Below are 55,096 nucleotides of genomic sequence, written 5' to 3'. Positions count from 1 at the left end.
GCTTTCGCTCCGGGGCAACGACGAAAAGCTTAGGCCATGCGGAGGACTGCTGCCAACTCGGATTCCCCGCAGGGGGGTGAAGGGGGTCTGACCTGGGCGGGAAGGGGAGAAGGTCAGACCCCTCGGGTGCCGTCCAGGAGTTCGCGCATGACGTCGAGGTGGCCGGCGTGGCGGGCGGTCTCCTCGATCAGGTGGAGGAGTACCCAGCGCAGGGAGACCGGGGTGCCGCCGAGGACGGGCAGAGCGGTCGGAGTGTCCAGGGACAGGCCCTCCACCGCCTTGCGGGAGCGCGCGCACTGCTCCTCGTACTCGGCCAGGAGTTCGGCGAGGGTCCGGTCGCCCACGGCGAACTCGGGATCGGGGGCGTCGCCCTTCCTGAGGGGCGAGATGTCGGGGTGGCCGAGCAGGCGGTGCTCGAACCAGATGAACTCCACCCAGCGCAGATGGTTGATCAGGCCGGCCATGCTCATCGAAGGGGAGGACGGCAGGGCGCGCCGGTGCGCCTGCTCCTCGGTGAGTCCATCGCATTTCACCGCGGGAGTGGCGCGGTACCAGTCGAGGAACGTGGCCAGGAGAGTCTGCTCGTCGCCTGAGGGGGGCGGGATCTCTCTGCTCATGCCTGGAACCTAATGATCCCCGGCAGCGGAAGTAAAGGCCTCGAGAACGTCGGGAGTGAAAAGTACGAAACTCACTTCGGCTACTTTTGTGGGGGTGTTCTTCACGGTCTCCACGGCGATTTCGGCGGCGCTCCGCACAGGCCAGCCGAAGATTCCCGCCGAAATGGCGGGAAAGGCCACGGTCCGCGCCCCCAACTCGTCGGCGACGCCCAGGGATTCGCGGTAGCAGGAGGCCAGCAGGGCGGAGCGGTCCTCGGTCGGCGACCAGACCGGGCCCACGGTGTGGATGACCCACCGGGCGGGCAGGCGGCCCGCCGTGGTCGCCACGGCCCGTCCGGTGGGAAGGCCCTTCCCGTAGTGCGAGGCGCGCAGTTCCCGGCAGGCCGAGAGGATCTCGGGGCCGCCCTTGCGGTGGATGGCGCCGTCCACCCCACCCCCTCCGAGCAGGGAGGAGTTCGCGGCGTTGACGACCGCGTCCACCCGGGCCTCGGCGATGTCCCCCAGTGCCAGTGCGAGTCGCATTCTCCTGACCTTTCCCTTGTCGGAACCCGTCTCCGGCGCATTCCTCGGCGGTCGGCCGGTATCGCCTGTGTCCATTGACATATTTTACCGGCGAATATGTCATTAGTATGCGCTGTCCGTTCTCCGGTTCCGGTCGTCGGGCCTGGTGCGGCGGGGGAGGAGGGACGGGGCCTCGAAGCGGACGGCCCGGGGAACCGGAGAAGACGCGGAGCCGGAGGAGACGGGCCTCGCTCTCGAGCCGCCGCCGGTACGGTCCAAGGGCCGCCGTCGGATCGGAATTCCGCAGGGCTTCGAACGATCTGGGTCGCACGAACATGACCCACGCTCACGCGGCCCGCACGAGGGAATGAATTCGGAGCTGAATTTTCGTGGAGTTTACCCGCTCGGCATGGTTTTCGTAAGTTTTCCGTGGGATGGGGAAGCCGTCGGTGAAAGTGGAGAGGTGAATGGAGAAGCCGTCCGGTTTTCGCGGGTGGGCGGTGACGGGCCATTGCGGGATTCCCGGGGCCCGTGTGCCGGGGGAGGGCGTGCGGCAGGCCCTTGGTGCGTCACGGGACGGTCCGGAAGGGCGCGGCGGACGTGAACTTCGAGGCGCCTGGAGGTGTCGGTAAAGGGGGGATTCCCTGCTGGGGTAGGGGGTTCGTCCAATTGCTGGCGTTATTCCCTAGTAGATTGATGTTTATGTTGCTTCATACTTGTCAACGGGTGGTGGAAGCGGCACGGGGCGGGGGAGCGGACTTCGGGCAGAGTCTGCGGGAGGCCAGACAGGAGATCGGGGCCGCGGGGCCGGAGGAGGCGATCTCGGCGGCCCATCTCCTGGTGGACGCGTCGGCCGAGGTCATGCCGCAGCGGGGCGGCTGGCTCGCCGCCCTGGCCGGATCACTGGCGGAGAAGGGCGTGGACGTCGACGGCATTCCCGTCGTCGAACGGCTCAGCGGGATCGCGGCGGGGGCCGTGACGTTCGCGGAGGCCTGGGGACCGGACCTCCCCGACCCCGCGCAGGGGCCGAACCAGCGGATCTGGGAGCGGGCCAGGCAGCTCATGGGCGAGCGCGCCCGCATCCCGATGCAGTGCTGGTACGCCCTTCCGCACTTCGCGAAGAGCGCCGTGACGCTGCTGACCTACTCGCCGGCGACCCGCGCGGCCGTCCGCGACCACGACGACATCGTCGACCGGGCGGTGGAGTACTGCCCCGACCTGGAGCACGTCCGCGACCTGCGGCGCATGCTGGACGGCGAGGAACTCCTCATCCTGGACCGCCCGACGCGGCAGGGCTGGTCCGTCACCATCCACGGCGTCGGCGACAACTTCCAGCTGCACACCCTGCTGGCCGCGGCCCTGGTCGGCCGCTCCCTGCCCGGTACGCCTCCCGACCCCCGCTGGGTCCGCTGCTTCACCACCGGAGAGGTCGAACCCGGCACCCCGCCCGTCACCGGCTGGTGGCGGTTGACCGACGCGCACGGAGAGCAGATCTGGAACGAGGGGGTCCCCGCCGACATCTCCGTCCTCGGCGACACCCGGGTCGTGGTCCTGGACCCGCAGTCCCACCCGCAGTCCTGGCCCCCGGGGCGCAGGTTCCCGCTCATCCCCGGCTCCCTGGCCCTGGACGCCACCTATCACCGCGACGATCTGGCCGCCTGGTGGCCCACCCTCAAGCCCCCGCAGCCGACCTCTCCTTACTGAGCTCCCCGGTCCGGCGGGCGGCGGATCGTCGTGAGACGACGGCACTCACCTCCCTCGCGGGGCGAGGGCCAGCTGGAACGGGTCGTGCTCGGCGTGGACCAGGGGCAGGGCGTCGGCCTCGTCCCACAGGTCGTACCACTCGTTGTCCGCCGGCTGGTAGACGCGGGTGAAGACCCCTGCCGCGAGCTCCCGCAGCTCCTCCGACGGGGCGAAGACGAGCCGGTCGGCGTACTCCCGTCCGTTGACGTCGGTGATGAGCCCGGGAGAGAACCTGTCGGCCACCAGGCAGGCCGCGACGAGCGCCGCCGAGGCGTCGTCCCGGTCCAGGTAGTCCGTCTCCCTGGCCCCGGCCATCACCTCGCGGAGTACGGCCTCCGCCTCGGCCGGCCGTTCGGCGAGTTCTCCGATGAAGTCCATCCCGCCGTCGTTGTCGAACGGCCCGTAACCCCAGGCGCCCATGCTCTCCTCCAGACCCTCGTCCTGTCGGGGAGCCTAGGGAGCACCACTGACAGGACGGGGGTCCGTCCACACCCCGTGCCGGGCCGTCAGGCGGAGATCTGCTGGTTCCAGCTGGTGAGGAAGGAGTCGACGAGGTCGGAGGCGCGGGCTTCGACGTCGAAGCCGGGGGCGCGCCGGCGGGCGATGGCGGCGAGGGAGTCGGCGGCCTCGTTCAGGAGGTGGCCGCTGTGCCCCTTGACGTGCTGGAATCTGAGGCGGGGGCGGTCGGCGACCCGGCGGGCCAGCAGGCGCAGATGCGGCGCCTCGTACCCGGGCGGCAGCGCCGAGACGTCCCCGGACTGCCAGCGCCACAGATAGGACAGTGCGGGCAGGCTGTCGATGAGGACGGTCATCTCGACGCGCGCTTCGACCGTCGACAGGAGCAGCTGCACCGCTCGCAGCTCGGTGATGATGATCTTCGAGGGGCCGGTGGGGTCCTGAGGGCCCACCTTCCAGTCGCCGATCCCCCAGCGGCCGTCCGTGGTGAGGAAACCCATGCCGCCGTGCCCGCGCTTCCAGGAGGCGTCGGTGGCGGCGACCAGCGGCCGGGTGCCCGTCCAGCGCGCGACCTGCCCCGCCAGGGCCGGTCCGGGCGACGGAGCAGCGGCGCTCCGCGCGGGCCGGGGACGGGGACGGTGGAGGCGGGTGATGCGCGGCGGCGCGAACGTATGGTCGTGGCCTGCCAGGGCGCGCAGGGTGCGCTCGGCGAGGTGGAGTACGGTCTCGGCGGCGGGGAGGTCTCCCGCCCGGGCCGAGAGGAGGGCGAGTTTGAGGAGGACTCCCACTTCCTGGCATCCGGTGCAGTCGAGGGAGACCAGGACGTAGCGCTGAAGCCGGACGACCCGCGCGGTCAGGGGGTCGGGCAGGCACGCGAGGAGGCAGCGGAACTGGGTGGCGGTCATGCGAGGAGACAAGCGCTCTCACCTCCCTACAGGGCGTATGTGACATCTGACGACGGGTTGACGCCTGGAGTTCCCGGGAAGTTCACCATTGTCACAAGAGCCCAGATAGCGGCACTATTGCGCCCATGTTTGAGCAGGTTTCGGTCAGTAGCCTGACCAGGGGAAAGCCCGGGCGCCCCACCCCGGAAGATCTGGCTTCACTGCTCTATCGAGCGTGGATTGTCGCGTTTGCTCTAAAGATGGTGGGATCGTCCTGGGACGTTTCCTGGCACTTCAAATGGCTGCGCGACGACTTCGCGCCCCCGCACCTGCTGAACAGCGCGGGGACGGTCATCGCGATGGTGCTGGTCGGCGTGCACTGGTACACCGGCTTCGGCGTCGACAAGACGGCCAAGCGGCTGATCGAGACCGGAATGGCCATCTTCATGATCGCCATTCCGGTGGACGTGGTGAACCACCAGGTCAACGGCCTCGACATCACCAGCTGGAGCCCTTCGCACGCGCTGCTCTACCTGGGCACCGCGCTCATGCTCATCGGCCTGATCAAGGTCTCCAGCGGAGTGACCCGGGCGGTCTTCTTCGCCTTCTTCCTGGAGAACTGGCACTTCCCGGCGCTTCACCAGGAGTACGGGGTCTACGGACTGAAGGCCTGGCTGGCAGGCAGCCCGGAGGCCGAGCCGAGCCTGCTGAAGTTCGCGGCCGAGCAGATGAAGCGCCCCGTCGACACCGCGATGGTGGAGAAGTTCGCGCAGCCCGTCTCCTTCTGGGTGTACCCCCTGTGGACGGCCGTCGGGACCATCTTCGTCCTCGTCCTCGCCCGCCGCACCGTCGGGATGCGGTGGACGGCGACGAGCATCGCCGCCGCCTACCTCGCCTACCGGGTCGTCTCCGGCCTCCTCCTGGACGTCATGGACTTCCCGCACTCGGCGATGCCGTTCTTCCTGCTCGCCGGCGCCGTCACCATCGACCTGGCGTTCCGGTTCCTGCCGGAGGTGCCGGTCGTGGGCGCACTGCTCACGGTGGCCGCGACGTACGCGGGGATCGTCCTGCAGGGCTGGATCACCGAAGTGCCCCCCAACGAACTGAACGCGTGGCCCGTCGCGGCCGTCCTCCTGTCCGTCCTCTGGTACGGACAGAGCAAGATCCAAGCCCTGAGTCCCTCGGAAACGCTAAGTTCTTCTGCGTCGTCGTGAGGCCCGTCCCAAGCGGGTCCGCTGAAGGAGAACGCATGATGCTGCGCGCCGTGGTGGTCTTCTCGCTGCTTCCGATGGCGGTGACGGTTCCGGCCACCGCGGCCACCGCGGCGCCCAAATGCCAGGTGGGGCTCTGGAAGCTCGCCAAGTACCAGAAGAAGGCGGTGTCGAAGGTCTATGACACCGCCTTGAAGTCCCAGGGCATGGGCGGGACGAAAGTGAAGATCGCCGTCGATGGCGCCTTCACGTACGACTTCGTGAAGTCCGCGAAGCTCGTGACGAGCGGCCGCACGAACGGCGTGCCGATCGCGGAGAGCGCCCTCTACCGCCAGGTGCTCAGGCACAAGGCGTCATGGAAGGGCGGGAAGGTCTCGGTGAAGCGCTCCACGGCCACCGGGACGGCACGGGTGAAGACCGTGCAGAGGAAGCCCGAACGGTCCAGCCGGACGGAGAAGGTCGCCCCGCTCGTCCGCACCGAACAGGCGACGATCGTCCCCGTCGGACGTGTCGCCTACACGTGCACGTCCGCCGCGCTCCATCTGAAGCGCACGGTCAGGCTCGACTCCGAGGGCGGACGCGAGGTCACCCACTGGTGGTTCGAACGCTGACGCCGCGGGGAGGCGGTCAGAGCCAGTTCCAGCGAGGGACCGGCCAGATGATCACACGGGCCTGGCCGACGACCGAGCTCACCGGGACGGGCCCGTTGTCACGCGAGTCGGCGGAGCCGCCGCGGTGGTCGCCCATCACCCACAGCATGCCCTCGGGGACCTTCACCGGACCGAACGAGCGGTGGTCGTCCTGGTAGACGTAGGGCTCGTCGAGCGGCTTGCCGTCGACCGTGACGCGGCCGGCGTCGCAGCACTCGACGGTCTGGCCCTCGACGGCGATGACGCGCTTGATCAGGTCTTCACGGGGCCAGTCGCCGGTGCCGTGGAAGACGATGATGTCGCCGCGCTCGGGGTCGCCGAAGTGGTAGCCGAGCTTCTCGACCAGCACCCTGTCGCGCGTGCAGTCCTCGCAGCCGTGCAGCGTCTTCTCCATCGACCCGGAGGGGATGTAGAAGGACTGCACGACGAACGTACGGATCAACAGAGCGAGGACGACCGCCGTCACCAGCAGGAACGGCAGTTCACGGAAGAACGACTTCTTAGGCGGTGCAGAGGTCACGGGCCCACCCTAGATCGTGCGAGCGTAACGGGTGAATAAAGGGCTCAGGCCAGATCGGCCTCTTTCGCGGCACGGCGGCCCTGCTCCCACCCGTCCAGGTCCTGGATCCTGCGGCCCCGCACGGTTCTGGCGGCGGGGAAGAGCCGTTCCACGGCGGTGTCGACCGCCTGGTCGCGGCGGGCCAGGACGGGGAGGAGGTCCTCGGTGACCTCGTCCTCGCCGGCCCGGGCCAGGCGTTCGCCGATGTGGTGGGCGAACGAGGTGAGGAAGCTCTGGCGGAAGCGCTTCTTCGAGCCGTTCTTGGGCATCGCGGTGTCGGCCTGCAGCAGGAGAGAGGTGTAGAGGAGCTCCACGGCCTCCAGGTCGGCCGGGTAGCCCAGGACCGTGGAGAAGCCCAGGTCGGACTGCCAGACGGCGCGGCAGCGGTTGGCTTCGGCGACCACGTGCAGGAGGGTGGCCTTGGCCTCCTCGTAGGGGCCCTCCACGGGGAGGCGGACGCCGGTGGGAGCGTCGCCGGGAGCCTCCAGGGCCGCTTGGTCGAGGCTGTGGCGGGTCATCAGCCGTTGGGCGCCGGCCACCAGGGCCTCGGCCTCGGCGGGGTACTGGGTGGACTCCGCCTTGGCCAGCAGGGCGCGGACGCGTTCGAGAGCGGGGTGGGCGGGCGCCGCCGTACGGGAGAGCACGGCGATCTTCGGCAGCCGGCGGAGCTCGCACAGGACGTCGACGAGCCGGCTGACGGCGGTGAGCCGGTCGCGGTCGCCCAGCCCGTCGGCGTCCAGCAGGGCGGCGTGCGCGGGCGAGTGGAAGCGGGTGAGGTGGCGGCGGAGGTCCTCCGGCTGCCAGCCGCGGTCCGCGGCGGCGCGGACCGCGCGTTCCAACGCGGCGAGAAGCCGCCCTTCGGCCGCGCCGTCCGCCGACAGAAGAGCGATGGAGGTGTCCCGGCTCCGCAGGTCGTCCGTGAACTGGGCGTCCATCGCCGCGGTGATCAGTTGCTCCGTACCGTCCACGAACTCATGGTCTCATTGCTCTTTTCTGCCCATCCGCTTTGCCCTAGGGTGCGCCGGGAACAAGACACGTTGAGGAGACGACATGCGCACAGCGGCAGCGGCCGGGACATTCATTCTCGGTGCGGCGACGGTGGTGGCGATGACCGGCACGGCGGCCACCGCGGCGCCGAAATGCTGGACGGGCTCCTGGAAGGTGACCTCGGCCAACGCGGACCTGGACAGCGAGAACCTGAAGTTCGCGCTGAAGGGCGGCAGCGGGATCAAGCTCAAGCTCGCCAAGGACGGCAAGGCCACCTACGACTTCACCGGCTCCAAGCCGCTGGTCGGCTCGGGCACCGTCAAGGGCGTGCCGACCCAGGCGACGCTGTCGCTGACCAAGAAGCTCACGATCAAGAACAAGATCACCGGTTCGGCCAAGGGCCGGATCATCGGCAAGCCCAAGAGCGCGAAGGGCGACGCGACGCTGACCGTGACCTCCGGCATGGTGGTGCAGAAGCTCAACGTGCCCCGCGAGGTGCGCCGCAACGGCGACATGGGCGTGGTGCCGCGCGCCGCCGGCTACACCTGCAAGGGAAGGACCCTCACCATCCGGCAGACGGTGAAGCGGGCGGACCTGGTCTCCAAGACCGTGTGGAGGCTGAAGCGGGCCTGACGCCCGTCAGCTCTGCTCCGGTGAGAGCACGCCCTCCGACTCGCTGATCTCCAGGACCGCCTCGACCGGGTCGATCTCCAGGATCCGGTCGACCAGCCCCAGGATGTCGTCCGGGCTGATCAGCCAGCGCAGGGCCGTCGCACCGGTGGCGTCGGCGATGATCTGGTCCTGTTGGGCCTCCCGCTCCTCGGCGTCCAGGTCACGTGCCCGCAGATCGGCGAGTGCCGCGTTCTGCAGCGCCTCCGTGTCGGTGACCTCGACCATCAGGTCGAGCGAGACACGGAGGTAGTTCCCGGTGTTCGTTTGATTACCCACGGTTCGATGTTATCCCCGTCCCTCGGCCTGCCGCCGGTCCGACAGCTCACCGTGGCCGAGAGCGGCCTGATCGGCGGCGGCCCGGCCGTGCAGCCAGCCGTCCGTGTTGGTGGGAGCGCCGCCACGGTAGCGGCGAAGCTTGGGGAAGAGCTCCGCGACGGACTGCTCCACCGCCGCGTTGCGGGACGCCAGGACCGGGCTCAGATCGGCTGACGCGTTCTCCTTCACCACGCGTTCCGTCGCCTCTCTGAGACGTTCGCCTATGCGGAGCGCGTACGCCGACAGGAACGAATGGCGGAAGGACTTCGTCCGGGACCGTCCCGACGCGTCCTGCCGGCTGCCCGCCTGGAGCATCGCGGACGTCGCCTGGACGAGCAGGGACGTGAACAGCAACTCCACCGCGACGAGGTCCGAGGGGAAGCCCAGCACCGTCGCCTCCCCTCGTTCGCGGTGCCACACCGAGCGGCAGCGGTTCGCCTCGGCCACCACGTGCAGCAGCATCGCCTTGGGGCCCGCGTAGGGGTGGGTGACCGCGACCGGCCTGCCGTCCGGGCGCGTCCCGCCGAGCCCCGCCTCCACCAGGGCCTCGTCCAGGTTGTAGCGCGCGATCAACTCCTGGGCCCGCGCGGTGAGCGCCTCGGCCTCCTGCGGGAACTCGGTCGACTCCGCCTTCTGCAGCAGAGCGCGCACCTTTCCCAGCATCCGTTGATCCATGGCCTCACCCTCCCACCCTCCACCGACACTCTCGGCCGCCGCCCAGCCTGCCCGGAGTCAGCACGACCACGTGCGGAGATGGTGCACCCTTGACGGGTGGAAGCTCGGGGCACGCTTGATGCGGGGAAGCAAAGCGGACGTGACGGACTGAACGAGCTCGCGATCAGTGAACGGTTCCGCCTGTTCAACTTCACGCGGCGTGACGACCACCTGGCGTACCTGTGGGTGCTGCGCGCGATGGACAGGCTCCGCTCGGTGCACCAGGTGCGTGTGCACACGGAGCAGGTGGCGGCGGCGCTGAACGAACTCGTCATCGCGCACGAAGGAGTCCTCGGCGAGGGGGATGGCGGCACGTGGGACAGGCTCGACGAACGGAGCCTGCGGGACAGGCTGGACGCGCTGGCGGAAGACGGGGTCGTCCACAGGCTGGAGGACGCGTCTCGGGCGGGAAGCCTCGCGCGTTACCGCAACCGTCAGTCCGTCTACCAGTTCAGCGAACTGGGGTACCGGGCCTACACGGCCGTCGAGCAGGTGCTGGCGGCCAGCGCCCGGGACGCGAACCTCTCGAAGCTCGTGTTCTCCGACGTCCTCGACGACCTGAGGGCACTCGCGGTCGCGAACCGCGACGGCGACCGGGACCAGGTGTACCGGCGCATCAGCCGCCTGGACGCGGCGATGGAGGACATGGCGCGACGGTCGGCGCAGTTCCACGTGACGCTGGGCGAGATCATCCGTTCCACGGACACGTCCGCGGAGACGTTCCTCGCCTACAAGAACTCCCTGCTCACGCACATGAGCGACTTCATGACGGAGCTCGACAGACATCTTCCCCGGCTGGCCGAAGCCGTCCAGGAGGTCGAGGAGACCGGCGTCTACACGCTGCTGTCGCGCGCGGCGGACGCGGACGAGCGGCTGTTCCTCCTCACCAGCGAGAAGATGGAGGACTGGCAGCGGCGCTGGGCGTCGTTGCGGGAGTGGTTCTCCCCGCAGGATTCCAAGGCCGTGGACCTGCGCGAGGCCACCCGTACGGCGGTCTCGGCCGTCATCGCGCTGCTGAGGCAGATCACCGAGGCGCAGCGCGGCGGCGTCAACCGCTCCACGCAGCTGCGCCACCTCGCCGAATGGGTCTTCCGCACGCCGGACGACGAGGCCGCGCACGCATTGATGTCCGCGGCCTTCAACCTGCGTTCCGCCCGACACCTCGGGGGCGCACATGACGACGACGAGCAGATCTCCTCGCGGGCGAGCTGGTGGGACGCGCCGGGCATCGAGCTGTCCATCAGCCTTTTCCGGACGGGCAAGGCGCCCACCCAGGGGCTGCCGCAGCCGGTGAAGGTCAACCGGGGGATACGGGCGGAGCTGCGCAAGACGCAGTTCGAGCAGCGGTCCGTGGACAAGCGCGCGGCGGCGTCGCTCGTCCGGCGGGGAGCCCACGACCGGGTGCTGGACGAGGCGGAGACCCGGGTGGTCCTGAAACTGCTGACCAGGGCGCTGGAGGCCCGTACGGTCGTCGCCGGGAGGGTCTCCCACGGGGCGGGCGCGGACGACGCCGTGGAGCTCAGGCTCATTCCGTCAGAGGCGGGGTCTACGGTGCGTACCGAAGCGGGCACACTGCACCTTCCCGGATTCCGATTGGAGGTCGGCTGACGTGACCGACACGCCCGACCCGGTGGAACCGGCCGACCTGGGGGACTACCAGCGGGCCGTGCGCCAGATCCTGACCCGGGATCTGATCACCGCGACGCGGCCCCGCCCCGGGGTGCTCGACCAGGTGCTGCCCTGGTCCGACCGGCTCGTCCACGACTTCCGCGAGCTCTTCGGATACCAGCTGATCGCGACGACGCACATGGTGCGGCTGGTGCGGAGCCTCGACGCCTTCGACGCGACGCAGGGGCAGCTGTTCGCCAAGAACCGCAAGCCGTTCGACCGGCGGCGGCTGGCGTACCTGTGCCTGGTGCTGGCGACGTTCCAGCGCTCCCGGGTGGAGATCAGCCTCGCTGACCTCGTCCGGCTGGTCACCCCGATGGCGAACGGCGTCGAAGGGCTGGGGTTCGAGCCCACCGTGGCCGCGCACAAGGCCGCGCTCGTCGACGCGATCGACTGGCTGGTCGACCACGGGGCGCTGCGCCTGTCGGACGGCTCGCTGGAGGCGTGGGCGCGCGACGACCGCACGGGCGACGCGCTCTACGACATCGACCACGAGATCTGCACGGTGCTGTTCAAGCCGGCGCGTCCCGTCCAGCACCTGACGAGCGCGGCCGGGCTGCTGCACACCGGGATGCCGGACGTCATGCGCGAGGCGCGGCGCCTGCTCGTGGAGCATCCGGTCGTGTACTTCTCCGAGGTGCGGCCCGAGCTCGCCGAGGTCCTGCCCCGCGCGGCGGAGGAGCTCGCCCGGTTCACCGGGCTGGGCGTGGAGTGCCGTGCCGAAGGGGTCATGCTCGCGGACGCGTCCGGACGGTTCACCGACCGGCCGTTCCCCGGGCAGGGCGGGGCGGTGAACCGGGCGGCCGGGCTGATCCTGGCCGCGATCGCCGACCTCGTGGAGGAAGGCGGCCTGGAGAGGCTCGCCCTCCCGGACGCCTCCGCGGCTTCCGCCGGGGAGGGCCTGCTCGCCCGGATCGACGCGGCGCTGCCGGAGCACGGCGTCGTCACCGGCCTGGCCTGGACACCGCCCGAGACGAGGCCCGCCCTCACCCCCGCCCAGCCCGAAGAGCTGTGGTTCGTCCCGCAGGACCGGCTGGACGGGGTCATCAAGGAGCTGTACGCCGAGTTCGGGGCCGCGTCCTTCACCGGCGTCTGGCAGTCCGATCCGTCCGGCCTGCTCGCCGCCGCCGTGGCGTTCCTCTCCGACCTGCGGCTGCTCCGCCGCGCGCCCGGCGGCGTCCTCGTGCTCCCCGCGGCCTTCCGTTACCGCAACATCACCCTCGCCCTCCCCGAGCGGGGGCAGCTCAGCCTGGAGGAAACACCCGCATGACCCGCTTCAAGCCCTCGCGCGCGGGAGTGATCAACCTGTGGGACTACGTCGACGAGGAGTTCGTCTTCGCCGACGGGCGGCTGGTGCTGCGCGGGCACAACGGCTCGGGGAAGACCAAGGCGCTGGAGGTGCTGTTCCCGTTCGTGCTCGACGGGGTGGCGGACGCGCGGCGGCTCGACCCGTTCTCCGGTGACAACCGGACCATGAAGTCGAACCTGCTGTACCGGGGGCAGGAGTCCGAGCACGGCTACGTGTGGATGGAGTTCCTCGCCCCGTCCGGGGAGACCGTCACCCTGGTGATCGGCCTGCGCGCCCACCGGCACCGGGACGGCGTCGTCACCTCCTTCTACGTGACGTCCAAGCGGCTGGGCGTGGACTTCGGCCTCCTGACGGTGGACGGACGCCCCCTCACCGACCGCCGCCTCCGTGAGGCGCTGGAGCCCGGCTCGTACGCCAAGACCGCCACCGAGTACCGCGAGCTCATCGACAACCGCCTGTTCGGGCTGGGCCGCGAACGTTACAACCAGCTGCTCGACCTGCTGCTGGCGCTCCGCCGCCCCCTGCTGGCCAAGGACCTGGACCCCGCGAAGGTCTCCGCCACCCTGACGTCCGGCCTCAGCCCCGTGGACGAGGCGCTCGTCGACCAGGCGGCCCGCGACTTCGAGAACCTCGCCGCCGTCCAGCGGCTCCACGACGACCTGAGCCACGCCAACGACGCCGTCCGCGTCTTCCTCGACCACTACCGCGAGTACCTCCGCGTCCACACCCGCTTCCACCTGGACCGCGTCGACGCCCGCACCGTCCAGGCCGTCACCCATGGCACCGCCCTGCGCCGCGCCGTCGCCGAGGCCGCCCGGGCCGCCGCCGCCAAGCAGGCCGCCGAGCTGTCCCGGGACACCGCCGCCGAGCACCTGACGAAACTCACCACCCGCCTGGAGACCCTCAAACAGCACGACGCCTACCAGGCCCAGTCCGACCTGGACCACCTCCGCCACCAGATCACCGAGACCACCGACCACCTGACGAAGGAACTGGCCCGCCTCACCAACTCCCGCCGCCACGCCTCCACCCTCCGCGCCGAAGCCGAGTCCGCCGCCACCCGCCTCACCGCCAGGCGCACCGCCCTCGCCCACCACCGGACCGACCTCACGGAAGCCGCCCACACCGCCCGAATCCACACCGAACCCGCCTCGTTCCGCGCGGTGCGGGCTGAGAACTCCCCAGAAGGGGACACGGAGGGGCCCGCTGACGCCGCGGAGGCTCGGTGGAGGCAAGAGCTGGACTCGGTTCGGGCCCGGGCCGCGGTGCGGCGGGAGGACGTGGCCGAGGTCCGCCAGGACCTGGCGGAGTCGGAGAAGGCCCGGGAGGCGTGGCGAAGAGCCGAGGACGGGCTGGGAGAGGCCCGGGAGCGGCTTTCGCGCGGGGAAGAGGAGGTCGCGCAAGCCGAGGAGGCGCTGCGGGAGGCTCGTGAGCGGGCCGCCGCGCGACTGAAGGAGTGGGTCTCCCGATGGGGCGGGGCGACCGGGATCGCGTCGGAGCCGCTGGCGGAAGTCCTGGAACGGGCGGGGGAGCCCGGGGCCGCGACGCTGGGAGAAGCGTTCGCGGAGCTGACCGAAGAGCTCCGGACCGAGACGATCACAGGGGTGGCGGAGCTCAGGGCGCGGGCGGAGGCCGTCGCGGAAGGGCTGCGCGGGCTGGCGGAGGAACGGGCGGAGATCGCGGCGGAGCGGGATGACGCGCCGCCGGTCGCGGCGGGGACCGAGCGGGAGGGACGCGAAGGGGCGGCCTTCTGGCAGCTGGTGCGGTTCGCCGACGGACTGAGCGACGAGGAGGCGGCGGGGCTCGAAGGAGCCCTGGACGGGGCGGGGATCCTCACGGCCTGGGTGCATCCGGACGTGAAGGAGACACTGCGGGCTTATGAGGCCCGGACGGCGGACGGGTTCCTGCTGCCGGGGGAGCCGGTACGGGGGCGGTCGCTGGCGGACGTACTGCTGGCCGAAAGCCACGAGGCCGTGCCGGTGGAGGCCATCGAGGCGGTGCTGGCGTCGGTCGCGCTGGTCGACGGCGACGACCCGGCGGAGCCGGGCGTCAGCCTGCGCGGGCAGTTCGCGTTCGGGGTGAGAGCGGGAACCCGGCCCAAGGAGAGGCCCGAGTACATCGGAGCCACCTACCGGGCGCAGCGGAGACGGGCCCGGCTGGAGGCGTGCGACGCGGCCGCCGGACGGCTGAAGGCGGAGCAGGAGGCCGTCCGATGCGAGCAGGAGCGGCTGCGAGGCGTGCTGGACGACCTGTCGGCGGCGCGGCGTGCGCTGCCGGACGTCGAGCCGGTGCTGCGGGCGCTCAAGGAGGTGGAGCGCGGAGCGGTGCTGCTCGGGCAGTCCCGTGAGGGCGCCTCGGCGGCGCGCAGGGTACTGGACGAGGCCGCCACCGCGATGGAGACGGCGGAGCGCCGGGTGCGGCAGGCGGCGGCCGAACGGGACCTGCCCGCGACGGAGGAGGGCCTGGCCGCCGTCGCGCGGGCGGTCGACGACTTCGTGGCGGCGGGGGAGCTCCTCGCCCGCGAGCGGGAGGACATCGCGGAACTCGAACGGGACCTGGCCTCGCGCTGGGACACCGTCGAACGGCTGGAGGCGCAGGACCGGGAGGACGAGGAGTCCCTCGCCGAGCGGCGCGAGTCGCTGGCCGTCCTGGAGGAGCGGCTGGCGGCGCGCACGGAGGCGCTGGGCTCCTCGCTGAAGGAGATCCTGCGGCAGGTCGAGGAGACCGAGCGGGAGATCAGGGAGGCGGGGGCGGAGCGGGCCCGCCACGAGGCGGTGGTCGCGGCCGAGCACGACGCGCTGGTCAAGGCGCGGGCCGCCGCCGAGCACGGGGAGCTGGCGCTGGCCGAGGCCTGGGACGTCCTGCTGGAGCAGCTCGCGGCGTTCGCCCCGTTCACCCGCTCCGGGCTGAGGCAGGTCCTCGGCGTCGAGCCGGCCGCGCTCTGGCCGGAGCACTGGGCCTCCGCCGAGGAACTCGGCGCCCGCACCGTCGAGCTCATCGTCGCGGGCCGCGAACCGCAGGAGGCGGTCCGCGAGGTGCTTCCGCCCGCGGCGGCGGAGATCCTCGACGCCTACCGCGCCGCGCTCCCGGCGGGCCGCCCGGTCGGCGAGAACGCCCGCAAGGCGACACGCGACGCGATGTCCGACGCGTTGAAGGAGTTCAGCGACGCGCTGGACCAGTGCGAGGAGGACTACCGCCTGGATCTGGACGCCGGGGAGGTCGTCACGGTCCAGGTCGTCGACGTGGAGGGCCGGGGCCCGGTCCCCGCGTTCGCCGACCGGATCGCGGGCCGCCTGGTCGAGCAGGGCCTCCTGCTGGACGAGCGGGAGCGCACCGTCCTGGAGGACGAGCTGCTCAGCAGCCTGGCCCAGCAGATCCACGACAGGGTCCAGCTGGCGAGGGAGCTGGTGCGCGGCATGGACGCAGACACCCGTTCCCGCCCGATGTCCACCGGCAGCACCGTCGGCATCCGCTGGGTGCGTTCCGACAAGCTCGACGAGCGGCAGCGCGCCGTCGCGAACCTGCTCACCAGGGACGCGGAGGCGCTCGGCCCCGACGGTCTGGCCGAGCTGAGGGGGCTGCTCCGCGAGATGATCCGCGCCCACCGCGCCCGGCACACCCGGGCGAGCTACCTGGAGGCGCTGCGGGCGGTGGTCGACTACCGGACGTGGTTCGAGTTCCAGCTCCGCCTGGCCGAGCCCCACGGCGAGGAGGTCACGCTGACCCGCGCCAAGCACTCGCAGATGTCGGGCGGTGAGAAGTCCGCGGCCATCCACCTGCCGCTGTTCGCCGCGGCCAACGCCCTCTACTCGTCGGCGAAGGACACCTGCCCCCGCATGATCGCGCTCGACGAGGCGTTCGCCGGCATCGACGACCGCTACAAGCCCGAACTCCTCGGCCTCACCGTGAAGTTCGACCTGGACGCCTTCATGACCGGCCATGACCTGTGGGCCTCCTACTCGTCCGTCCCGATGGCCGCGCACTACGACATGCACAGCGACAAGGCCTCCCACACCGTCTCCACCATGCTCGTCCTGTGGGACGGCGCCGCCCTCCTGGACGCCGACGCCGCCTACTCCGGCAACGACGCCCTGGCCGAGACCCTCCTGGGCTTTCCGCCCAGCCGCCGTTCCCCCGCGGAGTCCGGCCTTCTGGCCTCCCTCGCCGAGGACTGACGGCCGTGGCCGCCTCGGCAGGGCGGGTGAGGTGAGAGGTGGCTCCCAGGGGGCAGGAGCCACCTCTCGCGCGGTCAGGGTGTGAAGACGCCGAGCTTGAAGAGACGGCCGAGGATGGCGTTCTTGCCCCGGCCGAACTGGGCGGTGAGGGACTCCAGGGGCTCGTTCCGGCCGATGAGGTCGAGGAGGCGGGCGTCCTCGTCGGGCGTCCACGGGGTGTAGGCGTTGGGGTGGCGTTTGCGGAGCTCGGTGACGGAGCGGCGGGCCGGGAGGTCGATCACCGCGAGGTCTCCGAGGGAGATCTCACCCACGACGGCGCCCTTGTCCAATGCTCTTAAGGTGCCGTCGCCGATGACGAGTTTGTCGGCGGAGAGGTCGAGTTCGCAGACCTGTCGGCCTTCGTGCTCCTGCGGCCTGGTGAAAGTCAGGTGGATGTCCATGGCGCCAGCATGCGACGTCCCGAACAAGATCGCTTAACCGCCTGTGGACAAGTCCGGGTAGTGGGCTCGCCGACTCCTCTCGGGCGGGCGGCTCGCTCGAGAGAGGGAGGGAAACCCCCCGGAAGGGGCAGAAGAGGGGCCTGCCCCGGGCGTGATGTGCGGTCGGCGGCCGGTGAAGGAAGTTGAGGGCCGGTCGACTTCCAGGAGGACGCATGAGACCGGTGAGGGAAGTGGCGGCGGTCACGGCGGCCGCTGTCGCCTTGGGGGCGCTGCTCCCGGCAGGGGCCGTCGCGAGTGAACGGCGGGAGCCCGGCACCGGGCAGGAGCCTGGGGCCGTGCGGGAGCGGGGTGAGCTGCTGTCCGCGAAGAAGCTCAAGAGTTACACCGCCGCCCAGGTGAAGAAGCGGCTCAAGACCGAGGGGTTCGACTCCGAGAAGGTCAAGTACGGCGTCGACACCTACCGGCTCGTCTACCGGACGGTGGACGGGTACGGGAAGCCGACGAAGGCGAGCGGCCTCCTGGTCGTTCCGAGGAGCGAGAACAAGCGCCTCAAGCTCGTCTCCTACGCCCATGGAACGACGAACTACCGCCCTGACGCCCCCTCCACCTCTCCGGGGGACGGTTTCGTGCAGGGCGCTCCTCTCACCTATGGGACGGCAGGCTTCGCGACCACGGCTCCCGACTACCTCGGGCTGGGTGTGGGCCCCGGTACGCACCCGTGGATGGACGTCCGTACCGAGACCACCGCTTCACTGGACATGCTCCGTGCCGCCCGCGAATTCCTGCCGCGCAAGGGCCGTACGGCACGCCGCGACGTCTTCGTGACGGGCTTCTCGCAGGGTGCTTCGGCCGCGCTGGGTCTGGCCCGTGAGCTCCAGAGGGGCAAGAAGTGGTTCCGTCTCCGTGCCGTCGTCCCCATCAGCGGCGCGTACGACATCCAGGGAGTGCTGCTCCCGTCGATGCTCAAGGGCAAGACGCCGCCGAAGCTGGCGGTGGCTTATACGTCGTACTTGTTGGTCTCCTGGAACTGGAAGGCCTCCATCTACGACCGTCCCGAAGAGGTCTTCAAGCAGCCGTACGCGAGCCGTGTGGAGAAGTACTTCGACGGCTCCACTCCGGGTGAGGTCATGCTCCAGGGGCTCCCCGACACGTTGGCCGAACTGCTCACCCCACGAGGCTTCGCGTTGCTGGAGAAGCCTTCCGGAAGGTTCGCGAAGGCGCTCCGCGAGGAGGATACGATCTGCCGGAACTGGGCGCCCGAGGTGCCCGTCCGCCTCTACTACGAGCCCCGCGACGAGCAGGTGGACCAGGCCGGAAGCACTTCGTGCCACGCCTGGCTGAAGTCGACTCTGCGCAGGCTGCCCGCCACGGCCTACGGGGGCTCGCCTCACCTGGGTTCGAACCTCGCCGGAACGGCCAAGGCGGTCCGCTGGTTCGCGTCCTTCTGAGTGAGGTCAGGAGTCGGAGTCCCGCTGCGAGGCGGAGAAGAGGGAGAACAGCGGGAACAGCCGCGCACGCCGTTTGATCTGGCCGCGGGCCCTGGCCATCAGCTCCGGAAGGGGCGGTTCGGGCTCGTCGGCCGTTCTCGGGTGGGCGAGGAGCGTCGGCTCGGGGCGTCCGCGCAGGGTGACGGCCTGCCCCGCCTCCCAGCGGAAGGCCTCCAGCGGGTCGCAGTCCTCCAGCGCCTCGGCGGAGGCCAGGATCCGCAGGGGGGAGGCCGTCTTCGCCAGGTCGCTGAGCCGTGCCGCCTCGTTCACGGGGTCGCCGATGACGGTGTACTCGAATCGCTGCTCGGCCCCGATGTATCCGGCGACGACGGTTCCGACGGAGACGCCGATCCCGGCGGTCACCTCGGGCACTTCCAGCGGCAGTCGGGTGGCCATCTCCCGTCCGGCCGCGAGGGCGTGGCCGCCGGCCTGCTCCAGCGGTGTGGGGGCGCCGAAGATGGCGAGTGCGGCGTCGCCTTCGAACTTGTTGATCCACCCGCCGTTGCGGTTCACGCAGTCCACGACGACGCCGAAGAACAGGTTGAGCAGTGTGACGACTTCGTCCGGGGGGCGTTCGGCCGCCATCTTGGTGGATCCGGCGAGGTCGACGAAGAGCACGGCGACCTCCTTGACCTCGCCGCCGAGTGAGATATCGGAGTTGAGCGCCAGTTGCGCGACGTCGCTACCGACGTGGCGGGAGAAGAGATCCTGCAGCCGTTCGTGTGCGCGCAGCCCCGTGACCATGCTGTTGAATCCGGCCTGCAACTGCCCGAGCTCGCTCGCGTCGTAGACGGTGATGCTCGTGTCGAGGTCGCCTTTCGCGACCCGTGCCATGCCGTCGCGGACGTTTCTGATCGGGTCTCCGACGGCCCGTGCCGCCTCGTACGTCACCAGGAAGCTGACCGTCAGTGCCACTACGCCCAGGCCGAGGCTTGAGCGCGCGACTTCGAACCGGTCGAAGTTCGGGTCGGTGAGGGCGACGATCGCGATGACGACCAGGCCGAGCAGCGGGACCGCCGTGCCGAGCGCCCAGGCGAGCATCGCGCGGGTCGTCACGCGCGACATCAGGTGTTCGCGCGGGGGCTTCGTGGCCAGGACGAGGGCCGCCGCGGGACGCAGCAGGCGTTCGGCGAGCAGGTACACCGTCGCCATCGTGGTGATCGCGCCCAGGAGGCACGTCATCGACACCTTGAGGGCCATCAGAGGGCCGTAGGTGGCGTTGAAGGCGGTCCACCCCACGGTGCCGACCCCCCACAGGACGGCCTGGATGAGGGTGAGCCGCGCGGGGCCGAGGAGGACCGCGTGGCGTTGTTCCCTGTCGGGTTTCCTCTGTTCCTGGACGAGTCGCCGTACGGGGGCGAAGACCTTGAGTCCCCACCACACCGCGATCGGCCCCGCGACCACCGGGTAGGCCAGGAACGCGAGCAGGTTGATCAGGTCGACGTTCCGGTGGGCCTGGTCGACTTCGTCGGGGTTGGGCAGCAGCACGAGCACGAAGATCAGTACGACGATGCCGCCGATGCCGTTGGCGACGGTGACGACGGTGGCCAGCAGCCAGCGCACCCGCAGTTCGAGGCCGGTCTTGGGCGCGCCGGGGATGGCGGCGAGCCTCGCCCCGAGGGCGTCCCCCAGGGCGTCGAGGCCCTGTGCCATCTGATCCCGGTTCACCCGTCACCTCCGCCGCGCGTCACTCTACGCACCCCCCGGATCCGGACGAAAGCGATAAGGCACATTCAGAGACTGCTCTGTGGACGGCGTCCGACGCTATGACGCACAACACAGGATGCCTGTTCCTTTTGTCCAACTACGCGAAAGTAATATGCCGTGGAATCTGTAGGAAGGCATGTCATGACCGCTTCGCCCGCCACCACCCCTCCTCCGGACGCTTCCGTGCCGGACCAGCGGCTCGAGAACCTCAACCCGGAAGACCTCCTGGGCACCGGTGTCTACGAGGGCTGCTTCGGCTGCGGCAAGGACCACGCGTCCGGGCTGAGGTTCGAGCGGACGGGCAAAGACGGTCAGGCCGTCTACGGGAACTTCACCGTCACCGGGGACCACCAGGGCTCGCCCGGTCTGGCGCACGGGGGCCTCCTCGCCACGGCCATGGACGAGATCCTCGGCACGGCCGCCTGGAGCCTGGGGCGCATGGCGGTCACGGGTCGGCTCGAGACCGACTACCGGCTCCCCGTGCCGGTCGGCAGCGTCGTCCACCTCAAGGCGTGGTGCACGGGTGTCGACGGCCGCAAGATCTACCTTCAGGGCGAGGGCCGTCTCGGCTCCCCGGACGGCCCGGTCGTCGTCCAGGCCGCCGCGCTGTTCCTGGAGGTCCCTCGTGAGCACTTCTTCGGGGAGCGCTGACGAAGCGGGGCGGGGGCGCTACCGTGCGGGTATGCGGCTCACCGGAATCATCGCTCCTGACCGTCCCCTCCTGGTCATGGCCGCCGAGGAGGAAGCGGTCCACCTGAATCACGGCCTTCCACTCCTCCTCACCGGCATGGGGAAGGTCAACGCGGCGGTGGCCGTGGCGAGGGTCCTCGCCTCCCACCGCCCCTCCGAGATCATCAATCTGGGCACGGCCGGCGCACTCAAGCCCGGGATCAAGGGCACCCACGAGATCTCCCGGGTCCTGCAGCACGACCTGGACGGCGAGACGCTCGAGGCGCTGACCGGCCGTCCCACCGGCCTTCCCCTCGATCTGAGGCCCGAGGGCCCGGTCCTGGCCACCGGCGACGCCTTCGTCTCGTCCGAGACGGTCCGCGCGCGCCTGGCCGCGCAGGCCGACCTCGTGGACATGGAGGGCTACGCGGTGGCGTCCGCGGCCCGTGCCGCCGGCGTCCCCGTCCGGCTCGTCAAGCACGTCAGCGACACCGCGGACGAGGAGGCGGCCATGACGTGGCGGGATTCGGTGGAGTCCTGCGCCCGCGACCTGGCCGCCTGGGTCACCACCCACCTGTGACGAGGGCGCGTCCTGCTCCGCGGGGCGACGGAGCAGGACGCGCGACGGATTCGGACTCCGGCGGACGGCTCCCGGGACGGGAAGGTCAGGCGACGGGTTCGAGTTCGCGGGCCTCCTCCCGCACCTCCTCCTCGCCGGGGAAGCGGTGGGACCAGTGGCGGACCGCGCTGATCAGGCCCAGGGCCGCGACGGCGGTGATGAGGAGCAGCGCGGGACGGAAGCTGCCGGGCATCTCCCCGCGGGTGACGGGGGAGTCGGAGACGACGGCCGTGGTGACGGCCAGCACCACCGCGCCGCCGATCTGGAAGGACGTCTGCACCAGGCCGGAGGCCAGCCCCTGCTCGTGGTCGGCCACTCCCGCGGTCGCCTGGGAGTTCAGCGAGCTGAAGGCCAGGGCGAAGCCGGCGCCCAGCAGCAGGGCGGTGGGCAGGATGACGGTGCCGAAGCGGGGCTCGGCGTCCGCCCGCAGGAAGAGCGCGTAGGCCGCGATGAAGGACGCCATGCCCAGGGTGATCAGACGGGCCGGCCCGTAGCGGGTGATCAGCCTGCCCATCGTCGAGCCGGAGAAGGCCACGATCAGCCCGGCGGGCAGCAGGGCCAGCGCCATCTCCAGCGGCGACCATCCCAGGATGTTCTGCAGGTACTGGGCGACCAGGAACTGGAAGGCGACGTAGGAGCCGAAGACCGCCATCGCCGACAGGTTGGCGCTGACCAGCAGCCTGTTGCGGAAGATGCCCAGCCGCACCAGCGGGTGCGCCACCCGCCGCTCGACGGCCACGAAGGCGGCGGCCAGGGCGGCGACCAGGGCGAAGGAGCCCAGGGTCCGCGCGGAGGCCCAGCCCGCGTCGGGCGCGCTGACCACGGTGAACACCAGCAGGAGCAGCGCGCCGGTCGAGGTGACCGCGCCGAGCAGGTCGTAGCCGCCCTCGTCCCGCTCGGAGCCGCGCGGGATGAGGTAGTGGCCGGCGACCAGCGCGGCCAGGGCCAGGGGCGCGGGCAGCAGGAACACCACCCGCCAGTCGAACTCCGACAGCAGGCCGCCGAGGATCAGGCCTGAGGAGAAGCCGCTGGCGCCGAAGACGGTGTAGATGCCCAGTGCCCGGTTGCGCACGGGCCCTTCGGGAAAGGTCGTGGTCAGGATCGAAAGGCCCGCGGGGGCGGTGAACGCGGCGGCCACGCCCTTGATGAACCGGGTGGCGATGAGCAGGGTTCCGTTGTCGGTGAACACGCTGAGCACGGAGGCCACGGCGAACACCGCGAGCGCGACGAGCAGCACGCGCCGTCGGCCCAGCAGGTCGGCGGCGCGTCCGCCGAGCAGCAGCAGCCCGCCGTAGCCCAGGACGTAACCGCTGACGATCCATTGCAGTGTCGCGGTGGAGAGCCCCAGGTCCGCCTGGATGGCGGGGAGGGCGACGCCGACCATCGAGATGTCGAGGCCGTCGAGGAAGAGGACGGTGCACAGGACCAGGAGGGTGCCCCAGAGGCGGGGTGACCATCGGGCCTGGGAGGAACGCGTATCAGAGGACTCGTTCACGCTGCCGTGAGAGATCATGGGGCAGAAGTTACATGCACACGCATTCAATGTGCAAGCATTAAATGCGCGTGCATAAGATTCGGTCGCATGGTATTGTGCGGCGCGTGAGCGAAGTCCGCGAACAGGTGGAGGAGTGGCGCGAGCTGGCCCGCCAGGTCGCGGTGCTGTCCTGCCGCCTGGACAAGGCGCTGCACGAGCACGGCCTGGGCATGAGTGAGTTCGAGATCCTCGATCGCCTCGCCGACGACAAGGCGGGGCACGGTCGCGACGGCGGCGAGAAGGGCCTGCGCATTCAGCAGTTGAGCGAAGAGGTGCACCTCACCCAGAGCGCCCTCTCCCGCGCCGTCGCCCGCCTGGAGAAGGAGGGCCTGGTCCGCCGCTCCATGTGCCCCCAGGACCGCCGCGGCGTTTTCGTCGCCCTCACCGACGAGGGCGAACGCCGCTGGGAGAAGGCCCGCCCCTCCCACCGCGCCGTCATCGCCGAGGCCCTCACCCGTTGAACACCGGAAGGCCGCTCCCCGTTACGGAGGGAGCGGCCTTCGCCGTGAGAGGGATCGCGTCGGATCCGGATTCAGATGTGGTCGGCGGGGATGACGCCGAGGCGGCCGGCCCTCCGAGCGGCTAAGGGGCGTCCAGGATCTTCATGAGGGCGCGTAGGCCTTCGAGTACCTCGGTCGAGGTGGGGGCGTTGTCCGGGTCGCTGAGGCACTGGATCATCACGCCCGACACCAGCGCCGTCTGGATCATGCCGAGCGTTCGTGCGGAGCGGTCGGAGACCGTCTCCTCGGGTGTGCTCTCCAGGATTCCGGCCATCCCGCGCCATCCCTGGCTGATGCCTTCCGCCAGCGCGGCGCGCAGTTCGGGCCGCCGTTGCGCCTGCATGAACAGTTCCACGGAGGCCACCCACACGTCCGGACGCTGGTGGAACTGCTCGATGAGGTGGTCCCACATACGCCCGTAGCCCTCCGCCGCGGAGTCGCCGTCCTGGGGGACGAGTGCGCGTCCGGTGCGGGAGCCTTCCTCGTCGAGCAGGGCGAAGAGCGCCTGGTTGAGCAACGCTTCCCGCGATCCGTAGTGGTAGCCGATGGCGGCCATGCTGACGCCCGCCGCGGTCGCGATGTCGCGGACGCTGGTGCGGTCGTACCCCTTCTCGTGCAGCCGGTGGGCTACCCGATCGGGGTGCCGAGCGAGAACGAGGACTGCCTCTACCTGAACGTCACCACGCGGGCCGACGCCAAGGACGAACTCCCGGTGATCGTGTGGATCCACGGCGGCAGCCTGATGTACGGCACCGGCGACATGTACGGGCCCGAACGGATGGCCGCCGCAGGGGCGGTCGTGGTCTCGATGAACTACCGGCTGGGCGTCATGGGTTTCCTGTCCGACCCCTCGCTGAAGGATTCGGGCGGCCTCGGCCTGGAGGACCAGCAGGCCGCGCTCCGCTGGGTTCGCGCCAACGCCGCGGCGTTCGGCGGCGACGCGCGGAACGTGACGATCATGGGGCAGTCCGGCGGTGGGTTCGCTGTGTGCGGCCACCTCGCCTCACCCCTGTCGACGGGGCTGTTCGACTGGGCTGTCGTACAGAGCGCTCCGTGCGCGACGGGTGGTTCACGCACCAGGGCCGAGGCCGAGGCCGACAGCGAGCGGGTGATCAAGGAGGTGGGCTGCGAGACCGACACCGCGGCGTGTCTGCGCGAGAAGTCCGCGGCCGAGCTGCTGGAGGCCTACGGGCCCTTCAACGAGCCACGGCCCGTGACCGGTACCCGCCTGCTGCCGATGGCGCCAGAGAAGGCGCTGCGTACCGGGAGGTTCAACCGGGTTCCGGTGCTCATCGGGGTCAACCACGACGAGGAGCGCGGGATGGTCCTCGGCGAGGAACTGGCGTCCGGGAAGCCGATGCAGCCCGCGGCCTACGAGCCGGCCGTCCGCGAGCGGTTCGGTGCCAAGACCGACGCCGTGCTGAAGCGCTACCCGCTGAGCGCCTTCCCCTCGGCAGGCGAGGCGCTGGCCGCGGTCAGGACCGATTCGACGTGGTCGGCGCCGACGCTGGACACCGCGCGGCTGCTGTCGAAGTGGACGCCGACCCAGGTGTACGAGTTCGCAGAGGCCGACACCCCCTGGTTCGAAGGCTACCCCGAGCCCGGCTTCGAGCCGCGTGCCCAGCACACGGCGGAGTTGGCTTACCTGTTCGACATGGAGCTGTTCGAGAAGCGGACGGACGCGCAGGAGCGGCTGGCCGAGCGGCTGATCGGGGCCTGGGTGGGCTTCGCCGAGTCGGGCAGTACGGACTGGCCGAGCTTCCGTGACGCGGCGGACAAGCGGTACGTGCAGTCACTGACTTCGGGAGGCTGGAAGCGAACGGAGTTCGTGAAGGACCACCACTACCGCTTCTGGACGAATTTCAGCTGGCGCACGACGAAGGCCGCTTCCCCGGTACTCGGGGGAGCGGCCTTCGTCGTGCGGAAGGTCAGATGTGGTCGGCGGGGATGACGCCGAGGCGGCCGGCCTGGAAGTCCTCGAAGGCCTGCTGGAGCTCGGCCTTGGTGTTCATGACGAACGGGCCGTAGTGCGCGATGGGCTCGCCGATCGGCCGGCCTCCGAGCAGGACGACGTCGAGGGCCGACTTGTTGGAGTCCTGTCGGGCGTCGGCGGCCAGGGTGATGCTGGAGCCCTTCCCGAACACCGCGAGCTGCGCGTCCTTGATCGGACGGTCCTGCGTGCCGACGGTGCCGCGTCCCGACAGCACGTACGCCAGCGCGTTGAACGAGGGGTTCCACGGCAGGGTGAGGCGGGCGCCGGGGCTGACCGTCGCGTGGATCATCGTGATCGGCGTGTGGGTGGAGCCGGGGCCGCTGTGTCCGTCCAGTTCGCCCGCGATGACCCGCAGCAGCGCGCCGCCGTCGGGGGTGGTCAGCAGGGTGATGCGGTCGCCGGAGATGTCCTGGTAGCGCGGCGCGATCATCTTGTCCCTGGCGGGGAGGTTCACCCACAGCTGCAGGCCGTGGAACAGGCCGCCGCTCATGACGAGGTGCTCCGGCGGGGCCTCGATGTGCAGCAGGCCCGAGCCCGCGGTCATCCACTGGGTGTCGCCGGGGCCGATCTCGCCGCCGCCTCCGGCGGTGTCGCGGTGGTGGAACTCGCCGTCGATGAGGTAGGTGACGGTCTCGAAGCCGCGGTGGGGGTGCCAGGGGGTGCCTTTCGGCTCTCCGGGCTGATAGTCCACTTCGCCCATCTGGTCCATCATGATGAACGGGTCGAGGTGGCGGGGGTGCACGCCGGCGAAGGCCCGGTAGACGGGGAATCCTTCGCCTTCGAAGCCCTTGGGCGCGTTGGTCACGCCGATCACCGGCCGAGGGGTGTCGTTGACGGGGTCGGGGACGGAGACCCTGGGCAGGGTGAGCGGGTTCTCCACGGTGACGGCCGGCATGAGGCCCTCCTTCTGGCTCGGGTGACGCTGAGGTGACCTGATACCAGCCTCAACAAGTTGAAGTTTAAATTATTCCCCCCGGGTCCGGCGACCCCCGCGCACACGGTTCAGATGGGCACGAAGACGGCAAGCCGTTTCGGGTGCTTCCCGAAGACGATAGGCGGCCGGGCGTCCTGTGTCTCGCCGTCGTGGGCCACCCGCAGGTCGGTGCCCGCTTCGACCGTCAGAGACGATGCGAGCCAGGACTCGTAGTCGGACAGCGGCCACATGTGACCCGTCAGGACGACCGCCAGCGCGCGCAGCCGCCGGAAGCGCTTCCTCACCGACACCAGACGGACGTCCAGGAGTGAGTCGGTGAGGTTGTCGCGTGTGGTCGGAATGGCTCCGCGCATGCCGTACTCGCAGTTCCCGATGAACGCGAGCCACACCTGCCGGGGCATCCCGTCGACGATGACGTTCACCGGAGCGGCCCGCCGCAGCACCCGGAAGGCCGAGACGGCCAGGGCGGGCCACTTGCCGAGCCGCTTCTGCAGCTTCTCCCGCCTGTCCACCAGCTCCGAGTAGGCGCCGAAGCTGGCCGTGTTGAGGAAGGGCACGTCGTTCAACGTGGCGACGTCCACACGTGCCAGGCTGCCGCTCCAGTAGGCGTCCAGCGCGTCCGAGACGGTCTCCACGCCGAGTGTCTTGGCGAAGTGGTTGAGCGTTCCCAGGGGGAAGACGAGGAGGGGGATGTCGTGGCGCAGCGCCGCCGCGGCCCCCGCGCTGACCGTGCCGTCGCCCCCGCAGACGGCGAGGATCTTGGCGCGCCGCGCGGCCTCCTCCAGCTTTCCCTCCAGGTCTCCCTCGCAGTCCGTGAACTCGGCGTGCGGCAGTTCGTTCCGCAGGTCCGCCGCGTCCTCCTCGTCGTGGAAGACCACGACGACGCCCGCGCCCGAGGGGTCCCTGTGCTCGATCACCCGGTCGAGGTTCGCCACGTGGGCGGGTATTTGGACAGGCCACAGCAGCCGCGTCGTCAGTCCCGCGACGGAGCCCGAGAGGATCCCCGCCAGCACGTCCCCCGGATAGTGGGCGCCGGTGTAGACCCGGCTGAAAGCGACGGACGCCGCAAGTCCGAGAACGGGCAGAGACACCCTTTTAGGTGCTTCCAGGAGCATGGCGGTGGCGAACGCGGCGGCCGAAGCCGAGTGCCCGGAGGGAAAGGAGTGGGAGGAGGGGATCCGGTGAATCCGTATCGGCGGCACGTTATGAACGAGAGGCCGACGGCGCCGAAACAACTGTTTACCGACGAGATTGATCGAGGGACTCGCAAGTCCGATCGCGATCACTCCCCGCAACGCCCCCCGGCGCAGCGCGGGAATTCCCGTCAGCCCCAGAGCCCCCGCCAGACCGAACCAGAGCACCCCGTGATCGGCGATCTTCGACAGTCTGGGCAGCACGGATTCCAGCCCCCGCAACCTGGCGGCTGCCACGTTGTCGAACGCCCGACGGTCGATTTCGGCCAGGTCCATGCGCGACGTATCCCCGAAAGGGAACCCTTTCTACCGTGTGAATCGTCACAGCCTGTGTCATCATTCGATGATCTAGACAAGGAAGGGAGCTCCATTTTGACAGTCGAAGGCCTGCTCACCGCTTTCCGTACGGTCGACGCCCAGGAGAAGGGCCGGCTCGACCTCGTCGGTTTCACGCTGGTCCTGGACGAACTGGGCCTGGTCTGGAGCAAGGCCGAGACGCAGGAGCGATTCGAGCGTGCCGATCTCAACCACGACGGATACATCACGTTCGACGAACTCCAGAGGATGCTCGACAACCTCTGAGTCGTCCACAGGTCCAGCCCGCGGAGCGGCCCCGGCTTCATAGACTGGCCGGGTGACTTCCCCCGGCGTGCAGGACGCACTGGACGCGCTCAAGCGCGTCTTCGGCTATGACTCCTTCCGGCCCGGCCAGCAGGAGATCATCGAACATGTCGTCGCCGGCGGCGACGCGCTGGTCCTCATGCCGACCGGCGGCGGCAAGTCCCTGTGCTACCAGATCCCGGCGCTGGTCAGACCCGGCGTCGGGGTGGTGGTCTCGCCGCTGATCGCGCTGATGCAGGACCAGGTGGACGCCCTTCGGGCACTGGGCGTGCGGGCGGCCTTCCTCAACTCCACGCAGAACCTCGACCAGCGGCGCGAGGTCGAGCGGGCGTTCCGCGCCGGAGATCTGGACCTGCTGTACCTGGCCCCCGAGCGGCTGCAGCTGGAGTCCACGGCCCAGCTGTTCGACCAGGGCAAGATCGCGCTGTTCGCGATCGACGAGGCGCACTGCGTCTCCCAGTGGGGCCATGACTTCCGGCCCGACTACCTGGGCCTGTCGATGCTGCACGAGCGCTGGCCGGACGTGCCGCGGATCGCGTTGACGGCCACCGCCACCGAGGCCACGCACACCGAGATCACCGAACGGCTGGGGCTGAAGGAGGCCCGGCACTTCGTCGCCAGCTTCGACCGCCCGAACATCCAGTACCGGATCGTCCCCAAGAACAGCCCGCAGAAGCAGCTGCTGGAGCTGCTGCGCAGCGAGCACCCGGGCGACGCGGCGATCGTCTACTGCCTGTCGCGCGCCTCGGTGGAGAAGACCGCCGACTTCCTGGCGAACAACGGGATCGCGGCAGTGCCGTACCACGCGGGTCTCGACGCCGCGACCAGGGAGCGCCACCAGTCCCGCTTCCTGCGGGAGGACGGCCTGGTGGTCGTCGCGACGATCGCGTTCGGCATGGGCATCGACAAGCCGGACGTGCGGCTGGTGGCTCATCTGGACCTGCCGAAGTCGATCGAGGGCTACTACCAGGAGACGGGCCGGGCCGGGCGCGACGGCCTGCCGTCGACTGCGTGGATGGCCTACGGGCTGGCCGACGTCGTGCAGCAGCGCAAGATGATCGAGTCCTCGGACGGCGACTTCGCCTACCGGCGCGCGGCGACGATCCACCTCGACGCGATGCTGGCGCTGTGCGAGACGGTCTCGTGCCGCCGCGCCCAGCTGCTGGCCTACTTCGGCGAGCGCGGCGGGCAGTCGTGCGGCAACTGCGACACGTGCCTGGCCCCGCCGGAGTCCTGGGACGGCACGGTCGCGGCGCAGAAGTTCCTCTCGGCCGTCTACCGGCTGAAGAACGAGCGCAACCAGAAGTTCGGCGCGGGTCAGATCATCGACATCCTGCTGGGCAAGGAGACCGAGAAGGTCAAGCAGTACCGGCACGACGAGCTGACGGTCTTCGGCGTCGGCGCGGAGCTGCGCGAGGCGGAGTGGCGCGGTGTCGTCAGGCAGCTGCTGGCCCATGGTCTGCTGGGCGTGGAGGGCGACTACGGCACCCTCGTCCTGACGGAGGCGAGCGGCGAGGTGCTCGGCCGCCGCCGCGAGGTCCCGATGCGCCGCGAGCCCGAACGCCCCGCGAAGATCGCCAAGGCGGCGAAGACGGCGCGGACGGCAGCCCCGGTGGAGCTCGCCGAAGAAGCCAAGCCCCTGTTCGAGCGCCTGCGCGCCTGGCGTGCCGCCGGCGCCAAGGAGCAGGGCGTGCCCGCCTACGTGATCTTCCACGACGCCACCCTGCGCGAGATCGCCTCCCGCCGTCCCTCCAGCCTGGAGGAGCTGTCGGGCATCACCGGCGTCGGCGAGAACAAGCTCAACCGCTACGGCGAGCAGATCCTGGAGGTCCTGGCGGATCGGTCCTGATCCGGCGGCCCCCGGAACGCTCCGGCGACGCTGAAGGGGGCGAACCGGTTCAGGGCGACGTCTGGAGGGCGACCCGGGCCAGGAACTCGGCGTTGGACGAGGTCTCCTTGAGCTTGTCCAGGAGGAGTTCGAGGGCCTGGCGGTCGTCGAGGGCGTGCAGGACGCGGCGCAGCCGGCCGGTGAGCTCGTGTTCGGCGGGGGAGAGCAGGAGCTCTTCGCGGCGGGTGCCGGAGGCGGCGAGGTCGATGGCGGGGAAGAGCCGCTGCTCGGCGAGCCTGCGGGACAGGCGGAGCTCCATGTTGCCGGTGCCCTTGAACTCCTCGAAGAACACCTCGTCCATGCGGGAGCCGGTCTCCACCAGCGCGGTCGAAAGGATGGTGAGGGAACCGCCCTCCTCGAGGGCGCGCGCGGAGCCGAAGAACCGCTTCGGCGGGTAGAGGGCGCCCGCCGCGACGCCTCCGGCAAGGATCCTGCTGCTGGAGGGGGCCGCCAGGTTGTACGCCCGGCCCAGCCGGGTGAGGGAGTCCATCAGGATGACCACGTCGCGGCCCTGCTCGGCGAGCCGCTTGGCGCGTTCGACGGCGAGTTCGGCGACGGCGACGTGCTCGGCGGGCGGCCGGTCGAACGTGGAGGCCGCCAGTTCCGCGCCCGGCACCTTGCGCCGCAGGTCGGACACTTCTTCGGGGCGTTCGTCCACCAGCAGCAGGATCAGGTGGCATTCGGGGTGGTTCAGGGTGATCGCCTGGGCGAGTTCCTGAAGGATGATGGTCTTTCCGGCTTTGGGTGGGGCGACGATGAGTCCGCGCTGGCCCTTGCCGATGGGGGCGACCAGGTCGATGATCCGGCCGGTCCGGCCCGGCCCGAGGCGCAGCCGCTCGGCGGGGTGCACGGGGGTGAGCCGGGAGAAGTCCCGGCGGCCGCGTCGGGGCGGGGAGTCCACCGTGGCCAGGACGGCTTTGCCGCCCCGGCCCTGGGGCTTGGCGGTGCCCGTCACACGGTCGCCGGGGCGCAGGGCGAGCCTCCGGACGAGTGCGAGCGGCACCTGTACGTCGTTCGGTCCGGGCGTGTAGCCGTCCACCCGGACGTAGGCGTTGTCGCCTGAGACGGCGAGGATCCCCGTCACGGGGAGGAGAGCCGTCTGAAGGGTCTTTTCTTCAGTGATGGTCATGTGATTCCAGGAGAGACGGCACGCGAAAGAGCTTCGGGTGCGGCAGGAAGCGCGGAGTGCGCGGGGATCGGCGAAGGGCCGAGAAGAAAGGCAGCTCGCTGGAAAGCGGAAGAACCTGTGCCTCTCCTGGAGGGTAACACGCCGGAGGCGTTCGCCGTCAGCCCAGCTTGGCGTGATCCCAGGAACTGATCTTCGTGGGTTCGAGGATGACGGCGACCCGCTTGCGCATCATGTGCCGGATTCCCTCGACGACGGCGGGGTCGGCCTGGGAGAGGTCGGCGGGGGGCTCGAGGCCGATGATCTGGTGGCCGACGGCCTGTCCGACCGGGTCGAGGATCTCGGGGTCGTCGGTGATGCGGGCGTGTCCGGTGAGGCTGGCTCCGCGCAGTTCGTTGTAGTCGGTGCCGGTCTCGACCAGGCAGGTCATCACCGGGTTGCGCTGGAGGTTGAGCACCTTCTGGGAGCTCTTGTAGGTGGTGAAGGCGATCTTGCCCTCCCACAGCGTGTAGAACATCGTCACCAGGTGGGGCGCGCCGTCCTTGCCTATGCTCGCGATCTGGACCTTCCGCTCGTTCGCCAGGAAGTCGGCGAGTTCCTCATCTGTCATCCTGATCGCGGCGCGCTTGCTCATGGGTGGGATCTCCGAATCTGATTCGATAATTCGTCCCCAGCGTAGGCACAACGGACCTGGGGCCGCCAGAGGTCACTTTGGCGACGTTCCGGATATCTGTTCTCTTCCAGTCCCACTGTCCGGGTCCCGGCGCAGGGCGCGGGCGGTCAGGGCCGCGGCGAGCAGCCGGAATCCCTCGGCCCCGGCCGGGTCGAGGCCCGTGAGGGCGGCGATGTTGCGCAGCCGGTAGTCGAGGGTGTTGCGGTGGACCTGGAGGTCCAGGGCGGTCTGGCGGCGGTTGTGACCGTTGTGGACGTAGGCGCGGAGGGTTTCCATCAGTTCGGGGCGGTCGTCCAGCGGCTCCAGCTTGGCCGCCAACTGCGCCAGGGCGTTGCCCGGACGTGCGAGCTGGTACTCCAGCAGCACATCGGCCATCCGGTACAGGCCCGGCGGACGGCCTAGACGGGTGACGAGTTCGGCCACTTCGGTGGCTTCCCGCAGCGCTGACGGAATGGATTCCGGTCCTTCGGCCAGGGCCGCGGAGACCGTGAAGGCGTGTTCTGAAGCGGCGACGACTCCTGATACGAGCTCGTCCAGACGTAGATCGGGGCGCACGGGCAACAGTGCCATGCCTGTGCCGCCGTCGAATCTGGCCAGCACGCGCGCTTCGGCATAGGCGTCCAACGCGGATTGTGAAGACGTGATGTCTCCGTCTTCCACGGCGCGAAAGACGAGGACCTCGTACGAGGCGGCCAGGGGGATGCCGGCCTTGGCCGTCAGATCGTGGGCCGGAGCGCCTGAGAGCAGGGCGTCGAGCATCGCGCGGCGTGCTTCCTGCTGTTCTCCGTGCCGCTGCACATGCGCCAAGGTCACCGCGGGGACGGCCGCGCGCAGATAGCCGAACAGGTGGAGTCCCAGGGCGCCCAGCTCTTCGGCCTCGTCGGGGCGTGCTTCTTCCATGAGGGCTTTCCAGCACAGCTCGACGGCCAGGTGGTAGGCGGTGAGCACGGCTTCGAGGGGCACTCCCTGCTCTGCTCTGCGGGCGGACCAGGCGATGATCTCCGCCCGTTCGTCGGCGGTGAACGTGCGGCGTTCTCGCAGGATCAGCAGGGAGATGCGCAGGTTCGCCTCTATCGCCTGGCGGAGCGGCCCCTCCAGGACGTCCCGCGGCTGCCCTTCGTAGAACGGCACCCGCCGCCGCAGCTCCTCCGACAGCCGTGATGTGAGTTCGGGGAGCCGTTCCGCCAGCCACGTGTGAAGCCGAGGTTCGCTCATTGCCCCGATGCTGGCGCAACGGTTTCCCGGGGTCCATGGGCCCGTCGCACGCGGCTCGGTGTTCTTGTTGTGCATGTGCCCAATACCGGGGGCGGGGGGCCGGGGCACGCGCAGGAAGGCGACGCGGTCCGGTGTGGGCGATTGTGCGTCCGCCCAATCGTGCACCTCGGATCCAGGTCCGACGCCTATCGCCTGGAACGGGGCATAGGGCGCATTCTCCTCTCACTGTTTGTGAGGAGGATCATGTTGAAAACGCCGGCCGTGCAGGCGCAGGCGGCTCTGTCCGTGAGGGACCTGACGGTCTCCTACGGGCGTGCCGTACGCGCACTGCACGAGGTCTCCCTGGACGTGCCGCAAGGCGAGATCGTCACCGTCCTCGGTGCCAACGGCGCGGGCAAGACGACGCTGATGCGTGCCATCTCCGGCACGCTGCGCTTTCACGGGGGCGTCATCTCCTCGGGGAGGATCACGTACTCGGGCGTCAGCCTGAACACGTCGCCCGCGCACCGCATCGTCGCCACAGGAATCGTTCAGGCACCCGAAGGGCGCCGTGTGTTCGGGCGCATGACGGTCGAAGAGAACCTGAAGGTGGGGGGCTTCCACGCTCCGGAGTCCACCAAGAAGCGCGTCTTCGACCTGTTCCCGGTCCTCGCCGAGCGCCGCAAGCAGCGCGCCTCCCTGCTGTCCGGAGGCGAGCAGCAGATGCTGGCGATGGGCCGAGCGCTCATGGCGCGTCCCAAGGTCCTCCTTCTGGACGAGCCGACGTTGGGCCTGGCCCCGCTGATGGCCGAGACCATCGCCCGGACGGTCATCGAGATCAACGAGCAGGGCACCTCGGTCCTGCTGGTCGAGCAGAACGCGGCGCTGGCGCTGCGGCTGGCCGACTACGCCTACGTGCTGGACGTGGGGGAGGTCGCGCTGCGCGGCCCCGCCGCCGAACTCGCCGCCAGCGACGAGGTCCGCCGGCGCTACCTGGGCGTCGTCGACGAACCCGCCCCGGTGCTCACCGGTCACCGCGCCCTTTCGAGGTGGGAGGGATGAGCGGGGTGCCGGAACTGGTGGTGAAGGACCTGACCGTCAGGTTCGCCGGGCTCGTCGCGCTCGACTCGGTGAGCTTCACGGTGGCTCCGGGGACGCTCCACGCCGTCATCGGCCCCAACGGAGCCGGGAAGTCGACCTGCTTCAACGTCCTGTCGGGCGTCTACAAGGCCACGTCGGGCAGCGTGCACTTCGGCAGGCGCGAGCTGACGACGATGTCCCCGCACCGCGTGGGGGCGCTCGGCATCTCCCGCACGTTCCAGAACCTGGCGTTGTCCGGGGCCCTGACGGTGGAGGACAACCTGCTCCTCGGCCGGCACAGGCTGATGAAGACGGGCATCGTCCGGGCCGGTCTGCGGTGGCCCAGCGCCCGCCGCGAGGAGAAGAAGCACCGTGAACGCGCTCGGGAGATCGCCGACTTCGTGGGCGTCGCCCAGTACCTGAACGTCCCGGTGGGCGGCCTCCCGTACGGAGCCCAGAAGCGTGTCGAACTGGCCCGCGCCCTGTGCGGCGAACCCCGCCTTCTGATGCTGGACGAGCCCGTGGCCGGCATGAACGCCACCGAACGCCTGGAGATGGCCGGCCACATCGTCGCCGTACGGGAGGCGCTCGGGATCTCCGTCCTGCTCGTCGAGCACGACATGGGCATGGTCATGCGCCTCGCGGACGAGGTCACCGTCCTGGACTTCGGCAAGCGCATCGCCTCCGGCACCCCCGCCGAGGTTCAGAACAACCCGGAGGTCCTACGTGCCTACCTGGGAGAGGAGGCTTCTTCATGACGAGGCTGTTGGAACTGCTCATCAACGGGCTGAGCCTCGGCGCCGTGTACGCGCTCATCGCGCTCGGCTTCGTGGTCATCTTCAAGGCCACCGAGGTGGTGAACTTCGCGCACGCGTCCCTGCTGCTCCTCGGCGGCTACGTGACGGCTGTCCTCCATGACGACCTCGGGTTCGTCGGGGCGCTGGCCGTCGGCATCATCGCGGCCGCCGCCTGCGGCGCGTTCGTGGAGTTCATCCTCCTGCGGCGGGCCAGAGCACGCCGCGACGTGATCGCGATCGCGACGATCGGCATCGACATCGTCCTGACGGCCGAGCTCAGCCGGCGCCTGGGCACGTCCGTCCTGGCGCTCGGCGACCCGTGGGGCGACAAGGTGTTCCAGTTCGGCGGCATCACGATCGCGCAGACGCGCATCGCCGCGCTCGTCGTCGCCGCCGTGCTGATCGCGGGCTTCCTGGCCGCGTTCAAGTACACCCCCTGGGGCGTCTCGATGCGGGCGGTGGCCGAGGACTCCGAGACGGCGGCCCTCATGGGCATCCGCCTGGGGCGCATCTCGATGTCGGCCTGGTGCGTGGCCGGGGCCCTGGCCGCCGTGGCCGCGGTCTTCATCGCGGCCTTCCCCACGCCCGGCCTGGACCGCAGCACGTCCCTGGTGGCGCTGAAGGCCTTCCCCGCCGCGATCCTCGGCGGGCTCGACTCCATGACCGGCGCCCTGGTCGGCGGCCTGCTCATCGGCCTGACCGAGTCCCTGGTCGGCGGATACCAGAACGACCTGACGTTCCTGGGCCGCGGCCTCGGCGACGTCGCCCCCTACGTCGTCATGATCGTCATCCTGCTCGTCCGGCCCTCCGGCCTCTTCGGAACCCGGGAGGTCTCCCGTGTCTAAGGCGCGTTGGCTCCCCCTCCTCCTGCTGCTCCTTCCTCCCTTCTACCTGGACATGTTCTGGCTGCAGGCCGGGCTGTTCGTGATGGCCGCGGCGATCGGCGCGATCGGCCTGAACCTGCTCACCGGCTCGACGGGCCAGTTGTCGATGGGCCACTCGTTCTTCCTGGCGGTCGGCGCGTACGGCTACGTGTACTTCGCCGGGGAGTCCGACGGGCACGTGTCCGGGCTGGGGCTGCCCACGCCGCTGGCGGCGGTCCTGGCCGTCGCGCTGGCGGGGCTGGCCGGGCTGGCGTTCAGCCCGATCTCCGGCCGGCTGTCCGGGGTGTACCTCGGCATCGCCTCCCTGGCGCTGATCTTCGTGGGGCAGCATGTGCTGTTCAACTTCGAGAAGGTCACCGGCGGGTACAACGGCCGGGCCGTGGAGCCGATGAACCTGTTCGGCCTCCCCTTCGACGGCTCCACCGACCTCGTCGTCCTGGGCGTGCCGTTCGGGGCGCTGGAGCGCCTGTGGTTCCTCGGGCTCGCGCTGCTCGCCCTGGCCGCGTGGTTCGCGTACGGGGTGCTGCGCGGGCGTCCCGGCCGCGCGATGAACCTCATCCGCGACCAGCAGATCGCCGCGGGCGTGCTCGGTGTGCCCGTCGCCCGGATGCGCGGCGCGGTGTTCACCCTGTCGTCGATGTACGCCGGGCTCGCCGGGGTGCTGCTGGCGCTGGCGTTCCAGCGGGCCGTGCCGGACTACTTCGGGGTCCTCCTGGCCTTCGAATACCTCGCCATGATCGTCATCGGCGGTCTCGGCTCGGTGACCGGCGCGATCGTCGGCGCCGCCTTCGTCACGCTCCTCCCGCAGCTGCTGACCCGCTACAGCGACTCGCTCCCGCTGGTCGCGGCGGCCGGCGGCGAGGGCGTCGCGCCCTCCGACGCCGCCCGCTACCTGTACGGCACGGCCGTCGTCCTCATCGTCCTCTTCCTGCCCGCCGGCCTCTCCGGTCTGCGTGTCCCTTCCCTCACCCCCCGCAAGGAGACCACCCCGTGAAACTCCGCAAGTTCGCCATCGGCCTCGCCGTCCTGGCCGTCACCGCCGCCGGATGCAGCAGCAAGTCCACGACGGACGAGGGCGGCACCGACGCCAACGGCGTCAAGACCGGCCCCGGCGTCTCCGAGAAGACCATCACCCTCGGCGCCCTCACCGACCTGACCGGCGTCTACGCCACCCTCGGCAAGAGCATCACCCAGGCGCAGCAGCTGTACTTCCAGGAGATCAACGACGCGGGCGGCGTCTGCGGACGCAAGGTCGAGCTGATCGTCCGCGACCACGGCTACGACGTCCAGAAGGCGGTCGGCGCCTACACCGAGCTGCAGCCGAAGGTCGCGGGCCTCTCGCAGGTCATCGGTTCTCCGGTCATGTCGGCGATCGCCAAGAACGTGGCCTCCGACAAGCTGCTGACCATTCCCGCGGCCTGGCCGTCCCAGCTGCTCAAAGTCCCCTACGTCCAGGTCGTCGGCGGAACCTACGAGCTGGAGATGATCAACGGCGTCGACTTCCTGGTGAAGGAGAAGGGCCTGAAGAAGGGCGACGAGATCGGCCACGTCTACTTCGAGGGCGAGTACGGCGAGAGCGCCCTGGCCGGCGCCAGGTTCGCCGCGGAGAAGGCCGGGCTGACCGTCGTCGAGCTGCGCATCAAGCCCACCGACAACGACATGACCTCCCAGGTCAGCGCCCTGAAGTCCGAAGGCATCAAGGCCGTCCTGATCAGCGCGGGCCCCCGCCAGTCCGCGTCCCTGGCGGGCGTGGCCGCCGCGGGCGGCTTCAACGTCCCGATCGTCTCCAACAACCCCGGCTTCAGCCCGCAGCTGCTGGGCACGCCCGCGGCCAAGGCCCTGGAGGCCAACTTCTACTACGTGAGCGCCACCCAGCCGGCCAGCGCGGAGGCCCCCGGGATGACCAAGCTGGTGGCGGCCTACGCCAAGAAGTACCCGAACGACGTCTTCGACGGCGGCGCCACGTTCGGCTACGTCTCGGCGAAGGTCTTCGGCGAGTCCCTGAAGAAGGCCTGCGAGTCCAAGGACCTGACCCGCGAGGGCATCTACAAGGCCCTGCAGACGCAGTCGGCGTTCGACAGCGAGGGCCTCATGCCGGTCCTGGACTTCTCCAAGCCCGGCCAGGTCGGGACCCGCGAGTCCATCGTCCAGCAGCCCAGCAGCAAGGCCAAGGGCGGCCTGGTCCAGGTCGGCGAGCCCTTCACCTCCGACGCGGCGAAGGAGTTCGACCTGGGCTGACGCCGCGCCACGTGCAAGCGCCTGTCGGTCGGGGTCCGGCAGGCGCTTTCCCGTGTCCGGGCTCCCGCCTGATGGATCATGTAGAGGAGTGGCGGGAACCCGACGGGGCAGGTTTCCCTCTGATCTGTGACGAGACGGACGTGAGAGAGGATGTGCGGATGACCCTCGCCGAGGACTTCCTGCTGCTGGCCCTGCACGAGGAGAAGGGCAAGCCCGTCGTCTCCGTGATGTACGTCGAGTGCGGCCTGGTCGGAGCGGTCCTGGGGGACCTGCTCATCGCGGGCCGTATCGGTCTCGCGGGCCGCAAGGGCGACGAGGTCGTCGTGCTGGACCCGACGCCCCTGGGCACCCCCGAGGAGGACGCCGTCCTCGCCCGCATGGTCGAGGAGAAGCCGCGCCGCGTCCAGTGGTGGGTCAACAAGCTCAAGTCCGGCCTGCGCCGGCGCCTCCTGGAACGGCTGGTCGCCCAGGGCGTCCTGCGGGAGGACCACCACCGCGTGCTGGGCTTCATCCCCGTCACCCGCCACCCCGAGGCGAACCCGCTCCCCGAGCAGGAGTTGCGTGTCCGCCTGACCGCGGTGCTGAACGGAGCCTCCGCCGACGCCCACACCGCCACCCTGCTCGCGATCGTCCAGGCGAGCCGCATGAACCGGGCGATCTTCCCCGACCTCGACAAGAAGGAGTTCAAGCGCCGGGTCGAGGAGCTCCACGAGGGCGGCGAGATCGGCGAGGCCGTCAAGAAGGCGATCCAGCAGCTCGAAGGCGCCATGATCGCTGCCGTGGCCGCCGGAGGCGCCGCCGCCGCGTCCGCAGGCGGGTGACGTTCAGGACTTCCGCAGGAACTCCCGGTATGTGACGGGCGGCCGGCCTCCCAGGCGTTCGATCGTGTCGGTGACGCGGTAGAGCGGATGCTCCGGGGTGGTGCGGAAGATCTCCCACAGAGCCGAGAGATGCTCCACGGTGTGCGGGTCGCCGAGCACGGCCAGGAGGTCGCGATGCCACTGCTCCGGATCGGCGTCGATGTACTCCAGGGACGGGTTCCGGGTCTCCCGGAGGGCTCCGGCGACCTCTCCGACGGCGAGCATCTGGCCCGTCAGATGGACGACGGGTTCCGTCGCGTCGGGGGAGAGGAGGAGCGCGGCGGCCACCCGTGCGACGTCCTCGGCCGCCACCAGCGGCACCCGGGTGGTCTCCGGCCCGAGCGGGACGGCGAGTTCCCGCCACCCGGACAGCGCCGCCAGGACCGTCAGGTTCTCGTGAAAGACGGCCGCCCTGAGATGGACGGTCTCTGTTCCGGCCCAGTCGAAGACCTGCTCGGACAGCCAGTGCTGGCGCATCCGCGGCGTCCGCGCGTCCATCCGCGCGTCGAGTTGCGAGACCTCCACGATCCGCTCGGCGCCCGCTTCCCGCGCCGCCGCGGCGAAGGCGGCCGTCGCATCCAGCAGCCCGGCCGTGACGGGATAGGTGAAGAACACCCGCCGCACGCCCCGGAACGCGGGCCGCACGTCGTTGATCTCTCGCAGATCTCCGACGTGGACTTCCGCTCCCAGCTCACGCAGCCGCTGCGCACGCTCGTCATCTCTGCGCACGAACGCCCGCACGGGCTGCTTTTGGGCCAGCAACATCTCGGTGACGAGCCGTCCCGTGGAGCCCTGGACGCCGCCCGCCGCACCCGTCACGAGGAACATCAGACCCTCCCCGGCAGCCGGAGGGCGAACGCTCCGAGCTCTTCCAGCCGCCGAAGGAACGGCTCCGCCTCGAACGCCTCGGCCGGGCTGCGGACTCCTGCTCCGACGCCGCCTTCGGCCAGCCGCACGGCTCCTTCCACCGAGGCATGGACTCCCGCCAGCCACAGGTCTTTGCCGATGAGCTGTCCGGCGGCGCTTTCCCTACCGAGCGCCTGAACGGCCACCATGAACTCCGACGACGCCCGCTCCTCGGAGGAAGCGGTTTCACTGGCGAACACCTGCTCCTCGGTGAACGTGTGCGCGGTGAGCTGCGCCTCGATGTTCTGGGCTCGGACGTGCCGCTGCGCCAGGACGACGTCGCAGGACGGCAGAGGCGCGATCATCGTGCGGGGTCCGACCGGCGGCGGGAACGGGAAGACGACGTTCCGCGGCTCGACGTATCCGACGTGCTGCTTCCCGTCGGTGAAGGTGATCCGCTCCGTCTCGGCGAAGAGCTGTTCGGCGGTGCTCTTGGCTCCCGTGGTCATCCGCCATCCCGACACGGCGTACGCGATGGTCACCCGGTCGAGGTCGTCCATCCCCCGCGTGACGGCTCCGGCCAGCAGGTCTCCGAGCCCTCCGTAGAAGCTCAGCCCCGGGAGCATGGCGACCCCGTTACGCCGGGCGGTCTCCTGCAGTTCGTCGAACATCCACCGCACGTGATGCGACTCGACGGCATGGTCGACGTAGTGGCATCCCGCTTCGGCGGCGGCCCGTGCGATGACCCGGCCCGTTTTCGAGAACGGCCCCGCGCACTGCACGATCACGTCGGCTTCACGCACCAGTTCCCGGACGGCCGCGGGGTCGTCCGCGGGGACGGAACGGGGAAGCCCCGGAGCCCTCCCCGCCAGAAGCGGCTCGTGCCCCCGCTTCCGCAGCTCCTCGACGACGAGCCTCCCGGTGTGCCCGGTGGCCCCGTAGACCGCGATGACCGAACTCCTCATGCCCATCCCCTCCCGGGTTCGCACGCCTGTTCGAATCAACACTTACATACCTTGAGTATGTAAATCAAGGAGGGAAAATTCAGAGATGCCCCGACGCACCCAGGCCGAACGCTCCGAGGCCACCACGACAGCCCTCCTGGCCACCGCCCGCACCCTCTTCGGCCAAGCGGGCTACACGGCCACGTCCCTGGACGCCGTCGCAGCCGGGGCGGGCGTCACCAAGGGCGCCCTCTACCACCACTTCAAGGACAAGAAAGGCCTGTTCAGAGCCGCTTTCGTGGCGGAGCAGCAGGGGGTCACCACCCGCTTGGAGGCGGTCGCAGCCGCCCACTCCGACATCTGGCAGGCCCTGCGCCAGGGCATCCGGACGTTCCTCGAACACTGCCTGGACCCCTGTTTCCGCCGGATCGTCCTCCTCGACGCCCCTCACGTCCTCGGCTGGGAGACCGTCCGCGAGATCGAACACGCCTACGTCCTCCGGGTCCTGAGGACGGGTCTGGAAGCAGCCCACTCCGAAGGCCGCCTGGCGACGTCGGACGTGACGGTCTCCGCCCACCTGCTCTTCGGCACCGTCTGCGAGGCCGGCATGCTCCTCGCCCGCCACCCCGCCCCGTCCGAGGCGCTCCCCACCCTGGTGCGGGAGACCGGGCGTCTTCTCTCCGCCCTGGACCCCGCTCCCCGGCGGCCGTGACGGGCTACCGCCGACGCGGCTCAGCCGCGCCGGCGGAAAGAAAGGCATCGGCTCCGAGGCTGCTTTTACTTCTCGAAAACGACGCTTTCACGAGTTGACATCACGATCTCCAGCCCCACCAGTCAGAGGAGCCGTCGAAAGCACCCCATATTCCGATGTGCGGCTTGTAGACCTTTCGGTTGCCGGTGTAGTAGAACTTGGCCTTCACCTCGGCGATGACGGAGCCGCCGTCCTCGGTGAATTCGAACCTCTTCTTGCCCCAGCCGCGCCAGCGCCAGGTGTAGCGGTCGTAGCTGTAGCTCTGGGCGCGGTACCTGGCCGAGGTGACCTGGTAGCCGTCGTAGCACCAGTCGAGCCGGAGCTTGACCCAGATCAGCCAGCGGCCCTTCTTCCTGGCGCGCAGGCCCCGCTTGTACTCCTTCTTGCGGCACGAGGACTTCTTGAGGGCCCTGACCTCCTTGGCGCTGTAGGGGGTTCCCTCGCGCTCGGCCTGCGCGATGAGTTCCGTGCTCGGGATCGTGCTCTCGCGCACGATGGTGTCCTCGACGACGAGGCTCGTCGTTCCAGAGGAGGCGGTGGCGGGGGAGGCGGTGCCGATGAGCCCTGCGATCAGGGCCGCGGACAGAGCCGCCGAGGTCGTGGAACGTCGCATGAGCGACTCCTTACATCATGCTTTGTAAGGGCTGCGGATGCGTGACAAGACCGCCGGGATCGCTCAGGCTCACCCGGAAATCCAGATCACGCCCCGCGGAACCGAGACGGTTCCGTAGATCGCCGGCGCGGTGGAGGCGTCAAGCGATCCAATAGATGGGATGCGCGCCCCACCACCCCGGTTGATGAATGGCCGATATATGCCAGAAGAAGTGCGCGCAGATTAATAGAAGGCGAAAAGGGTAACGGCACTCCAGAGATCCACAAGGACGTCAGGACCGCGCCGGACGGGTGCAGCGCGGCCCTTCGGCCATCAGGTGGCCGCGTACCGGCTTGCGCCGGCGGCGCGCACGCTGAGCTGTGGTCCTCTATGAGGGAGGATGGTCGGGTGAGGGTGGTCGCGATCTCCGACACGCATGCGCCGCGGCGCTGGCGGTCCTGTCCGCCTGCGGTCGCCGGGCATCTGCGCACGGCTGATGTGATCCTGCATGCCGGGGATGTCTGTACCGTCGAGGTTCTTGATGAGTTGGCCGCCTACGCGCCGGTCCATGCCGTTTTGGGTAACAATGACGGTCCCGACGTTGCCGCCTGGGGTGCGCCCGAGCGGCTTGAGCTCGACCTGGACGGTCTGCGTGTCGCGATGATCCACGACAGCGGCTCCTCCAAGGGCCGTCTCGCCCGTCTGCGCCGCGGCTTCCCCGACGCCGGCCTGGTCGTCTTCGGTCACTCCCACATTCCGTGGAACGAGGCCGACGGCGACCTGCGTGTTTTCAACCCAGGTTCGCCCACCGACCGGCGTCGCCAGCCTCACGGCACTCTCGGTCTCCTCACGATCGAGGCCGGACGGCTCCTCACCGCCGAGATCGTCCCCGTCACCTGACCTGCGGCCTGCCGCGCCCGGAATCGGACGTCACTTGCCCGCCAAGCCGGTCGCGAGGTCGCGGAGGGCGGTGACCGTCTTCCAGTTCCGGGTGGTCGCGGCGATGCCGAGGCGGCGTTCGAGGAAAGCATTGTTGAGCTTGGTGCGCCCGTATCCGTCCGGGCAGTGGAGGTAGACCTCCCGGCCTTCCAACGAGAACTCGGCGGTCTCGCCCGACGGCCTCTCCAGCTTGGCCGCCTGTTCCGGCGTAGGCGTCTCTTCGAGGAAGGTCACGTGCAGTTTGACCGGGTCGGATTCACGGTCGAGGAAGGGATTGCCCGCGAAGACGCGCCCTAGATCGTCTCCGGTGCGCAGCAGGACGCGGGCGTTGACGCCGAGATCCGCGGCGATCCGGTTTTCGAGCTCTCCGGCCAGGCCTTCGGACGGCCGGTCGGAAGTGAAGAGCACGTTGCCGCTCTGTAGGTATGTCTTCACCTCGGAATGGCCCAGATCCGCGAACAGCTCCCGTAGAGCCGCCATGCCGATCCGGGTGCCGCCGCCGACATTGATGCCGCGCAGCAAGGCGATGTATCCCGGCATGACCTGCTCCTCTCAGTGCGAGCGGTCGAGTGCGTCGTCGTGTGTGTTCCGTCCGCCGAGGAGGTGTTTCCTTCCCCAGTCGCCGAGGGGCTCCAGTGCTTCGTTGAGGGAGGCTCCGAGCGGGGTGAGGGCGTAGGTGACGCGGCGTACCGCACCCTCGAACGCCTCCTCCCGGAAGACGATGCCGTCGGCCTCCAGTTCTCGCAGGTGCGAGGTGAGGACTTTCTCGGTGACGCCGGGGAGGTCGTGCCGCAGTTCACCGAACCGGCGGGGGCTTTCCCCCAGCGCCCACAGGATGAGCACCTTCCATTTGCCGCCGACCACGTCGATCGCCGCGTCGATGCCGCACACGTATGTGTCCCGCCTGCTCATGCACTTACTTTAAGGTGCCCACCTACAAAAAGGTGCGTACTTGATCATGGTCCGGATGCGGACGACGCTGATCGGTATGGACACCGAAACCGCTTATGAAACCCCCGTCACTCTTCTCGGCCTCGGCGACATGGGTACCGCGCTCGCCCGTGCCTGGCTCGCCGCGGGGCGTCCGCTGACCGTCTGGAACCGCACCCCGGAAAAGGCCGGGCCGTTGGTGGAGGAGGGCGCCCGGGTGGCGGCCACCCAGGCTGAGGCGGTGGCCTCGACGGACGGTCCCGTCATTCTCTGCCTGCTGGACGACGCCTCCGTGGACGAGGTCCTGGACGGCGTCGACCTGAACGGCAAGGACGTCGTCAACCTGACCACGAGCACTCCGGCCCAGGCCCGGCAGCGCGCCCGATGGGCCGAGAAGCGCGGGGCTCGTTTCCTGGACGGCGGGATCATGGCGGTCCCCCCGATGATCGGCCACCCGGAAACCGGCGGCTACGTCCTCTACAGCGGGGACCTCGCGCTGTTCGAACGCCACCGGGAACTCCTGGAGGTTCCCGCCGGAGCGAAGTTCGTCGGCGAGGACCCGGGCCACGCGGCGTTGCACGACATCGCTCTGCTCAGCGCGATGACCGGCATGTTCGCGGGCATCACCCATGCCTTCGCTCTGATGGACCAGGAGAAGGACCTCGACCGGTCGAGGTTCGCGGCCCTGCTCGCGGAATGGCTCGGCGCCATGGCGGGCAGCGCCCACGGCATCGCCGCGCAACTGGCGAGCGGCGACTACACCGAGGGCGTCACCTCCAACCTCGCCATGATGACGGCGGCCAACGACACGTTCCTGGTCACGGCGGAGGACCAGTCCGTGGATCCCCGGCTCCTCACCCCCTACATGGAGCTGATGAGCCGCCGGGTGGCACAGGGCCACGGCGACGAGGGCCTGGCCGGCATGGTCTCCCTGCTCCGAATCGAGTGACGCCCTGCTGTACGGGGCTCGGCCCGGTTCTCAGGACAGGGAGAAGACCGCGGCGTCGCTGCCGTTCTTCCGTTCGACGTAGCCGACGACGAGGAGACGCAGGGTGCCGGGCAGCCGGGCGTAGTCGGAGATCCACGGTCTCTCGTTGACGATGCGGCCCTGGCGGCGTTGGCTCCAGCGGCCTTCGGCGGTGAGGCGGGTGAGGAAAAGGTCGTGCACCAGGTCGTTTCCCCGGCCGGGAACGTTTTTGTAGGTGAGGAACACAAGGCCTCCGCGGCCATCGGATCTGGGGTCGCGGGCGATCCCGGCGGACGGGGCGATCTTCTCTTTCCTCCACTTGCCGTTCTTGTATCGCAGCAGAAGAGGTTCCCGGCTCTGCGTGTCGTCTTGGAAGTCGTGGATATGCACTCCGGTCACCCAGACGTTCTTACCTGAGATGACCGGTCTATCGAAGTAGGTGATGGATTGCTTGGCCGGCTCGGGCAGGAGCGAGCCCGGGTGGGCGGTCTTCCACCGCCGCCCGTCGAAGCGCACGATCTTGGAGCGGTAGTCCTTGTCGTGGCCCCATGCCCAGAGCTTCTCGCCTTGGGCCGCGGCGCCGACGACGGCGACCGGGGTTTTGACCTGGCGCCAGCGCCGCCCGTCGAAGCGCAGCGCGCGAGCCCGCTCCTCGTCGAACACCCAGACTCCGCGCTTGCCGGTGGCGACGATGGAGGCGTGCTGCTGGCGCTCCCAGCGCTTGGCGACGCGCCAACGCTTACCGTCCCAGCGCAACAGGAAGGTCGTGCTTCGCGGGCTGTGCGGGTCCTCGCCCATCGCCCAGACGTTGTCGGCGGACGACGCGCTCGCCTTCAAAATGTAGCCGCCCAGCCCGCGCGGAAGTTCGACCGGCTTCCACTCGGCTCCGCTCTTCCGGTACACCAGAGGCCTGTCCCGGGGAGAGTTCGCGTTGTTCCCGCCGAACGCCCAGACATTCTTCTTGTCCGGGGCCACGATGGCCATGAAGTCGGAGGACGCCGGAAGCCTGGTGGTCCAGACGGGCTTCAGCGGCTTCCCCGGCGCGGCGAGGGCCTTCGCCGGAATCACCGAGGCCCCCAGGACCACAGCCGCCACCGCGACACGCACGCCATGCTCGATCATGACCGGCACACTGCCACAAAAGATCTTCTAATGGGTCAGATCTCCCCAGCGCTCCATCCGCACGAGGCTCGGCTCGGCAGGGGACGGGTGCGGACCGCGTTCCGGCGCGCACCCGTCCCGCCCCGCCGCCCGAGGTCAGGCGGAGGTGCGGGCGAACGGGGTGACCAGCGGCCACTCGACGTCGACCTCGAGGGCTTCGTTGACGTAGTTGGTGAAGATGTTGCGGGCGACGTTGGCGATCACCTCGACGATCTCCTCATCGCTCAGCCCGGCCTTCCGGGCGGCGTCGAACGCCTCTTTCTCCACCGGACCGCGGTTGTGGGTGATGGCCAGTGCCAGGCTCAGCGCGGCGTCGGCCTTCGGCTCGGCGCTGTGGCCGCGGCGGGCCGCCTCGATCTCTTCTTCCGGCAGTTCGACGACGTTGCGGGAGACCATGGTGTGGGCCGACAGGCAGTAGCTGCAGCCGTTGGCCTCGGCGACGGCCAGCGCGATGCGTTCTTGCAGCGCCGCCGATAGAACGCCCTGCTTCAGTGCGCCGAACAGGCCGAGGAAGCCCTTGAGCGCGGCGGGGCTGTTGGCCATCGCCTTGGCCATGTTGGGGGTGACGCCCATGGTCCGCTGGGCGGCGGCGAGCTGCTCGGCGGCGGCGCCGGTGGCGGTGGCCGGGTCGATGAGGGGCACGCGTGACATGAGGGCTCCTTCAACTCAGATCGAACAGAACGATCGGTTCGATTCAAGAGGTGACGCTAGAGACGCATCGCCCGGTTTGTCAAACAGAACGTTCGGTTCGATACTGGTGGGGTGAAGACGGACAAGAAGCCCTCGCCGGTGCGTGAGCGCCTGCTGGCCACCGCCGACTCGCTGTTCTACGCCGAAGGCATCCGAGCGGTCGGCATCGACCGGGTGATCAATGAGAGCCAGGTCTCGCGCTCGACCATGTACGCGCATTTCCGCACCAAAGAGGACCTGGTCGCCGCCTACCTGCGCCGCCGCACCGATACTTGGCGCGCCTACGTCGAAGCCCGCGTGCACACGCGCGCCGACGACCCGGCCCGGCGCGTGCTGGCGCTCTTCGAGATCTTCCACGACTACCTGGCGGGCCCGGCCTACCGCGGCTGCCCGTTCGTCAACGCCGCAGCCGAGTACCCCCACCATGAGGGAATCCAGGCCGTCATCGCCCACCACCGGCAATGGCTGCCGGACCTGCTTCGTCGGCTGCTGGAACGACCGTCGGCCGACGATGTCCTGATCGCGGCTCTGGTGCAGTTGTGGGACGGCGCCATCACCGCCGCTCACTTGGACCGCGACGCTCACGCGGCCGAGACCGCGCGCTCCACCGCGGCTCTCCTGCTCGCCGCCCACCGGCAAGGCGGATCCGCCGCCTTTGACGAAGGAGAAGGGGACACCGGTCCGCGGTGAAGGCGAGGCGGCCTCCTGGGCACGGGTTCAGACCAGGGCGGCGGCCTCCTCGACGGTGAGGCCGCCGCCCTCGGCATGGGCGTCCTCGTATGCGGCGTCACCGAGGACGCTCCGGGCGTCCCGCTCGGCGTCCGCTTTGCTTTCACGTTCGATGGTCGAGGTGAGGCCGTCGGACGGGAGCAGCGCGTCGTACGCGCCGAGCAGCCGGGCCGCGACCGTCGCCCGTTCCGCGCCGCCGAGCCCGGCCAGTGCCCGGGCGGCGTTCACCAGGGGGGTGTAGGCCTGCGGGTCGTCCGATCCGGTCATCGCCACTCTGGCCTTCTGCAAGGCGGTGCCGTACCGGCCGTCGAGGTTGTCCAGCCAGGAGCCGACGCCCAGCGCGGCGCTTTCGAAGAGCGTGGGCGCCCGGCCCGTGAACTCCTCGCGGGCCGCGTCGAGCTGTCCGCGCGCCTCATCGATCCGCCCCGTCCTGCCGAGCAGCCGGGCGAGGCGTATCCGGGTGTAGGGGATGGTCTCGGTGAGGCCGTGTCTGCGGGTCTCCTGTAGGGCTTCGTGGAGGAGACGTTCCGCGGCCTCCCATTCGCCGAGTTCCGCGAGGACCGTTCCCAGGCCGGCGCGGAGCGGCCCCACCTGGGCCCAGGCGCCGAGCAGCTCCACTTCCCGTATCGCCTCGCGGTAGTCCGCGGCCGCGGCACGGTACTCGCCGTGGTCCTCCTCGGCCTTGGCCCGGCAGGACAGGGCGGTGGCCGTCCCCCAGGAGTCACCGGCGCGCCGGAAGAGCTCCAGGCTCTCGTCGGCGTCCCGTCGTGCCGTTTGACGGGTCTCCGCGCTGTCGCCGCGTTTTTGGAGCAGCAGCCCGAGTTCCCAGTCGTAGCCCAGTTCGCGGCAGGTCCGCACGGCGGCGTCGAGGGCTCCGTTCAGCCGCTGCCGGTCTCCGGCCAGCAGCAGGGCGTGGAACCAGAGGAATCCCGGTACCCGGCACACTTGGGGCAGTCCCGGCCGGTAGGCCTTGATGATCCCGCGCAGGGTCGGTCCGGTCGCGCCGGCCGTCCGTTGGGGGCGTCCGTCGTCGCTGTTGGCCAGGTGGATGAGACGGGCTCCGCGCCGTGCCTCCTCCAGCAGTTCCGGTGTCCACGGGGGAGGGCTGTCGGTGTAGCTGTCGTAGAGCGGCGGCGCTGGTTGCACCGGAGCGGCGAAGGGGTCGGGTCCTAGGGCGAAGGTCGCGGCGGAGAAGGTGCGGGCGTCCGTCTTGTACTTGCGCAGCGACCAGTACCAGCAGAGGGAGCCGACCAAGCACAGCGCTTCCTGCTCATCGCGCAGCGCGATCGCCCGGCGCAGCGCCGCCCGGAGGTTCTCGTACTCGGTTTCCAGCCGCTCCAAGGCGATGAGCTGGCGCGGCCCGCGCAGGAGAGGGTCGGTGTTGCGCGCCAGTTCGCGGAAGTGGACGAGGTGCCGACGTTCGACGTCCTGCCGCCCGCCGGATTCGTCGAGCCGTTCTCCGGCGTATTCGGAGACGGTTTCGAGGAGGCGGTAGCGCGTCTGCCCGCCGGGCCCGTCGGGCACGGCGACGACGAGTGCCTCGTCCACGAGGGCGCCGAGTGTCTCCAGGACTCCCGGACCGCAGATCGCCTCGGCGGCTTCCAGGTCGCAGCCGCCCGCGAAGACGGACAGCGCGGACAGCACGGTCCGCTGCTCGGGGGGCAGGAGGTCCCAGGACCAGTCGACGACCGCGCGCGGTATCCGGTGGCGCGGCAGCATGGTTCTGCTGCCGCCGGTGAGCAGCCGGAACCGGTCGTCGAGACGGTCGGCGATCTGGCGTGCGGTGAGCAGCCGCAGCCGGGCGGCGGCCAGTTCGATGGCGAGCGGCAGCCCGTCGAGGCGGCGGCAGATCTCGGCGCAGGACACCGGGTCGTCCTCGGCGCGGAAGCCGGGCCGGGCGGCGGCGCCGCGCTCGGCGAGCAGCCGCAGGGCAGCCGGGACGGGCAGCGGCTCCACGGGACGCACCGCTTCTCCCGGGACGTTCAGCGGTTCCCGGCTGGTGGCCAGAACGCTCAGCCCGGGGCAGCGGGCGAGCAGCCGGCGGACGAGTTCGGCCACGGCTTCGATGACGTGCTCGCAGTTGTCGAGGACGAGCAGCATCCGCCGGTGGGCGCAGTGTTCGATGAGCCGGACGCGCGGGTCCTCGGAGACCTGCTCAGCCGAGGCCCGCAGCTCTTCGGGACCTGTGCCGGGCCGTGCCCCGAGTGCGGTGTCCCGCGCCCCGAGCGCGGTGACGACGGCCGCCGCCACGGCCGTCGCGTCGGCACCGGCCTCGACGGAGGTGAGTTCGGCGGTCCAGACGCCGTCGGGCCGGTTTCCGGCAGCAGATTCCGATGCCGCGGCCTCCAGGGCCAGCCGGGTCTTGCCGGAGCCGCTCGTGCCGGTGAGAGTGATCAGCCGGTGCCGGGCCAGGTCGTCGCGGATGGCGGCGAGCTCGTCTTCGCGTCCGACGAAGCTGGTGAGACGGGCAGGGAGGTTCCCAGGCCGGGTGAGAGGTTCCGGCCTGGACGGGCCTTCGGGTTCGGGTAGGGGCCGCAGCAACTTCGCGTGCAGGGCGCGCAGTTCGAGGCCAGGCTCGGTGCCCAGCCGGTCGGCGAGGGCGCGCCGCACGGAGTCGTATGCGGCCAGTGCCTGTGCGGGCCGCCCCACGTCACGCAGCGCCCGCAACCGCAGGATGTGCAGCGGCTCGTCCAGGGGGTGTTCGACGCACAGCGCGGTCAGTTCGGGAAGGATCTCCTCGGCGCGGCCGAGGGCGAGCCCTGCCGTCAATCGGGCTCGGAGGGCGGCCGACCGGCGGGCTTCCCAGTGCGCGCTCCACCCCGCACCGTCCGGCAGGTCGGCCAGTGCGGGCCCGTGCCACAGGGCCAGAGCCTCGTCCAGCAGCGTGAACGCCTTCTCCGCGTCGCCGTCCGCGAGGGCGAGGGCCCCTTCGTCCGCCAGCCGTTCGAAGCGGTACGCGTCGATGTCGTCCGGGTCGGCGACGAGCCCGTAGCCGCCGTCGTCCGACCAGATGGCGTCCTGCCCGAGCCCTCTCAGCAGCCGACCGGCGAGCACCTGCAACTCCCCGGCGGCGTCAGCGGGCGGCTCGGCGCCCCACACGTCGTCCACCAGCTCCGGGACGCTCCGTGTCCGGCCTGGTTCCAGCGCGAGCGCGGTGAGCAGCGCACGCCGCCGCGCCCCGCCGAGGGGAACGGCCGAGCCGTCCTCGCGGATGGCCTGGGTCGTGCCGAGGACGCGATAACGCATTCGCCCATTGTCCCTGCTCACCAGCGCGCACCCGTTGTTCATCCACAGCCCGAGGAACTCGGCGCTAATCTCATATGCCCCGTTGGGGTGCATTCTGCTGGCGGTTGGGGGCTCCTCATGCGGTTCAAACGGACGGCCATCGCGGCCACGGTCGTCCTGTCGACGCTGGGTGCGTTCGTCGCGACGAGCCGCATCGACGAAGAACCTCCTGGCCCGATGCTCGATTACGGCGCCTCGGGTTGTCCTGCCAAACCGTACGAAGCCACCGGCGAATTCGACTGGCCGTCCCTCGAAGGCTGGGCGCCGGCTTACCGGCGCAACCTCGCACGTGATGGTGCCGACCATGCCCTGCTCTGCCAGGCGACCGGTTTCGAGGGGGCCGGATGGCACCGGCCGCTCCAAATCACTCAGGGGGTGAAGGAATTGCAGCGCATCCTGGGAGGGCTGCCCAGGGCGCACTATGGCGGAGCCTCGCTCCTGATCGACTATGCGCCGGTCAATCTGGTGCTGCACTACCCGGACGGGCGGCGCACCGTCATGTCATTCGAGTTCAACCGCGATGAAGTGAGCACGCACAACGCGATCCGCTCGGGCGCGGCCCGGCTCACCCGCGAGTTCGCCCGCCTGTGGCGCACAGAGCACACCTCCTCCGACCCGTCCACGATCGAGCCCGCCGCCTGTCTCCCGAGGCAGCCCGACGTGCGTACTCGGAGACTCGACCATCCCGCTCCGAACATCGTCCGTGGTTTCGACTTCTACGAGAATGTGCCGGGGTACTCGAACGTGTCGAAGCTGCCGTCGCCCCTCGCGGTGGTCCGCGCCTGCCGCTATACGGCCGACGATCGTGGACGGCTGGTCCTGCGCTCCCAGAACGATGCCCGCACCGATTTGGAGTCCCTCAGAACTGGTCTGAACGTCGTGAAACGTCCGGAGAAGCGGTTGCCCTGCGGTGACTACGAGAGCCCGAAGATCACCGCCCTGGACACTCTTCACCTGACCGACGTCACCGGCCGCAGCGCTCACGTCTACATCGCCCGCCGACCTTGCGCAGCCGACTTGACCCCCTGGCTCACCGGTGACGGATCCGTGGCGCCCGAGATCTCGGCCATGCTCTCCAGGCTCCTCGACTGAGAGCCCCCGCCGCGCGAGAACCAGGACCTCACCGTATCGAAAGCCGCGGCGGGCTCCACTCGAAGATCGGCGCGGTCTGCCTGATGACGGCCGCGGAACCGAGCCGGCCGACTCCCCACATGAGCGTGTCACGCAATCTCGTCGCCCATGGTGAGCGGAGACCCACCATTCGGGAGACCCGATGGGAGTTCTGGACGACCATGCGGGTCCGGGGGAGGCGGGCGGCGGTGTAGCGGGCGAGTCCGTCGGGTTGGTCGGCGAGGGACGCGAGCACGACCGCGTCCTCGATGGCCTGACACGCCCCCTGCCCGAGGTTCGGGGACATGGCGTGCACCGCGTCCCCGAGGAACGCGACCCGGCCGACGTGGTAGGCGGGCAGCGGTTCCGCGATCCAGTAGACGTCGTTGTGCAGGATCTCGCCAGGCTCGGCCGCGTCTATGAGATCTGGAATCGGCGCGTGCCACCAACCGAACCGACGCAGCAACTCGGCCCGTTCGTCTTCGAAGGTCTGCCCGGCCGACGCCACCGCACTCGCGTAACAGTAGATCCGCTTACCGCTCAACGGCATGATCCCGAAGACGTCTCCGTGTCCCCAGCTCTCGGTCGTCCGAAAGCCGTGTCCGGGTTCCGGAATGATGAATCGCCAAGTGGTCGACCCGGAGTAGAGAGCCCCCGGATGATCGGGAAACAGCGCCTTCCGAATGCCTGAATGCACGCCGTCCGCCGCCACCACCAGGTCGGCCTCGAGCGCTCCTTCAGAGGTGGTGACCGTCCCGGTCTCCGGTTCCACGGCCGACACGGCCGTCGAGGTCCTGACGGTGTCTTCCGGTAGCCGGGAGAGAAGCAGATCGACCAGTTCGGACCGCAACGCGATGACGGCGAGGTCGTCGTACTTTTTCAGCATCGGCGCCGTCACATCCGCACGCACCAGCCACCGTCCGTCATAACGCCGGATCCCGCTCACTCCGTCGATGGCGGCGAGTCCCCGAGCGGCCTGCCCCACCCCGATGGCGTCGAGCGCCCGCAACGCGTTGGGTCCCAGGCTCAGCCCCGACCCCACCGGGTCCAGACTCGCCGCCCGCTCGCAGACGATCACGTCCCAGCCCCGCAATCGCAGGGCGGCAGCGGCTGTCAGCCCCCCGATCCCGCCCCCGACCACGACAGCACGCTTCGCACCCACGCCAGGCCTCCTCGCCCGAAGCAGAGAATCGCTTGCATTGCGCTGTTTTCACCGTAAGCCCGGCCTGCGGACGACCCCCACCGGGTCCTCCGCAGGGGGTCGTCCAAGCGGGGGAGGACGGTCAGGAGGGGCAGGTGCGGTCGGTGGCGGGGAGGGCGCCGGTGCGGAAGTAGTCGATGATCAGGGTGTCGACGCAGGTGTCGCCGTAGTTGCCGAAGACGCCGTGGACGGAGGCGTCCAGAGTGATCATGCGGGAGCCGGGCCAGCGGGTGTGCAGGGCTTGCGCGCCGGCCAGGGGGGTGCGGGTGTCGCCTCGGGCGTTGACGATCAGGGCGGGGGCGTCGGAGGTGATGCGGGTGGGCACCTCGCGGGGGGCGCTGCTCCAGAAGGCGCACGGTACGACGTTCTCGACGACCGGGCCCAGGATCGGGGAACGGCGCCGGGTCGACCGCACGTCACGCCAGTAGACCTCGGGGTCGCGGGGAACGGCGACGTCTCCGCACAGGATCGAGGCCTGGACACTGCCGTAGTGCGACTCGGCGGACGTGGTGAGGGTGTCCAGAATGTCGCGCAGCCCGTCCGGCGGTGTGGAGGGCCGGTGCCGGGAGGCCTGCTCGAAGGTCTGGACGGCTTCGGCCAGCAGTTCGCGGAAGGGGTCCCGGTCGTCGGCGATCAGGTTGATCAGTATGACTGGAAGCAGGGTGTCGTCGATCCGGTAGGAGCCGACCCGCAGCGGTTCCCGGGACGCCGACCGCACCAGCCGTCGGACGGTGGCCAGTACGGCGGTGCGGGTGCGGCCGAGGTGGTAGCGGTCGTCATGCGCGGCGGTCCAGGCCGCCCACTCCTCGAGGGCCTGGTCGTTGGCCTCCAAGGCGTCCTTGAGCAGCCGGTTGTCGTAGCGGTCGGGGTCCAACGCGCTGTCCAGGACGAAACGGTCGAGCCTGCCGGGGAACATCTCGTGGTAGACCGCACCCAGGTAGGTGCCGTACGAGTAACCCAGGTAGGAGATCTTGTCCTCACCGAGCGCGGTCCGGACGGCGTCCATGTCGCGGGCCGTGTTCCGGGTGGTGACATGCGGTAGGACGGACGCGTTGGTGTCGGCGCATCGCCGGGCGAGGTCGCGTTGGAACGTCACTTGCCTGTCGAAGGAGGCGCGGGTGAGGCCGGCCGAGCGGATCCAGGTGCCGGTCGGCCAGCCGCAGTCCAGCGGGGTGCTGCGTCCGACGAACCGCGGATCCATGCCGACGATGTCGTAGCGGGTCCCGACGTCCTTCATGGCGTCCCGGACGAACGGAGGGTCGGTCACGGCCTGCCCGCCGGGCCCGCCGGTGTTGACCATCAGGGTGCCGATCCGTCGGCCGGTCGCCTTGATGCGCGACAGGCCCAGGCTGATCTCGCGTCCATGCGGGGCGACGTAGTCGAGCGGGACGTCCAGCCTGGTGCACTCGGCTCCGGCCTTCTCCAGCTCCCGGCCCTGTTCGTCGTCGGGCCCGGTCACACACGTTCCCCAGCGCAGGGCTGGTTCGGAGGCGTTCGCGGGTGCGGGGGCAATACCTGTCAGGGCGGCGGCCAGCGCGGTGAAGGTGATCAGTTTCCTCATCGGTTCTCCTCGCACAGGGCGGTGTCGACGACCGCGCGGAAGTCCAGTTCGGCCTGTTCGGTGGCCGGTACTTCGTTGAGCACGAACGACACGCGCCGTCCGTTGGGGTTGACGGCGGTCCAGGCGCGGAAGCCGCCGGGGCTGGTGCCGCCGTGGCCGATCCAGTGGCCGCCGCAGCTCATCGGCAGCGACATGACGCCCAGCCCGTACCGGGCTCCGGCGCCCAGCCGCTCCTCGTCGGCGGGGATGGTGCGTGTCAGCTCCGCCGTCCAGGGCGCGGGCAGGAGGCGGCCGTCGAGGAGCGCGTCGAAGAAGCGGTTCAGGTCGGGCAGGGTGGAGATGAGCGCGCCGCCCGCCCAGCCGTACGACATGTTCCAGTTCGTCCCATCGATCCGGATGGGCGTGCCGTTCTGTTCGACCAGCGTGTAGCTGCGCGGGTGCGCGCCCCGAATGGCGGGGGAGTCCCCCGGCCAGTACGTGCCGGACAGCCCC

At 69.9% G+C, this 55,096-nt stretch carries 53 protein-coding genes (1 of these 53 running past the window's edge); 25 read left to right on the top strand and 28 right to left on the bottom strand.

Annotated features, from left to right (window positions below):
- Nucleotides 1-113: 113 nt before the first annotated feature.
- Entirely contained in the window at nt 114-617 is a 504-nt protein-coding gene (locus ABGB12_RS26765) for a DinB family protein (RefSeq protein WP_347682223.1), read from the bottom strand.
- A gap of 9 nt (nt 618-626) precedes the next feature.
- The gene (locus ABGB12_RS26760) at nt 627-1,139 is read right to left on the bottom strand and encodes an O-acetyl-ADP-ribose deacetylase (RefSeq protein ID WP_347682222.1); all 513 of its coding nucleotides are present in this window, start codon (nt 1,137-1,139) and stop codon (nt 627-629) included.
- 705 nt (nt 1,140-1,844) lie between these two features.
- On the opposite strand from ABGB12_RS26760, the gene ABGB12_RS26755 reads away from it, so the two are divergent.
- Nucleotides 1,845-2,822, top strand: a complete 978-nt coding sequence (locus ABGB12_RS26755) for a hypothetical protein (protein ID WP_347682221.1) — start codon at nt 1,845-1,847, stop codon at nt 2,820-2,822.
- Nucleotides 2,823-2,867: 45 nt separating this feature from the next.
- Here ABGB12_RS26755 and ABGB12_RS26750 read toward each other — a convergent pair whose 3' ends face one another.
- Complete coding sequence (locus ABGB12_RS26750; protein WP_347682220.1) at nt 2,868-3,281, bottom strand: DUF4259 domain-containing protein; 414 nt, start codon at nt 3,279-3,281, stop codon at nt 2,868-2,870.
- Nucleotides 3,282-3,367: 86 nt separating this feature from the next.
- Complete coding sequence (locus tag ABGB12_RS26745; protein WP_347682219.1) at nt 3,368-4,222, bottom strand: RNase H family protein; 855 nt, start codon at nt 4,220-4,222, stop codon at nt 3,368-3,370.
- A gap of 239 nt (nt 4,223-4,461) precedes the next feature.
- Between ABGB12_RS26745 and ABGB12_RS26740 the strand changes: the two genes are divergently transcribed.
- Together ABGB12_RS26740 and ABGB12_RS26735 are read left to right on the top strand one after the other, a co-directional pair.
- Complete coding sequence (locus tag ABGB12_RS26740) at nt 4,462-5,415, top strand: hypothetical protein (RefSeq protein ID WP_347682218.1); 954 nt, start codon at nt 4,462-4,464, stop codon at nt 5,413-5,415.
- Nucleotides 5,416-5,450: 35 nt separating this feature from the next.
- A complete protein-coding gene (locus ABGB12_RS26735; protein ID WP_347682217.1) occupies nt 5,451-6,023 on the top strand; it encodes a hypothetical protein in 573 nt (190 codons plus the stop codon).
- A 16-nt stretch (nt 6,024-6,039) separates the two neighbouring features.
- Here ABGB12_RS26735 and lepB read toward each other — a convergent pair whose 3' ends face one another.
- Together lepB and ABGB12_RS26725 are read right to left on the bottom strand one after the other, a co-directional pair.
- Entirely contained in the window at nt 6,040-6,582 is a 543-nt protein-coding gene (gene lepB / locus ABGB12_RS26730; RefSeq protein WP_347682216.1) for a signal peptidase I, read from the bottom strand.
- Between the two features lie 44 nt (nt 6,583-6,626).
- Nucleotides 6,627-7,589 carry a DUF2786 domain-containing protein gene (locus ABGB12_RS26725; protein WP_347682215.1) on the bottom strand — a complete coding sequence of 321 codons (963 nt, stop codon included), beginning with the start codon at nt 7,587-7,589 and terminating at the stop codon, nt 6,627-6,629.
- 82 nt (nt 7,590-7,671) lie between these two features.
- On the opposite strand from ABGB12_RS26725, the gene ABGB12_RS26720 reads away from it, so the two are divergent.
- Nucleotides 7,672-8,241 (top strand): hypothetical protein, encoded by a 570-nt coding sequence (locus ABGB12_RS26720; protein ID WP_347682214.1) that lies wholly within the window; start codon nt 7,672-7,674, stop codon nt 8,239-8,241.
- A gap of 6 nt (nt 8,242-8,247) precedes the next feature.
- Here ABGB12_RS26720 and ABGB12_RS26715 read toward each other — a convergent pair whose 3' ends face one another.
- Together ABGB12_RS26715 and ABGB12_RS26710 are read right to left on the bottom strand one after the other, a co-directional pair.
- Nucleotides 8,248-8,556 (bottom strand): hypothetical protein, encoded by a 309-nt coding sequence (locus ABGB12_RS26715; protein ID WP_347682213.1) that lies wholly within the window; start codon nt 8,554-8,556, stop codon nt 8,248-8,250.
- A gap of 9 nt (nt 8,557-8,565) precedes the next feature.
- Entirely contained in the window at nt 8,566-9,258 is a 693-nt protein-coding gene (locus tag ABGB12_RS26710) for a DUF2786 domain-containing protein (protein ID WP_347682212.1), read from the bottom strand.
- A 108-nt stretch (nt 9,259-9,366) separates the two neighbouring features.
- Here ABGB12_RS26710 and ABGB12_RS26705 point away from each other — a divergent pair, with 108 nt between their 5' ends.
- The 3 genes from ABGB12_RS26705 to ABGB12_RS26695 are packed head-to-tail and all read left to right on the top strand — an operon-like array spanning nt 9,367 to nt 16,461.
- Nucleotides 9,367-10,917: a TIGR02677 family protein gene (locus tag ABGB12_RS26705; RefSeq protein WP_347682211.1), complete on the top strand. Its 1,551-nt coding sequence runs from the start codon at nt 9,367-9,369 to the stop codon at nt 10,915-10,917.
- Nucleotide 10,918: 1 nt separating this feature from the next.
- Nucleotides 10,919-12,247, top strand: a complete 1,329-nt coding sequence (locus ABGB12_RS26700; protein WP_347682210.1) for a DUF2398 family protein — start codon at nt 10,919-10,921, stop codon at nt 12,245-12,247.
- Nucleotides 12,244-16,461 (top strand): TIGR02680 family protein, encoded by a 4,218-nt coding sequence (locus ABGB12_RS26695; RefSeq protein ID WP_347682209.1) that lies wholly within the window; start codon nt 12,244-12,246, stop codon nt 16,459-16,461. The genes ABGB12_RS26700 and ABGB12_RS26695 overlap by 4 nt, the downstream gene beginning before the upstream one ends.
- Before the next feature lie 74 nt (nt 16,462-16,535).
- Here ABGB12_RS26695 and ABGB12_RS26690 read toward each other — a convergent pair whose 3' ends face one another.
- Nucleotides 16,536-16,901, bottom strand: a complete 366-nt coding sequence (locus ABGB12_RS26690) for a hypothetical protein (protein ID WP_347682208.1) — start codon at nt 16,899-16,901, stop codon at nt 16,536-16,538.
- Nucleotides 16,902-17,113: 212 nt separating this feature from the next.
- On the opposite strand from ABGB12_RS26690, the gene ABGB12_RS26685 reads away from it, so the two are divergent.
- Complete coding sequence (locus ABGB12_RS26685) at nt 17,114-18,349, top strand: hypothetical protein (protein WP_347682207.1); 1,236 nt, start codon at nt 17,114-17,116, stop codon at nt 18,347-18,349.
- A gap of 6 nt (nt 18,350-18,355) precedes the next feature.
- Here the strand turns inward: ABGB12_RS26685 and ABGB12_RS26680 are convergent, their stop codons facing one another.
- A complete protein-coding gene (locus tag ABGB12_RS26680) occupies nt 18,356-20,056 on the bottom strand; it encodes an adenylate/guanylate cyclase domain-containing protein (RefSeq protein WP_347682206.1) in 1,701 nt (566 codons plus the stop codon).
- Nucleotides 20,057-20,236: 180 nt separating this feature from the next.
- Between ABGB12_RS26680 and ABGB12_RS26675 the strand changes: the two genes are divergently transcribed.
- A complete protein-coding gene (locus ABGB12_RS26675) occupies nt 20,237-20,746 on the top strand; it encodes a PaaI family thioesterase (protein WP_347682205.1) in 510 nt (169 codons plus the stop codon).
- Between the two features lie 31 nt (nt 20,747-20,777).
- On the top strand, nt 20,778-21,344 hold the full coding sequence (locus ABGB12_RS26670; RefSeq protein WP_347682204.1) for a nucleosidase: 567 nt from the start codon (nt 20,778-20,780) through the stop codon (nt 21,342-21,344).
- Nucleotides 21,345-21,429: 85 nt separating this feature from the next.
- Here the strand turns inward: ABGB12_RS26670 and ABGB12_RS26665 are convergent, their stop codons facing one another.
- A complete protein-coding gene (locus ABGB12_RS26665) occupies nt 21,430-22,896 on the bottom strand; it encodes an MFS transporter (protein ID WP_347682203.1) in 1,467 nt (488 codons plus the stop codon).
- A gap of 86 nt (nt 22,897-22,982) precedes the next feature.
- On the opposite strand from ABGB12_RS26665, the gene ABGB12_RS26660 reads away from it, so the two are divergent.
- Nucleotides 22,983-23,378, top strand: coding sequence for a MarR family transcriptional regulator (locus ABGB12_RS26660; protein ID WP_347682202.1), 396 nt, complete (start codon nt 22,983-22,985; stop codon nt 23,376-23,378).
- 121 nt (nt 23,379-23,499) lie between these two features.
- On the opposite strand, the gene ABGB12_RS26655 is transcribed toward ABGB12_RS26660, so the two are convergent.
- Entirely contained in the window at nt 23,500-24,036 is a 537-nt protein-coding gene (locus ABGB12_RS26655; RefSeq protein ID WP_347682231.1) for a TetR family transcriptional regulator, read from the bottom strand.
- Between the two features lie 3 nt (nt 24,037-24,039).
- Between ABGB12_RS26655 and ABGB12_RS26650 the strand changes: the two genes are divergently transcribed.
- A complete protein-coding gene (locus ABGB12_RS26650; RefSeq protein WP_347682201.1) occupies nt 24,040-25,368 on the top strand; it encodes a carboxylesterase family protein in 1,329 nt (442 codons plus the stop codon).
- On the opposite strand, the gene ABGB12_RS26645 is transcribed toward ABGB12_RS26650, so the two are convergent.
- Together ABGB12_RS26645 and ABGB12_RS26640 are read right to left on the bottom strand one after the other, a co-directional pair.
- Nucleotides 25,346-26,305 (bottom strand): pirin family protein, encoded by a 960-nt coding sequence (locus tag ABGB12_RS26645; RefSeq protein ID WP_347682200.1) that lies wholly within the window; start codon nt 26,303-26,305, stop codon nt 25,346-25,348. The two genes, ABGB12_RS26650 and ABGB12_RS26645, sit on opposite strands and share 23 nt — an antisense overlap.
- A gap of 107 nt (nt 26,306-26,412) precedes the next feature.
- Nucleotides 26,413-27,813 (bottom strand): phosphatase PAP2 family protein, encoded by a 1,401-nt coding sequence (locus ABGB12_RS26640; protein WP_347682199.1) that lies wholly within the window; start codon nt 27,811-27,813, stop codon nt 26,413-26,415.
- Between the two features lie 96 nt (nt 27,814-27,909).
- Between ABGB12_RS26640 and ABGB12_RS26635 the strand changes: the two genes are divergently transcribed.
- Nucleotides 27,910-28,119, top strand: a complete 210-nt coding sequence (locus ABGB12_RS26635) for an EF-hand domain-containing protein (protein ID WP_347682198.1) — start codon at nt 27,910-27,912, stop codon at nt 28,117-28,119.
- A gap of 52 nt (nt 28,120-28,171) precedes the next feature.
- Nucleotides 28,172-30,007: a DNA helicase RecQ gene (gene recQ / locus ABGB12_RS26630; protein ID WP_347682197.1), complete on the top strand. Its 1,836-nt coding sequence runs from the start codon at nt 28,172-28,174 to the stop codon at nt 30,005-30,007.
- Between the two features lie 49 nt (nt 30,008-30,056).
- On the opposite strand, the gene rho is transcribed toward recQ, so the two are convergent.
- The 3 genes from rho to ABGB12_RS26615 form a co-directional block, all read right to left on the bottom strand.
- Nucleotides 30,057-31,169: a transcription termination factor Rho gene (rho, locus tag ABGB12_RS26625; RefSeq protein ID WP_347682230.1), complete on the bottom strand. Its 1,113-nt coding sequence runs from the start codon at nt 31,167-31,169 to the stop codon at nt 30,057-30,059.
- Nucleotides 31,170-31,332: 163 nt separating this feature from the next.
- A complete protein-coding gene (locus tag ABGB12_RS26620) occupies nt 31,333-31,806 on the bottom strand; it encodes a pyridoxamine 5'-phosphate oxidase family protein (RefSeq protein ID WP_347682196.1) in 474 nt (157 codons plus the stop codon).
- Between the two features lie 72 nt (nt 31,807-31,878).
- On the bottom strand, nt 31,879-33,060 hold the full coding sequence (locus ABGB12_RS26615; protein ID WP_347682195.1) for a helix-turn-helix domain-containing protein: 1,182 nt from the start codon (nt 33,058-33,060) through the stop codon (nt 31,879-31,881).
- A gap of 243 nt (nt 33,061-33,303) precedes the next feature.
- Here ABGB12_RS26615 and ABGB12_RS26610 point away from each other — a divergent pair, with 243 nt between their 5' ends.
- From ABGB12_RS26610 to ABGB12_RS26585, 6 genes are all read left to right on the top strand, one after another.
- Nucleotides 33,304-34,101, top strand: coding sequence for an ABC transporter ATP-binding protein (locus ABGB12_RS26610; RefSeq protein ID WP_347682194.1), 798 nt, complete (start codon nt 33,304-33,306; stop codon nt 34,099-34,101).
- The gene (locus ABGB12_RS26605; RefSeq protein ID WP_347682193.1) at nt 34,098-34,877 is read left to right on the top strand and encodes an ABC transporter ATP-binding protein; all 780 of its coding nucleotides are present in this window, start codon (nt 34,098-34,100) and stop codon (nt 34,875-34,877) included. The genes ABGB12_RS26610 and ABGB12_RS26605 overlap by 4 nt, the downstream gene beginning before the upstream one ends.
- Nucleotides 34,874-35,761, top strand: a complete 888-nt coding sequence (locus ABGB12_RS26600) for a branched-chain amino acid ABC transporter permease (protein WP_347682192.1) — start codon at nt 34,874-34,876, stop codon at nt 35,759-35,761. Before ABGB12_RS26605 ends, ABGB12_RS26600 begins: the two co-directional genes overlap by 4 nt.
- On the top strand, nt 35,754-36,794 hold the full coding sequence (locus ABGB12_RS26595) for a branched-chain amino acid ABC transporter permease (RefSeq protein WP_347682191.1): 1,041 nt from the start codon (nt 35,754-35,756) through the stop codon (nt 36,792-36,794). Before ABGB12_RS26600 ends, ABGB12_RS26595 begins: the two co-directional genes overlap by 8 nt.
- On the top strand, nt 36,791-38,038 hold the full coding sequence (locus tag ABGB12_RS26590; RefSeq protein ID WP_347682190.1) for an ABC transporter substrate-binding protein: 1,248 nt from the start codon (nt 36,791-36,793) through the stop codon (nt 38,036-38,038). Before ABGB12_RS26595 ends, ABGB12_RS26590 begins: the two co-directional genes overlap by 4 nt.
- A gap of 140 nt (nt 38,039-38,178) precedes the next feature.
- Entirely contained in the window at nt 38,179-38,859 is a 681-nt protein-coding gene (locus tag ABGB12_RS26585; protein WP_347682189.1) for a GPP34 family phosphoprotein, read from the top strand.
- 3 nt (nt 38,860-38,862) lie between these two features.
- Here the strand turns inward: ABGB12_RS26585 and ABGB12_RS26580 are convergent, their stop codons facing one another.
- Nucleotides 38,863-39,726 carry an NAD(P)H-binding protein gene (locus ABGB12_RS26580; protein ID WP_347682188.1) on the bottom strand — a complete coding sequence of 288 codons (864 nt, stop codon included), beginning with the start codon at nt 39,724-39,726 and terminating at the stop codon, nt 38,863-38,865.
- On the bottom strand, nt 39,726-40,709 hold the full coding sequence (locus tag ABGB12_RS26575) for a saccharopine dehydrogenase NADP-binding domain-containing protein (RefSeq protein WP_347682187.1): 984 nt from the start codon (nt 40,707-40,709) through the stop codon (nt 39,726-39,728). Before ABGB12_RS26575 ends, ABGB12_RS26580 begins: the two co-directional genes overlap by 1 nt.
- Before the next feature lie 85 nt (nt 40,710-40,794).
- Here ABGB12_RS26575 and ABGB12_RS26570 point away from each other — a divergent pair, with 85 nt between their 5' ends.
- The gene (locus ABGB12_RS26570) at nt 40,795-41,400 is read left to right on the top strand and encodes a TetR/AcrR family transcriptional regulator (RefSeq protein ID WP_347682186.1); all 606 of its coding nucleotides are present in this window, start codon (nt 40,795-40,797) and stop codon (nt 41,398-41,400) included.
- A 100-nt stretch (nt 41,401-41,500) separates the two neighbouring features.
- Here ABGB12_RS26570 and ABGB12_RS26565 read toward each other — a convergent pair whose 3' ends face one another.
- Nucleotides 41,501-42,052: a hypothetical protein gene (locus ABGB12_RS26565; RefSeq protein ID WP_347682185.1), complete on the bottom strand. Its 552-nt coding sequence runs from the start codon at nt 42,050-42,052 to the stop codon at nt 41,501-41,503.
- 387 nt (nt 42,053-42,439) lie between these two features.
- Here ABGB12_RS26565 and ABGB12_RS26560 point away from each other — a divergent pair, with 387 nt between their 5' ends.
- Nucleotides 42,440-42,931: a metallophosphoesterase family protein gene (locus ABGB12_RS26560; RefSeq protein WP_347682184.1), complete on the top strand. Its 492-nt coding sequence runs from the start codon at nt 42,440-42,442 to the stop codon at nt 42,929-42,931.
- 30 nt (nt 42,932-42,961) lie between these two features.
- On the opposite strand, the gene ABGB12_RS26555 is transcribed toward ABGB12_RS26560, so the two are convergent.
- Together ABGB12_RS26555 and ABGB12_RS26550 are read right to left on the bottom strand one after the other, a co-directional pair.
- Entirely contained in the window at nt 42,962-43,510 is a 549-nt protein-coding gene (locus tag ABGB12_RS26555; RefSeq protein ID WP_347682183.1) for a DUF1697 domain-containing protein, read from the bottom strand.
- Between the two features lie 12 nt (nt 43,511-43,522).
- Complete coding sequence (locus tag ABGB12_RS26550) at nt 43,523-43,882, bottom strand: helix-turn-helix domain-containing protein (protein ID WP_347682182.1); 360 nt, start codon at nt 43,880-43,882, stop codon at nt 43,523-43,525.
- A gap of 55 nt (nt 43,883-43,937) precedes the next feature.
- Here ABGB12_RS26550 and ABGB12_RS26545 point away from each other — a divergent pair, with 55 nt between their 5' ends.
- Nucleotides 43,938-44,849, top strand: coding sequence for an NAD(P)-binding domain-containing protein (locus ABGB12_RS26545; RefSeq protein WP_347682181.1), 912 nt, complete (start codon nt 43,938-43,940; stop codon nt 44,847-44,849).
- A 30-nt stretch (nt 44,850-44,879) separates the two neighbouring features.
- Here the strand turns inward: ABGB12_RS26545 and ABGB12_RS26540 are convergent, their stop codons facing one another.
- Both ABGB12_RS26540 and ABGB12_RS26535 read right to left on the bottom strand, forming a co-directional pair.
- Nucleotides 44,880-45,989, bottom strand: coding sequence for a hypothetical protein (locus tag ABGB12_RS26540; RefSeq protein WP_347682180.1), 1,110 nt, complete (start codon nt 45,987-45,989; stop codon nt 44,880-44,882).
- Between the two features lie 135 nt (nt 45,990-46,124).
- Entirely contained in the window at nt 46,125-46,679 is a 555-nt protein-coding gene (locus ABGB12_RS26535) for a peroxidase-related enzyme (protein ID WP_347682179.1), read from the bottom strand.
- Between the two features lie 111 nt (nt 46,680-46,790).
- On the opposite strand from ABGB12_RS26535, the gene ABGB12_RS26530 reads away from it, so the two are divergent.
- Nucleotides 46,791-47,408: a TetR/AcrR family transcriptional regulator gene (locus ABGB12_RS26530; RefSeq protein WP_347682178.1), complete on the top strand. Its 618-nt coding sequence runs from the start codon at nt 46,791-46,793 to the stop codon at nt 47,406-47,408.
- Between the two features lie 27 nt (nt 47,409-47,435).
- Here ABGB12_RS26530 and ABGB12_RS26525 read toward each other — a convergent pair whose 3' ends face one another.
- Nucleotides 47,436-50,693 (bottom strand): BTAD domain-containing putative transcriptional regulator, encoded by a 3,258-nt coding sequence (locus ABGB12_RS26525; protein WP_347682177.1) that lies wholly within the window; start codon nt 50,691-50,693, stop codon nt 47,436-47,438.
- 117 nt (nt 50,694-50,810) lie between these two features.
- Between ABGB12_RS26525 and ABGB12_RS26520 the strand changes: the two genes are divergently transcribed.
- Nucleotides 50,811-51,824, top strand: a complete 1,014-nt coding sequence (locus ABGB12_RS26520; RefSeq protein ID WP_347682176.1) for a hypothetical protein — start codon at nt 50,811-50,813, stop codon at nt 51,822-51,824.
- 28 nt (nt 51,825-51,852) lie between these two features.
- On the opposite strand, the gene ABGB12_RS26515 is transcribed toward ABGB12_RS26520, so the two are convergent.
- The 3 genes from ABGB12_RS26515 to ABGB12_RS26505 form a co-directional block, all read right to left on the bottom strand.
- On the bottom strand, nt 51,853-52,983 hold the full coding sequence (locus ABGB12_RS26515) for an FAD-dependent monooxygenase (protein ID WP_347682175.1): 1,131 nt from the start codon (nt 52,981-52,983) through the stop codon (nt 51,853-51,855).
- Between the two features lie 142 nt (nt 52,984-53,125).
- Entirely contained in the window at nt 53,126-54,604 is a 1,479-nt protein-coding gene (locus ABGB12_RS26510; RefSeq protein ID WP_347682174.1) for an alpha/beta hydrolase, read from the bottom strand.
- Nucleotides 54,601-55,096: the final stretch of a serine hydrolase domain-containing protein gene (locus ABGB12_RS26505; RefSeq protein WP_347682173.1), read on the bottom strand. 638 nt of this gene lie beyond the right edge of the window; the window shows 496 of its 1,134 coding nt (coding positions 639-1,134); the start codon falls outside the window, past its right edge — the gene reads right to left on this strand; the stop codon is at nt 54,601-54,603. Before ABGB12_RS26505 ends, ABGB12_RS26510 begins: the two co-directional genes overlap by 4 nt.

This window comes from Actinocorallia sp. B10E7 (assembly GCF_039871655.1).
Lineage (GTDB): Bacteria > Actinomycetota > Actinomycetes > Streptosporangiales > Streptosporangiaceae > Actinocorallia.
Note: the sequence above shows the minus strand (reverse complement) of the source record. Positions and strands in the feature narration are given on the sequence as shown.

What these genes read in the sequence shown, in the direction of transcription:
- ABGB12_RS26765 (WP_347682223.1), bottom strand. Translation starts at nt 617, where the DNA reads ATGAGCAGAGAGATCCCGCCCCCCTCAGGCGACGAGCAGACTCTCCTG.
- ABGB12_RS26760 (WP_347682222.1), bottom strand. Translation starts at nt 1,139, where the DNA reads ATGCGACTCGCACTGGCACTGGGGGACATCGCCGAGGCCCGGGTGGAC.
- ABGB12_RS26750 (WP_347682220.1), bottom strand. Translation starts at nt 3,281, where the DNA reads ATGGGCGCCTGGGGTTACGGGCCGTTCGACAACGACGGCGGGATGGAC.
- ABGB12_RS26745 (WP_347682219.1), bottom strand. Translation starts at nt 4,222, where the DNA reads ATGACCGCCACCCAGTTCCGCTGCCTCCTCGCGTGCCTGCCCGACCCC.
- ABGB12_RS26740 (WP_347682218.1), top strand. Translation starts at nt 4,462, where the DNA reads ATGGTGGGATCGTCCTGGGACGTTTCCTGGCACTTCAAATGGCTGCGC.
- ABGB12_RS26735 (WP_347682217.1), top strand. Translation starts at nt 5,451, where the DNA reads ATGATGCTGCGCGCCGTGGTGGTCTTCTCGCTGCTTCCGATGGCGGTG.
- ABGB12_RS26720 (WP_347682214.1), top strand. Translation starts at nt 7,672, where the DNA reads ATGCGCACAGCGGCAGCGGCCGGGACATTCATTCTCGGTGCGGCGACG.
- ABGB12_RS26710 (WP_347682212.1), bottom strand. Translation starts at nt 9,258, where the DNA reads ATGCTGGGAAAGGTGCGCGCTCTGCTGCAGAAGGCGGAGTCGACCGAG.
- ABGB12_RS26695 (WP_347682209.1), top strand. Translation starts at nt 12,244, where the DNA reads ATGACCCGCTTCAAGCCCTCGCGCGCGGGAGTGATCAACCTGTGGGAC.
- ABGB12_RS26690 (WP_347682208.1), bottom strand. Translation starts at nt 16,901, where the DNA reads ATGGACATCCACCTGACTTTCACCAGGCCGCAGGAGCACGAAGGCCGA.
- ABGB12_RS26685 (WP_347682207.1), top strand. Translation starts at nt 17,114, where the DNA reads ATGAGACCGGTGAGGGAAGTGGCGGCGGTCACGGCGGCCGCTGTCGCC.
- ABGB12_RS26675 (WP_347682205.1), top strand. Translation starts at nt 20,237, where the DNA reads ATGACCGCTTCGCCCGCCACCACCCCTCCTCCGGACGCTTCCGTGCCG.
- ABGB12_RS26670 (WP_347682204.1), top strand. Translation starts at nt 20,778, where the DNA reads ATGCGGCTCACCGGAATCATCGCTCCTGACCGTCCCCTCCTGGTCATG.
- ABGB12_RS26665 (WP_347682203.1), bottom strand. Translation starts at nt 22,896, where the DNA reads ATGATCTCTCACGGCAGCGTGAACGAGTCCTCTGATACGCGTTCCTCC.
- ABGB12_RS26645 (WP_347682200.1), bottom strand. Translation starts at nt 26,305, where the DNA reads ATGCCGGCCGTCACCGTGGAGAACCCGCTCACCCTGCCCAGGGTCTCC.
- ABGB12_RS26640 (WP_347682199.1), bottom strand. Translation starts at nt 27,813, where the DNA reads ATGGACCTGGCCGAAATCGACCGTCGGGCGTTCGACAACGTGGCAGCC.
- ABGB12_RS26620 (WP_347682196.1), bottom strand. Translation starts at nt 31,806, where the DNA reads ATGAGCAAGCGCGCCGCGATCAGGATGACAGATGAGGAACTCGCCGAC.
- ABGB12_RS26615 (WP_347682195.1), bottom strand. Translation starts at nt 33,060, where the DNA reads ATGAGCGAACCTCGGCTTCACACGTGGCTGGCGGAACGGCTCCCCGAA.
- ABGB12_RS26610 (WP_347682194.1), top strand. Translation starts at nt 33,304, where the DNA reads ATGTTGAAAACGCCGGCCGTGCAGGCGCAGGCGGCTCTGTCCGTGAGG.
- ABGB12_RS26605 (WP_347682193.1), top strand. Translation starts at nt 34,098, where the DNA reads ATGAGCGGGGTGCCGGAACTGGTGGTGAAGGACCTGACCGTCAGGTTC.
- ABGB12_RS26600 (WP_347682192.1), top strand. Translation starts at nt 34,874, where the DNA reads ATGACGAGGCTGTTGGAACTGCTCATCAACGGGCTGAGCCTCGGCGCC.
- ABGB12_RS26580 (WP_347682188.1), bottom strand. Translation starts at nt 39,726, where the DNA reads ATGTTCCTCGTGACGGGTGCGGCGGGCGGCGTCCAGGGCTCCACGGGA.
- ABGB12_RS26575 (WP_347682187.1), bottom strand. Translation starts at nt 40,709, where the DNA reads ATGAGGAGTTCGGTCATCGCGGTCTACGGGGCCACCGGGCACACCGGG.
- ABGB12_RS26570 (WP_347682186.1), top strand. Translation starts at nt 40,795, where the DNA reads ATGCCCCGACGCACCCAGGCCGAACGCTCCGAGGCCACCACGACAGCC.
- ABGB12_RS26565 (WP_347682185.1), bottom strand. Translation starts at nt 42,052, where the DNA reads ATGCGACGTTCCACGACCTCGGCGGCTCTGTCCGCGGCCCTGATCGCA.
- ABGB12_RS26555 (WP_347682183.1), bottom strand. Translation starts at nt 43,510, where the DNA reads ATGCCGGGATACATCGCCTTGCTGCGCGGCATCAATGTCGGCGGCGGC.
- ABGB12_RS26550 (WP_347682182.1), bottom strand. Translation starts at nt 43,882, where the DNA reads ATGAGCAGGCGGGACACATACGTGTGCGGCATCGACGCGGCGATCGAC.
- ABGB12_RS26545 (WP_347682181.1), top strand. Translation starts at nt 43,938, where the DNA reads ATGCGGACGACGCTGATCGGTATGGACACCGAAACCGCTTATGAAACC.
- ABGB12_RS26540 (WP_347682180.1), bottom strand. Translation starts at nt 45,989, where the DNA reads ATGATCGAGCATGGCGTGCGTGTCGCGGTGGCGGCTGTGGTCCTGGGG.
- ABGB12_RS26535 (WP_347682179.1), bottom strand. Translation starts at nt 46,679, where the DNA reads ATGTCACGCGTGCCCCTCATCGACCCGGCCACCGCCACCGGCGCCGCC.
- ABGB12_RS26525 (WP_347682177.1), bottom strand. Translation starts at nt 50,693, where the DNA reads ATGCGTTATCGCGTCCTCGGCACGACCCAGGCCATCCGCGAGGACGGC.
- ABGB12_RS26520 (WP_347682176.1), top strand. Translation starts at nt 50,811, where the DNA reads ATGCGGTTCAAACGGACGGCCATCGCGGCCACGGTCGTCCTGTCGACG.
- ABGB12_RS26510 (WP_347682174.1), bottom strand. Translation starts at nt 54,604, where the DNA reads ATGAGGAAACTGATCACCTTCACCGCGCTGGCCGCCGCCCTGACAGGT.